General features: G+C 70.6%; 48 protein-coding genes and 3 pseudogenes (1 of these 51 running past the window's edge). 22 read left to right on the top strand and 29 right to left on the bottom strand.

All coding sequences use genetic code 11. The features are described from left to right. The 3 genes in view from ACWCQ6_RS14740 to ACWCQ6_RS14730 are tightly spaced (each overlapping or abutting the next) and all read right to left on the bottom strand, a layout consistent with a single transcriptional unit that may run on beyond the window. A protein-coding gene (locus tag ACWCQ6_RS14740; RefSeq protein ID WP_451089066.1) for an ABC transporter permease crosses the window boundary here: on the bottom strand, window positions 1-264 show its start. 744 nt of this gene lie to the left of the window's left edge; only the first 264 of its 1,008 coding nucleotides appear in the window; the start codon lies at window positions 262-264; its stop codon lies beyond the left edge, outside the window. After that, window positions 261-1,277 carry an ABC transporter permease gene (locus ACWCQ6_RS14735; RefSeq protein WP_451089064.1) on the bottom strand — a complete coding sequence of 339 codons (1,017 nt, stop codon included), beginning with the start codon at window positions 1,275-1,277 and terminating at the stop codon, window positions 261-263. The genes ACWCQ6_RS14740 and ACWCQ6_RS14735 overlap by 4 nt, the downstream gene beginning before the upstream one ends. Further along, entirely contained in the window at window positions 1,274-2,761 is a 1,488-nt protein-coding gene (locus ACWCQ6_RS14730) for a sugar ABC transporter ATP-binding protein (protein ID WP_451089062.1), read from the bottom strand. Before ACWCQ6_RS14730 ends, ACWCQ6_RS14735 begins: the two co-directional genes overlap by 4 nt. A 165-nt stretch (window positions 2,762-2,926) precedes the next feature. On the opposite strand from ACWCQ6_RS14730, the gene ACWCQ6_RS14725 reads away from it, so the two are divergent. Beyond that, window positions 2,927-4,114: an ROK family protein gene (locus ACWCQ6_RS14725; RefSeq protein ID WP_451089060.1), complete on the top strand. Its 1,188-nt coding sequence runs from the start codon at window positions 2,927-2,929 to the stop codon at window positions 4,112-4,114. 70 nt (window positions 4,115-4,184) lie between these two features. Here ACWCQ6_RS14725 and ACWCQ6_RS14720 read toward each other — a convergent pair whose 3' ends face one another. Next, the gene (locus ACWCQ6_RS14720; RefSeq protein WP_451089058.1) at window positions 4,185-4,454 is read right to left on the bottom strand and encodes a hypothetical protein; all 270 of its coding nucleotides are present in this window, start codon (window positions 4,452-4,454) and stop codon (window positions 4,185-4,187) included. 68 nt (window positions 4,455-4,522) lie between these two features. Beyond that, window positions 4,523-5,854, bottom strand: coding sequence for an N-acetylmuramoyl-L-alanine amidase (locus ACWCQ6_RS14715; RefSeq protein WP_451089056.1), 1,332 nt, complete (start codon window positions 5,852-5,854; stop codon window positions 4,523-4,525). Window positions 5,855-6,240: 386 nt separating this feature from the next. Between ACWCQ6_RS14715 and ACWCQ6_RS14710 the strand changes: the two genes are divergently transcribed. Beyond that, window positions 6,241-8,454, top strand: a complete 2,214-nt coding sequence (locus tag ACWCQ6_RS14710; RefSeq protein WP_451089054.1) for a terpene synthase family protein — start codon at window positions 6,241-6,243, stop codon at window positions 8,452-8,454. On the opposite strand, the pseudogene ACWCQ6_RS14705 reads toward ACWCQ6_RS14710, so the two are convergent. The 7 genes and pseudogenes from ACWCQ6_RS14705 to ACWCQ6_RS14675 form a co-directional block, all read right to left on the bottom strand. Then, window positions 8,430-9,347 (bottom strand): annotated as a pseudogene (locus tag ACWCQ6_RS14705) (glycosyl hydrolase family 95 catalytic domain-containing protein); the annotation flags it as partial. The gene ACWCQ6_RS14710 and the pseudogene ACWCQ6_RS14705 sit on opposite strands and share 25 nt — an antisense overlap. Further along, window positions 9,275-9,634, bottom strand: coding sequence for a glycoside hydrolase N-terminal domain-containing protein (locus ACWCQ6_RS14700; protein ID WP_451089052.1), 360 nt, complete (start codon window positions 9,632-9,634; stop codon window positions 9,275-9,277). The gene ACWCQ6_RS14700 and the pseudogene ACWCQ6_RS14705, both read right to left, overlap by 73 nt. A 149-nt stretch (window positions 9,635-9,783) precedes the next feature. Next, window positions 9,784-10,284 (bottom strand): hypothetical protein, encoded by a 501-nt coding sequence (locus ACWCQ6_RS14695; protein ID WP_018550733.1) that lies wholly within the window; start codon window positions 10,282-10,284, stop codon window positions 9,784-9,786. 140 nt (window positions 10,285-10,424) lie between these two features. After that, window positions 10,425-11,591, bottom strand: coding sequence for a thiolase domain-containing protein (locus tag ACWCQ6_RS14690; RefSeq protein WP_451089050.1), 1,167 nt, complete (start codon window positions 11,589-11,591; stop codon window positions 10,425-10,427). Further along, window positions 11,584-12,636 carry a thiolase domain-containing protein gene (locus ACWCQ6_RS14685; protein WP_451089048.1) on the bottom strand — a complete coding sequence of 351 codons (1,053 nt, stop codon included), beginning with the start codon at window positions 12,634-12,636 and terminating at the stop codon, window positions 11,584-11,586. The genes ACWCQ6_RS14690 and ACWCQ6_RS14685 overlap by 8 nt, the downstream gene beginning before the upstream one ends. Then, entirely contained in the window at window positions 12,637-13,581 is a 945-nt protein-coding gene (locus ACWCQ6_RS14680) for a Zn-ribbon domain-containing OB-fold protein (RefSeq protein WP_451089046.1), read from the bottom strand. A gap of 15 nt (window positions 13,582-13,596) precedes the next feature. Then, window positions 13,597-14,397 carry a crotonase/enoyl-CoA hydratase family protein gene (locus tag ACWCQ6_RS14675; RefSeq protein ID WP_451089044.1) on the bottom strand — a complete coding sequence of 267 codons (801 nt, stop codon included), beginning with the start codon at window positions 14,395-14,397 and terminating at the stop codon, window positions 13,597-13,599. A gap of 332 nt (window positions 14,398-14,729) precedes the next feature. Between ACWCQ6_RS14675 and ACWCQ6_RS14670 the strand changes: the two genes are divergently transcribed. From ACWCQ6_RS14670 to ACWCQ6_RS14660, 3 genes are all read left to right on the top strand, one after another. After that, window positions 14,730-16,358, top strand: coding sequence for an acyl-CoA synthetase (locus ACWCQ6_RS14670; protein WP_451089042.1), 1,629 nt, complete (start codon window positions 14,730-14,732; stop codon window positions 16,356-16,358). A gap of 112 nt (window positions 16,359-16,470) precedes the next feature. After that, the gene (locus ACWCQ6_RS14665) at window positions 16,471-17,538 is read left to right on the top strand and encodes a right-handed parallel beta-helix repeat-containing protein (RefSeq protein ID WP_451089040.1); all 1,068 of its coding nucleotides are present in this window, start codon (window positions 16,471-16,473) and stop codon (window positions 17,536-17,538) included. Window positions 17,539-17,573: 35 nt separating this feature from the next. Continuing rightward, window positions 17,574-18,650 (top strand): methyltransferase, encoded by a 1,077-nt coding sequence (locus ACWCQ6_RS14660; RefSeq protein WP_451089038.1) that lies wholly within the window; start codon window positions 17,574-17,576, stop codon window positions 18,648-18,650. Window positions 18,651-18,725: 75 nt separating this feature from the next. Here ACWCQ6_RS14660 and ACWCQ6_RS14655 read toward each other — a convergent pair whose 3' ends face one another. The 7 genes from ACWCQ6_RS14655 to ACWCQ6_RS14625 all read right to left on the bottom strand — a co-directional run bounded on the left by ACWCQ6_RS14655 (window position 18,726) and on the right by ACWCQ6_RS14625 (window position 24,032). Beyond that, window positions 18,726-19,058, bottom strand: coding sequence for a TcmI family type II polyketide cyclase (locus ACWCQ6_RS14655; RefSeq protein WP_451089036.1), 333 nt, complete (start codon window positions 19,056-19,058; stop codon window positions 18,726-18,728). 75 nt (window positions 19,059-19,133) lie between these two features. Further along, window positions 19,134-19,613: an SRPBCC family protein gene (locus ACWCQ6_RS14650; RefSeq protein ID WP_451089034.1), complete on the bottom strand. Its 480-nt coding sequence runs from the start codon at window positions 19,611-19,613 to the stop codon at window positions 19,134-19,136. A 1-nt stretch (window position 19,614) separates the two neighbouring features. Beyond that, on the bottom strand, window positions 19,615-19,872 hold the full coding sequence (locus tag ACWCQ6_RS14645) for an acyl carrier protein (protein WP_072484754.1): 258 nt from the start codon (window positions 19,870-19,872) through the stop codon (window positions 19,615-19,617). 15 nt (window positions 19,873-19,887) lie between these two features. Continuing rightward, complete coding sequence (locus ACWCQ6_RS14640; protein ID WP_451089031.1) at window positions 19,888-21,138, bottom strand: ketosynthase chain-length factor; 1,251 nt, start codon at window positions 21,136-21,138, stop codon at window positions 19,888-19,890. Next, a complete protein-coding gene (locus tag ACWCQ6_RS14635; RefSeq protein WP_451089029.1) occupies window positions 21,135-22,403 on the bottom strand; it encodes a beta-ketoacyl-[acyl-carrier-protein] synthase family protein in 1,269 nt (422 codons plus the stop codon). Before ACWCQ6_RS14635 ends, ACWCQ6_RS14640 begins: the two co-directional genes overlap by 4 nt. Beyond that, window positions 22,400-22,834: a cupin domain-containing protein gene (locus tag ACWCQ6_RS14630; RefSeq protein ID WP_451089027.1), complete on the bottom strand. Its 435-nt coding sequence runs from the start codon at window positions 22,832-22,834 to the stop codon at window positions 22,400-22,402. Before ACWCQ6_RS14630 ends, ACWCQ6_RS14635 begins: the two co-directional genes overlap by 4 nt. Window positions 22,835-22,910: 76 nt before the next feature. Next, the gene (locus tag ACWCQ6_RS14625; RefSeq protein WP_451089025.1) at window positions 22,911-24,032 is read right to left on the bottom strand and encodes a SchA/CurD-like domain-containing protein; all 1,122 of its coding nucleotides are present in this window, start codon (window positions 24,030-24,032) and stop codon (window positions 22,911-22,913) included. A gap of 266 nt (window positions 24,033-24,298) precedes the next feature. Between ACWCQ6_RS14625 and ACWCQ6_RS14620 the strand changes: the two genes are divergently transcribed. Beyond that, the gene (locus ACWCQ6_RS14620) at window positions 24,299-25,927 is read left to right on the top strand and encodes an FAD-dependent monooxygenase (RefSeq protein WP_451089023.1); all 1,629 of its coding nucleotides are present in this window, start codon (window positions 24,299-24,301) and stop codon (window positions 25,925-25,927) included. 7 nt (window positions 25,928-25,934) lie between these two features. Here ACWCQ6_RS14620 and ACWCQ6_RS14615 read toward each other — a convergent pair whose 3' ends face one another. Beyond that, window positions 25,935-27,458, bottom strand: coding sequence for an alpha/beta fold hydrolase (locus ACWCQ6_RS14615; RefSeq protein WP_451089021.1), 1,524 nt, complete (start codon window positions 27,456-27,458; stop codon window positions 25,935-25,937). A 172-nt stretch (window positions 27,459-27,630) separates the two neighbouring features. Here ACWCQ6_RS14615 and paaK point away from each other — a divergent pair, with 172 nt between their 5' ends. After that, window positions 27,631-28,920, top strand: coding sequence for a phenylacetate--CoA ligase PaaK (gene paaK / locus ACWCQ6_RS14610; RefSeq protein WP_451089019.1), 1,290 nt, complete (start codon window positions 27,631-27,633; stop codon window positions 28,918-28,920). Between the two features lie 81 nt (window positions 28,921-29,001). Here paaK and ACWCQ6_RS14605 read toward each other — a convergent pair whose 3' ends face one another. The 6 genes from ACWCQ6_RS14605 to ACWCQ6_RS14580 all read right to left on the bottom strand — a co-directional run bounded on the left by ACWCQ6_RS14605 (window position 29,002) and on the right by ACWCQ6_RS14580 (window position 35,215). After that, window positions 29,002-29,391 carry a VOC family protein gene (locus ACWCQ6_RS14605; RefSeq protein WP_451089017.1) on the bottom strand — a complete coding sequence of 130 codons (390 nt, stop codon included), beginning with the start codon at window positions 29,389-29,391 and terminating at the stop codon, window positions 29,002-29,004. After that, complete coding sequence (locus tag ACWCQ6_RS14600) at window positions 29,388-29,681, bottom strand: ArsR/SmtB family transcription factor (protein WP_451089015.1); 294 nt, start codon at window positions 29,679-29,681, stop codon at window positions 29,388-29,390. The genes ACWCQ6_RS14605 and ACWCQ6_RS14600 overlap by 4 nt, the downstream gene beginning before the upstream one ends. 80 nt (window positions 29,682-29,761) lie before the next feature. Beyond that, the gene (locus tag ACWCQ6_RS14595) at window positions 29,762-31,261 is read right to left on the bottom strand and encodes an acyl-CoA synthetase (RefSeq protein ID WP_451089013.1); all 1,500 of its coding nucleotides are present in this window, start codon (window positions 31,259-31,261) and stop codon (window positions 29,762-29,764) included. Between the two features lie 130 nt (window positions 31,262-31,391). Then, entirely contained in the window at window positions 31,392-32,498 is a 1,107-nt protein-coding gene (locus tag ACWCQ6_RS14590) for a calcium:proton antiporter (protein ID WP_451089011.1), read from the bottom strand. 60 nt (window positions 32,499-32,558) lie between these two features. Beyond that, a complete protein-coding gene (locus ACWCQ6_RS14585) occupies window positions 32,559-34,109 on the bottom strand; it encodes an acyl-CoA synthetase (RefSeq protein ID WP_451089009.1) in 1,551 nt (516 codons plus the stop codon). Continuing rightward, entirely contained in the window at window positions 34,106-35,215 is a 1,110-nt protein-coding gene (locus ACWCQ6_RS14580) for an NAD(P)H-dependent flavin oxidoreductase (RefSeq protein WP_451089007.1), read from the bottom strand. Before ACWCQ6_RS14580 ends, ACWCQ6_RS14585 begins: the two co-directional genes overlap by 4 nt. 182 nt (window positions 35,216-35,397) lie before the next feature. Between ACWCQ6_RS14580 and ACWCQ6_RS14575 the strand changes: the two genes are divergently transcribed. The 4 genes from ACWCQ6_RS14575 to ACWCQ6_RS14560 are packed head-to-tail and all read left to right on the top strand — an operon-like array spanning window position 35,398 to window position 39,939. Next, window positions 35,398-37,248: a serine hydrolase gene (locus tag ACWCQ6_RS14575; protein ID WP_451089005.1), complete on the top strand. Its 1,851-nt coding sequence runs from the start codon at window positions 35,398-35,400 to the stop codon at window positions 37,246-37,248. A 30-nt stretch (window positions 37,249-37,278) separates the two neighbouring features. Further along, the gene (locus ACWCQ6_RS14570) at window positions 37,279-38,154 is read left to right on the top strand and encodes a phosphotransferase (protein ID WP_451089003.1); all 876 of its coding nucleotides are present in this window, start codon (window positions 37,279-37,281) and stop codon (window positions 38,152-38,154) included. A 37-nt stretch (window positions 38,155-38,191) separates the two neighbouring features. Further along, window positions 38,192-38,722: a diadenosine tetraphosphate hydrolase gene (locus ACWCQ6_RS14565; RefSeq protein WP_451089001.1), complete on the top strand. Its 531-nt coding sequence runs from the start codon at window positions 38,192-38,194 to the stop codon at window positions 38,720-38,722. After that, window positions 38,719-39,939: an MFS transporter gene (locus ACWCQ6_RS14560; protein ID WP_451088999.1), complete on the top strand. Its 1,221-nt coding sequence runs from the start codon at window positions 38,719-38,721 to the stop codon at window positions 39,937-39,939. Before ACWCQ6_RS14565 ends, ACWCQ6_RS14560 begins: the two co-directional genes overlap by 4 nt. Before the next feature lie 390 nt (window positions 39,940-40,329). Here the strand turns inward: ACWCQ6_RS14560 and ACWCQ6_RS14555 are convergent, their stop codons facing one another. Beyond that, entirely contained in the window at window positions 40,330-41,421 is a 1,092-nt protein-coding gene (locus ACWCQ6_RS14555) for a LacI family DNA-binding transcriptional regulator (RefSeq protein ID WP_451088997.1), read from the bottom strand. Window positions 41,422-41,646: 225 nt separating this feature from the next. Between ACWCQ6_RS14555 and ACWCQ6_RS14550 the strand changes: the two genes are divergently transcribed. Genes ACWCQ6_RS14550 through ACWCQ6_RS14500 form a run of 11 tightly spaced genes read left to right on the top strand, consistent with a single transcriptional unit; the run spans window position 41,647 to window position 55,633 of the window. Next, complete coding sequence (locus tag ACWCQ6_RS14550; RefSeq protein ID WP_451088995.1) at window positions 41,647-42,915, top strand: ABC transporter substrate-binding protein; 1,269 nt, start codon at window positions 41,647-41,649, stop codon at window positions 42,913-42,915. A gap of 12 nt (window positions 42,916-42,927) precedes the next feature. Then, a complete protein-coding gene (locus tag ACWCQ6_RS14545; protein WP_451088993.1) occupies window positions 42,928-43,899 on the top strand; it encodes a carbohydrate ABC transporter permease in 972 nt (323 codons plus the stop codon). Continuing rightward, on the top strand, window positions 43,886-44,809 hold the full coding sequence (locus tag ACWCQ6_RS14540; protein WP_451088991.1) for a carbohydrate ABC transporter permease: 924 nt from the start codon (window positions 43,886-43,888) through the stop codon (window positions 44,807-44,809). The genes ACWCQ6_RS14545 and ACWCQ6_RS14540 overlap by 14 nt, the downstream gene beginning before the upstream one ends. Window positions 44,810-44,853: 44 nt before the next feature. Next, the gene (locus ACWCQ6_RS14535) at window positions 44,854-45,618 is read left to right on the top strand and encodes an SDR family NAD(P)-dependent oxidoreductase (protein WP_451088989.1); all 765 of its coding nucleotides are present in this window, start codon (window positions 44,854-44,856) and stop codon (window positions 45,616-45,618) included. Continuing rightward, a complete protein-coding gene (locus tag ACWCQ6_RS14530) occupies window positions 45,606-47,396 on the top strand; it encodes a heparinase II/III domain-containing protein (RefSeq protein ID WP_451088987.1) in 1,791 nt (596 codons plus the stop codon). The genes ACWCQ6_RS14535 and ACWCQ6_RS14530 overlap by 13 nt, the downstream gene beginning before the upstream one ends. Before the next feature lie 3 nt (window positions 47,397-47,399). Further along, window positions 47,400-49,385, top strand: coding sequence for a hypothetical protein (locus ACWCQ6_RS14525; protein WP_451088985.1), 1,986 nt, complete (start codon window positions 47,400-47,402; stop codon window positions 49,383-49,385). A 2-nt stretch (window positions 49,386-49,387) separates the two neighbouring features. Next, complete coding sequence (locus tag ACWCQ6_RS14520) at window positions 49,388-49,990, top strand: DUF624 domain-containing protein (protein WP_451088983.1); 603 nt, start codon at window positions 49,388-49,390, stop codon at window positions 49,988-49,990. Further along, a complete protein-coding gene (locus tag ACWCQ6_RS14515) occupies window positions 49,987-51,066 on the top strand; it encodes a DUF1565 domain-containing protein (RefSeq protein WP_451088981.1) in 1,080 nt (359 codons plus the stop codon). The genes ACWCQ6_RS14520 and ACWCQ6_RS14515 overlap by 4 nt, the downstream gene beginning before the upstream one ends. Beyond that, a complete protein-coding gene (locus ACWCQ6_RS14510; RefSeq protein WP_451088979.1) occupies window positions 51,063-52,214 on the top strand; it encodes an SGNH/GDSL hydrolase family protein in 1,152 nt (383 codons plus the stop codon). Before ACWCQ6_RS14515 ends, ACWCQ6_RS14510 begins: the two co-directional genes overlap by 4 nt. A 7-nt stretch (window positions 52,215-52,221) precedes the next feature. Then, complete coding sequence (locus tag ACWCQ6_RS14505) at window positions 52,222-54,654, top strand: polysaccharide lyase 8 family protein (protein WP_451088977.1); 2,433 nt, start codon at window positions 52,222-52,224, stop codon at window positions 54,652-54,654. Window positions 54,655-54,658: 4 nt separating this feature from the next. Further along, on the top strand, window positions 54,659-55,633 hold the full coding sequence (locus tag ACWCQ6_RS14500) for an acetylxylan esterase (RefSeq protein WP_451088975.1): 975 nt from the start codon (window positions 54,659-54,661) through the stop codon (window positions 55,631-55,633). 131 nt (window positions 55,634-55,764) lie between these two features. Here ACWCQ6_RS14500 and ACWCQ6_RS14495 read toward each other — a convergent pair. Together ACWCQ6_RS14495 and ACWCQ6_RS14490 are read right to left on the bottom strand one after the other, a co-directional pair. Further along, window positions 55,765-55,937 (bottom strand): annotated as a pseudogene (locus ACWCQ6_RS14495) (NAD(P)-binding protein); the annotation flags it as partial. Window positions 55,938-55,989: 52 nt separating this feature from the next. Beyond that, window positions 55,990-56,631: pseudogene (locus ACWCQ6_RS14490) on the bottom strand (tetratricopeptide repeat protein); the annotation flags it as partial. Window positions 56,632-56,705: the final 74 nt, after the last annotated feature.

Raw genomic sequence — 56,705 nt, 5'->3', positions numbered from 1 at the left:
GGCGACGACCACACCCGCGGTGACGATCGCTCCGACGGAGAGGTCGAACTCGCCGCAGACGATGACCAGGTACTGGCCGGCCGCAAGGATCACGAGGGGGGCGGCGCGCTTGACGAAGGAGAGGAAGCGGTCGGGTTCGTAGAAGCCCGGGTCGGTGAGGGCGAGTGCGGTCAGGAGCACCGCGAGCAGGAGGTAGACGGGTGTGCCCGTGGTGAGGGCACGCAGGACACGGCGGCCGGCGGGCGCCTGGGCGGCGGTGGTCATGCGGTCCTCCCCTGCGGGGTGCGGCGGCCCCGCGTGTAGAGGGCGACGGCCGCGATGATGACGACGCCGCGGACGACGTTCTTGAAGAACGGGTCCACGGACAACTGGTTGAAGACGTTGTCGAGCACGGCCAGGACGAGGACTCCACCGAGAGTGCCCGCCACTCCTCCGCGCCCGCCGGCGAGCGCGGTGCCGCCGAGGACGACGGCGGCGATGGACTCCAGGTCGTATCGGGCCTCCGTGCCCGCCCAGGGAGCACCGGCGCCGAGCCGTGCGGCGAGGAAGAGTGCCGCGGCCCCGACACAGAGCGAGCACAGGAGGTGTGCGGTGACGACGGTGCGCCGGGTGCGTACGCCGGAGAGCCGGGCGGCGTGCTCGTCGCCGCCGGTCGCGTACATGTGGTGGCCGATCCGGGTGCGGCGGGTGATCAGCCAGAGGACGGCGGCGACCGCGAGCAGGAGAAAGAGGGAGACGGGGACCGGTCCGATCCGGTCGTAGCCGAGGTGCTGGAAGGAAGTGGGGACCTTGCCGGCGGGGCCGGTGTAGTTGTCCTCGATCCAGCCGCGCAGGATGAATGCCGTGCCGAGAGTTGCGATGAAGGCGTTGACCTTGAGCCCGGTGACGATCAGCCCGTTGGCCAGGCCGACGGCGGCGCAGAGCGCGAGGACTGCGACGACCGCGACGAGCACGCTGCCGCTCTCCATCGTCTCCGCGGCGACGAGGGTGCCCAGACTGATGAGGTAGGCGACCGACAGGTCGAGCGATCCGCCGAGGATGACCACGGACTGACCGACGGCCACGAGGCCGAGGGCGACACAGTTCTGGAGGATCGTGACCACGTTGGTCACGGTCAGGAAATCCCCGCCCCGGGCCGCGACGACGATCCAGCCGAGCACGGTGACGACGAGGGCGGCGAGCCAGACCCCGGCCACGGGGCCGGTGGGAAGTGGCCGGGCCGTCCGCGGAGCTTCGGTGCGGAGCCGGGTGCCCAGGTCGGGCCGCAGTGCGGTCATGCTGCTCCCTCCCGTGCACGGTCGCCGCCGGTGGCGACGCGCATGACGGCCTCTTCCGTGGCACCTGCGGGCAGTTCACCGGCGAGCCGGCCCTCGGACATGACGAGGATGCGGTCGCTCATGCCGATCAGCTCGGGCAGTTCGGAGGAGATGATCAGGACGGCGAGGCCCTCGCGCGCCAGTTCCCGCACGAGGGTGTGGATGGCCGCCTTGGCGCCGACATCGACGCCCCGGGTCGGCTCGTCGAAGAGGAGCACCCGTGGGCGGGCGGCGAGCCACTTGGCGATGACGACCTTCTGCTGATTGCCGCCGGACAGGTACTGGACCTGCTGATCGGCGCCGTGGGCATGAAGGCGTACGCGTTCCAGCAGGGCGGTCGCCTCGCGACCGGCGGCCGGCCTGCCGCGGGTGGGGACGGCGCGGGTCACGAGCAGCGCGTTGTCGGTCACCGACTGGTGCAGCGCGAGGCCCTCCCCCTTGCGGTCCTCGGTGACCAGGGCGATCCCGGCCCGGACGGCTTCCCGGGGGCGGGCCGGGCGCAGTTCTTCCCCGCCGACGGTCATGGTGCCCGTGGTGAAGGGATCGGCGCCGAAGAGGGCTCGGGCGAGGGAGGTCCGGCCGGAGCCCTGGAGACCGGCGACGCCGACGACCTCGCCGGCCCGCAGGGTCAGATCGATGCCGCGGATCCGGGAGTTGCCGCCGCCGCATACCGTGAGCCGTACCTCGCCCGGCTCCTGCGGCCCGGCCCTGGGCGGGTAGTAGGCGCCGAGTTCCCGTCCGACCATGGCGCGGACGACCCTGTCGGCGTCGGTGTCCCGGGTGGTGAAGGTGGTGACGCGGCGGCCGTCCTTGAGGACGGTGATGCGTCGCGAGAGGTCGAAGACCTCGCGGAGCCGGTGCGAGACATAGAGGATGCCGAGTCCGCGGGCGGTGAGACGGCGGACCAGGGCGCAGAGCCGCTCGACCTCGTGGTCGGCGAGTGCGGCGGTGGGTTCGTCCATCACCAGGATACGGACGTCGGATGCGAGGGCCTTGACGATCTCCACGGTCTGCCGGCGTGCGACGGAGAGTTCGTGCACCGGGGTACGCGGGGTGATGCCGGTCTCGTCGAGTTCGGCCAGGAGTTCGGCGGTGCGCCGCTCCATGGTGCGCCGGTCGACGAGTCCGTACCGGGTCGGTTCGCGGCCGAGGAAGACGTTCTCGGCGACCGTGCGGTGCTCCAGGAGCGCGAACTCCTGGTGGATGATGCCGATCCCGGCGGCCTGGGCCTGGGCCGGGTGGCTGAAGGAGTGGACGGTGCCGTCGATGGTGAGGGTTCCCGCGTCGGGCACGTGCTCGCCCGCGAGGATCTTCATCAAGGTCGACTTTCCCGCACCGTTCTCCCCCACCAGGGCATGCACTTCTCCGGCTTCGAGGTCGAGCCCCACCCCTTCGAGCACACGCACCCCGAGAAAGCTCTTGGACACACCCTGCATCGTCAGCATCGAACTGCTCCTCGCTCAGTGGTCTGCAGAGCAGATTCGTGACAGGAATTGGGAGTGTCAAGGTCTCAAGCACCTTTGATTTGAGTCGACTTGGCTGCCACTTATGCCGATGAACGAACAGTGGATGCCTTGTGAGCAGCGAAAGTCGTCCCTAGGGTGACTGCCATGTCTTCGCCGTCGGATCGCACTCCCGCTGCCGCATCGCACTCGCCGGGCGAGGTGCTCGCACTGATCGGTTCCGGGGCGGTGACGACCCGGGCCGATATCGCCCGGGTCACCAAAATGGCCCGTTCGACGGTCTCCCAGCGCGTGGACACCCTGATCGCGTACGGTCTCGTGGACGAGGACGCCGACGGCGGCTCCACCGGCGGCCGGCCGCCGCGACGACTGGCGCTGCGCACCCGTGAGCACGCCGTGGCCGGGGTCGATCTGGGAGCCTCGCACTGCCGGGTGGCGCTGATGGACATCGGCGGGACCACTCTCGCCACGCACGAGGAGCCGCTGTCGATCGGGGACGGCCCGGACTCCGTGCTGCGGCACGTGGAGCGCACCGTGCGCGCCCTGCTGGAGGAGACGCGCCGGGAGCCGGGAACGCTTCGGTCCATCGGCGTCGGGGTGCCGGGTCCGGTGGAGTTCTCCACCGGCCGTCCCGTCGATCCGCCGATCATGCCGGGCTGGCACCGGTACCCGATCCCGGAATTCTTCGCCTCCCGGTTCGGGGTGCGGGCACTCGTCGACAACGATGTGAACGTGATGGCGCTGGGCGAGCAGCGGCGCGCGTTCCCGGACTGCCGCTATCTGCTGTACATCAAGGTCGGTACGGGGATCGGCTGCGGGATCGTCGCCGACGGCAAGCTGCACCGGGGGGCGCAGGGATGCGCGGGCGACATCGGCCACATCCGGGTCGCCGATCTCGACGATCCGTGCCGGTGCGGCAATTCGGGCTGCCTGGAGGCGGTCGCGGGTGGCGCGTCACTGGCGGCGAAGCTGGTGGGTCTGGGGCTGGAGGCCGCATCGGGCAGCGATGTGGTGCGACTGGTGCAGTCCGGGAACCGGGACGCGGTGCGGATGGTCCGGGAGGCCGGGCGGGCGGTCGGCGAGGTCCTGGCCGGGCTGGTGAACTTCTTCAACCCGGACACGGTGGTGATGGGCGGTGCGCTGGCCGCCGTTCACGACCAGTTGCTCGCAGGGGTGCGGGAGGCGGTGTACCGGCGCTCGCACCCGCTGGCCACTCAGCTGCTGCGGATCGAGCCGAGCCGTACGGGTGAGAACGCGGCGGCGGTGGGGGCGGGGATCCTCGCCATCGAGCACGCCCTGTCTCCCGAGCAGGTGAACCGGCTGGTCGCGGGCTGAGCGCCAATGTCCCCGCGCGCACGGGCGGTGCGCGCGGGGACACCGGTCACAACGGCACGTGGTGGTGCGGTTATGCGGGAGTCATCAGGTCCCACCGGGCCTCGAACAGTACGCACCGGTACTGCGCCCAGCTCCCGTCGGCGACACCCGCGTCCCCGGCGGCCACGCACTCCTGCTGGGTGTCGAACGAGCCGGAGACGTCCCAGCCCTGCGCCCCGGCCTCGGACGCGGCGGCGGCCGAGGCCGTCGCGACGGTGACGACGGCTCCGGCGCCGGTGAGTGCGAGCGCCATGGCAAGGCCCGCGGCCGCGGTGGCGGCGGTCCTGATCGGCTTGTGCATGAAGGCCTCCTTCTGGCCGTACGGACAACAGGCATTTCCGCCGCCGCTGCGACGGTCGCGACGAGGTCTCAGCGCGTGCGCACGATGTCCACGTCGGACGCCTTCACAAAGGCGATCCGGTGGCCGATCTGCACCGTCACGTACTTCTCCTTGCCACGGAAGTACGCGTGGTCGAGCGGGTACGAGGCGTCGATCGTCGGCGCGTAGTAGAAGCCGGTCGGCGCCTCGCCGCCGCCGGGGTAGGACTGGCCGGCCTTGATCGTGTACTGGAGCGGCGCGCCCACCCGCTTGTCCGCGAAGTCCGCGGGGTACTCGGTCTTCTCCGGGTACGCGACCCCGTACACCGGCACGTCCGTGCGACCCGCCTTCGGCCTGACGACGTAGCCGGAGGTGGGCGTGGTGTTGCGGCTGCGGGCCGGGGTCTGGAACCAGGCCTTCTGGCCGTACCACCAGATCGCCGTCCAGCCGGGGGCGTGGTCCGCGACGACGGCCTGCTGGGTGGCGCTGATCTTGCTGCCCCAGTCGGCGGCGCAGTTGGTGCCGGGCGAACCGTCGGTGTGCAGGCCGGGGTCTGAGAACAGGGGCGCGTCGGTGGACGGCGCGGTGTGCAGCGGGACGGCGCTGGAGCCCTGGACCGGCAGGTCGACACCCTTCTCGCAGTCGCGGAACGCCTGCTGGTTCTTCTTGAAGTCCGGGCTGACGGTGATCAGTTCGCTGCTCTTGGAAGCACTCGGCACGGTGGGTTTGCCGAGCAGCGCCATGAAGCGGTTCCAGTCCCAGTAGGTGCCCGGGTCCCAGTGCATGTTCCTGGTGCCGGAAGCACTGGTGGGCGGTACTCCGTCGTGGCCGATGATGTGCTGGCGGTCGAGCGGTATGTCGTACTTGGCCGCGAGGTAGCGCACCAGTTTGGCGGTCGAGCGGTACATCTCGGGGGTGTACCACTTGGCGCCCTCGACGGCGACCCCCTCCTGCTCGATGCCGATGGAGTGGCTGTTGATGTACCAGTTGCCCGCCTGCCAGGCGACGTCCTTGCCCTTGACCATCTGGGTGACATGGCCGTCGGACGAGCGCACCACGTAGTGGGCGGAGGTCTGCTTCAGCGGGTTCTGGAAGATCTTCAGGGTGGTGTCGAAGTCTTCCTCGGTGTCGTGCAGAACAATGAACCTGATCTTGTTGGTGTGCGGCCGGTCAGCGGTGTCGTAGTTCCCGTACGTCTCCTTGTCGGCCGGGTCACCCGTCTGCTGGTAGGCCGCCGGTACCCAGTCGCATGCGAGGCTGCGCGGGCATTCCGGTCGCACCCCGTCCGCGCCGGCCTGTGCCGCGGGGCTGAGCAGCGCCATGCTCAGTGCGCCGACACCTGTCAACGCGAGTGCGAGTCCGGTCCTCTGCTTGGACGTCATGACAACCCTTCTTGGAGCCGTGCGTGTTTGAGCCGTGCGTGATCCGATCTCACTCTTCCGCTGTGCGCGCACACTCTCCGACCTGAGATGACAGCACGTCAAGGGATCCGTGGAGGTCGCGGATCGAGCCAGTGGACCAGACCACTGACGGGTTGCCTGACCTGCGGCGGAAGGATTCAACCGATCTTCCACGACGGCTCGTTGCCGGGGTTGAGCGCGCGGGCCGGAGGCCATCCGGCCCGTGCCGGTACTTCCCCTCACGAGCGCGCCATTCATGTGACTAATCCCGGATGCGCGTGCCCCGGAGGACCGAAGGGTAGTGCTCGCGCCGACACGATCACGTCCGTGCGACGCCCGCACGACAGTCCAGGAAAGGCCGGACACACATGGCTCAGCCCTTCACCCTGCCGGACTTCTACGTTCCGTACCCGGCACGGCTCAACGCCCATGTCGAGGAGGCCCGGGTCCACACCAAGCGGTGGGCACGCAGCATGGGGATGGTGGAGGGTTCGGGCATCTGGGAGGAGAAGGACATCGACTCCCACGACTACGCGCTGCTGTGTGCGTACACCCACCCCGACTGCTCGGCCGAGGCACTCTCGCTGGTCACCGACTGGTACGTGTGGGTCTTCTTCTTCGATGACCACTTCCTGGAGCTCTTCAAGCGCCACCCCGACCGTGAGGGCGCCAAGCGCTATCTGGACCGGTTGCCCGCGTTCATGCCGATGGACCGCGGGGCCCCGATGCCGGAGCCGACGAACCCGGTCGAGACGGGGCTGGCCGATCTGTGGACGCGTACGGTGCCGAGCATGTCCGACGCCTGGCGGGTCAGGTTCGCCGTGGCCACGGAGAACCTGCTCAACGAGTCGCTCTGGGAGCTCTCCAACATCAACGAGGGGCGCATCGCCAACCCGGTCGAATACATCGAGATGCGCCGCAAGGTGGGTGGTGCCCCGTGGTCGGCGGGTCTGGTGGAGTACGCGGCGGACGCCGAGGTTCCCGAGGCGGTGGCCGACGAGCGCGCGTTGCGGGTGCTGCGTGACGCCTTCTCCGACGGTGTGCATCTGCGCAACGACCTCTTCTCGTACCAGCGGGAGGTCGAGGACGAGGGCGAGAACAGCAACGGTGTGCTGGTCCTGGAGCACTTCCTCGGCTGCACCACGCAGGAGGCCGCCGACGCGGTGAACGATCTGCTGACGTCCCGGCTCCAGCAGTTCGAGAACACCGCGCTCACCGAACTCGGGCCGCTCTGTGCGGAGAAGGGGCTCGATCCCGCTCGGACCGCGGCGGTTCTCGCGTACGTCAAGGGCTTGCAGGACTGGCAGTCCGGCGGCCATGAGTGGCACATGCGCTCCAGCCGCTACATGAACGACGGCGCGGTCGAAGCGGCCACGACCGGCTTCGGCATGGCCGCGGCCTCGATCCGGTTCACCTCGCGCTCGGAGGCGGCCCGGCTGCGCAGCCACACCCATGTGCCGCACCAGCGGGTCGGCGCGTCGCTGCTGCCCGGCTTCGAGCTGCCCTTCGGCACGACGCTCAGTCCGCATCTGGCCGGGGCGCGGGTACGGATCGTCGACTGGGCGCGCCGGATGGGCATTCTGGAGGCACAGCCGGGGGTGCCCGGTTCGCACATCTGGGACGAGGAGCGGCTCCTCGCGACCGATCTGCCGCTGTGCGCGGCAGGCCTGCACCCGGACGCGACACCGCAGGAGCTGGACCTCTCCTCGCAGTGGCTGACCTGGGGGACGTACGGCGACGACTGGTTCCCGGTGGTGCACGGCCGGGCGCGCGACCTGGCGGGCGCCAAGCTCGCCAATGAGCGGCTGTCGCTGTTCATGCCCCTGGACGGGTCCGGGACGCCCGAACCGGTCAACGCTCTGGAGCGTGGGCTCGCCGATCTCTGGGCGCGGACCTCGGCCCCGATGGACGCGAGCGGGCGCAGCGCGTTCCGCAAGGCGGTCGAGGACATGACCGCGAGCTGGGTGTGGGAGCTGGCCAACCAGGTGCAGAACCGCATCCCCGACCCGGTGGACTACGTCGAGATGCGGCGCATGACCTTCGGCTCCGATCTGACGATGAGCCTGTGCCGGCTGGGTCATGGCAGGAAGGTCCCGCCGGAGATCTACCACAGCGGGCCGCTGCGCTCCCTGGAGAACGCGGCGGCGGACTACGCGTGTCTGCTCAACGACCTGTTCTCGTACCAGAAGGAGATCGAGTTCGAGGGCGAGGTGCACAACGGCGTCCTGGTCGTGCAGAACTTCTTCGGGGTGGACTATCCGACCGGGGTGGCGATCGTGTACGACCTGATGAAGTCGCGGCTGAGGCAGTTCCTGCATGTCGCCGAGCAGGAACTCCCGGTGCTCTACGACGACTTCGGGCTGGACGCGGAGGCGAGGGAGGTCCTGGCCGGATACGTGCAGGAGCTCAAGCACTGGATCGCGGGCATCCTGATCTGGCACCGGGACTGCCGGCGCTACCGGGAGCAGGACCTGTTGCGCGGCACCGGAGCCCCGTGGCACATCAGCGGTCCCACGGGGCTCGGTGTCTCGGCGGCGCGGGTGACCGCGCTGTTCGCTCAGTCCTCGGCGATCAGCGTGTAGCGGCCTCCTGTACGTGCCTTGAAGACTTTCTCGCCGTTCGCGAACAGCGAGCTGCGGACGGTCACTTCGCGGCTGCGGCTCGCCGTGATCACCACACGGCGGGCCTGCCCGGCGGCCCATTCGATGTCGACGGTGAAGCCTCCCCGGGCGCGCAGTCCGCGCACCGATCCGTCCGGCCAGCCCGGCGGGAGGGCGGGGAGGATGTCGACGGTACCGTGCTGGCTCTGCAGCAGCATTTCGGCGATGCCCGAGGTGGCGCCGAAGTTGCCGTCGACCTGGAAGGGCGGGTGGGTGTCCCAGAGGTTGGGCAGGGTGGAGCTCTTCAGCTGTTCGGCGAGCATCCGGTGGGCGTGGTCGCCGTCGCGCAGCCGCGCCCAGAAGTTGATCTTCCATGCCTTGGACCAGCCGGCGCCGCCGTCGCCGCGTGCACCGAGGGAGACCTTGGCCGCCTCGGCCCACTCGCTGCCGGGTTCGATCTGGCGCCCGGGGTGCAGGGCGAAGAGGTGCGAGACATGGCGGTGGTCGTCGGCCGGGTCGTCGCGGTCGGACTTCCACTCCTGGAGCTGGCCCCAGGAACCGATGCGCAGCCCGGGGTCGAGCCGGTCGAGGGCGTTCTCCAGCCGGCTGCGGAAGGCGGGTGCGTCGCCGAGGGTGCGGGCGGCCTCCAGGGTGTTGGTGAAAAGGTCGTGCACGATCTGCTGGGACATCGAGGCACCGGCGGTGAAGTCGCCGTGCTCCGGAGAGTAGCTGGGGGTGACGACGAGCAGTCCGTCGCGCGGGTCGGTGCGCAGATTGGCCAGCCAGAACTCGGCCGCCTCCTTCATCGCCGGGTAGGCGGTGGAGCGCAGGTAGTCGGTGGAGCCGCCGAACCGGTAGTGCTCGTACATCTGCTGGGCGTCTTCTCGTTGAAGGTGAGCTGTTCGGAGGCGAGCGTCCCGTACACACTCGCGCCGAGGGCACCGCCGCCCATGGGCAGCGACTCGCGCTCCCAGTCCACGGCCGGCGCGTCGTACCGAAGAGTCGGTTCCGCTCGCTTCTTCGCGTCAGCGGCACTCCCCGATTGATCGGAGGTGCCGACGGCCGCTGCTGCACCGGAGAGGGCGGGAATTCCCAGCGCAAGAGGGCCGGTTGCACCGATCGCTGTCTTCACCGTAGTGCGTCGCGTGATCCCGGATGTCATGCGATCGACGGTAGAGGTCCGATGACTGGCCCGACAAGGAGCATGACAAAGCGGCCTCTTGGACGGAGGCCGCGAGCACTTGGACAGATGCCGAATCAGGGGTCCCGCAGCCGCCCGGGAGGCACGGACGGCCGACGAGGGGGACCGTTTCAGCCCTGCTGGAACAGCTCGGCGGGCAGGGGCTTCAGCAGGGTGTAGAGATCGTCGGTGATCGGCCGGTCCCAGCTGGCGATGGTGACGAGCACGCCGTCGCTGCGGTCGAACTGGACACAGGAAATCCGGCTCTCGGAGAGCTTGACCCGGCGGACGATCAACAGGTTGTCGCCCTGCATCACGGGCATGTCCTCGGTGCCGGTGACCTCGACCGGCTCGTCGTTCTCCAGCGCGAGCAGCAGCTGGGCGACCTCGAACGGGACCTGTCCCTCCTCGGTCTCGCGGGCGGGCGAGCCCTCCGGGAGATTGCCGATGATCATCGCGGGGCCGCGGCCGCCGAACAGGTCGTAGCGCAGAAAGACGCCCTGACAGCTTCCGTCGGGAGCGGGCAGCAGACCGGCGCCCAGGTTCCCGGGCCAGTCCCCCGGGTCCATGGCCAGGACGTCGAAGTCGGGGCCGGCGGGTGTGGCGGCGCTACGGCGGCGGAGGAAGGACATGCAGCCATGTTACGTGTCCGGGCTCACGTTGCGGAGCCGGGTCCGCGCAGGCCGGGGCGCCGCCGGGTGTCCGGGAGGCGGACCGGGCGGTCCCGGACATGGCGCAGGCAGGGCCCGCGGAGGTCCGGGACGGCCCGGCGTCATCGGGTGGGAGGCTCGGCTCCGACCAGCCACATGGCGAAGAACTGCGCCCCGCCTCCGTAGGCGTGGCCGAGCGCCTTCCGGGCCTCGGGCACCTGGTGCTCGCCCGCCCGGCCCCGGACCTGCAACGCGGCCTCGGCGAAGCGGATCATGCCGGAGGCGCCGATCGGGTTGGTGGAGAGCACTCCGCCCGAGGGATTCACGGGCAGATCGCCGTCGAGTCCGGTGACGCCGGACTCGGTGAGCTTCCATCCCTCTCCCTCGTCGGCGAAGCCGAGATTCTCCAGCCACATCGGCTCGTACCAGGAGAACGGCACGTACATCTCCACGGCGTCGATCTCGCGTCGCGGATCGGTGATACCGGCCTGCCGGTACACATCGGCTGCGCAGTCTCGGCCCGCCCGCGGGGAGACGAAGTCCTTACCGGCGAAGAGCGTCGGCTCGCTGCGCATCGCGCCCCCGTGCACCCAGGCGGGCGGGTGCGGCGAACGGGCTGCTCCGGCACGGTCGGTGAGGATCATCGCGCAGGCGCCGTCGGAGGACGGGCAGGTTTCCGAGTAGCGGATCGGGTCCCAGAGCATCGGCGCCGAGCGGACCTTCTCCAGGGTGATGTCGGGGTCGTGGATGTGCGCGTACGGATTCTTGAGCGCGTTGCGGCGGTCCTTGTACGCGACGAGGGAGCCGACCGTGTCGGGCGCGCCGGTGCGGCGCATGTACGCCCGCACGTGCGGGGCGAAGAAGCCGCCCGCTCCGGCCAGCAGCGGCTGCTGGAACGGGATGGGCAGTGAGAGCCCCCACATGGCGTTGGACTCGGACTGCTTCTCGAAGGCGAGCGTGAGAACGGTGCGATGCACCCGCGCGGAGACCAGGTTGGCGGCGACCAGCGCGGTGGAGCCGCCGACCGAGCCCGCGGTGTGCACCCGGAGCATCGGTTTGCCGACCGCGCCGAGGGCATCGGCGAGATAGAGCTCCGGCATCATCAGGCCCTCGAAGAAGTCGGGTGCCTTGCCGATGACGACGGCGTCGATGTCCGCCCAGGTCAGTGCCGCGTCCTCCAGTGCGCGGACGGCGGCCTCGCGGACGAGTCCGGCGATGGAGACGTCCCGGCGCGCGGACACGTGTTTCGTCTGGCCGATGCCGACGACGGCCACGGGCTCCTCAGACATGAGCGCTCTCCCCTTCGAGGACGGCGACCAGGTTCTGCTGCAGGCAGGGCCCGGAGGTGGCGTGGGCGAGCGCCCGGTCGGACGCGCCGCGGTGGATGCGGGCTGCGGCCTCGCCGAGGCGGATCAGCCCGGCGGCCATGACGGGGTTGGCGGCCAGCGCACCGCCGGACGGGTTGACGTTCACGCTGTCGTCGAGTCCGAGCGCCTTGCGCAGCACCACCTCCTGGGAGGTGAACGGGGCGTGCAACTCGGCGGTGTCCACCGGCCGTTCGAAGACCCCGGCGCGGGTCGCGGCGAGCCGGGTGGACGGTGATTCGGTCAGCTCCCGCACCCCGAGGCCGTGGGCCTCGACGCGGTGGTCGATGCCTCGGATCCAGGCGGGGCGGGGGCACAGGGCCCGTGCGGTGTCACCGGCGGCAAGGATCACGGCGGCCGCGCCGTCACCGATCGGCGGGCAGTCGCCGGTGCGCAGCGGTTGCACGACGTACTCGCCGGCCGGGACCGGTCCCTTGAGCTGGGCGTGCGGGTTGTCCGCCGCGGCGGCCCGGCTACGGCGGGCGATCTCGGCGAGCGCGGCCTCGTCCGTGTCGCCCGCGTCGATCAGCGCCCGGGCCTGGAGAGCGGCGAGCGCGACGGAGTCCGGCCAGAGCGGGCCTGCGTAGTACGGGTCGAGCTGGCGGGTGAGGACGTCGCGCACCTCGCCGGGCGAGGACTTGCCGTAGGAGTAGACGAGCGCGGTGTCCGCCTGGCCGGTCTGGATCTTCACCCAGGCCTCGTACAGCGCCCAGGCTCCGTCCATCTCCACATGGGACTCGGAGATCGGCGGGTACGCGCCGACGCCGTCGAGCGCCATGGTGAAGGAAAAGGCGCGGCCCGCGAGGTAGTCGCTGGAACCGGAGCAGGTGAAGCCGATGTCGCTGGTCCTGAGCCCGGTCGCGTCGAGGACCCGGTGCAGGACGGGCATCAGCATCTCGACTTCGGAGAGTTCGTCCGTCCGCCGCAGATGGTCCGTCTGCGCGAAGGCGACGATCGCCACGTCTCGCATCTAGAGCAGCTCCTTGTACGCGTCGTAGTCGGCGTCGGGCTCGCCGGTCGGCCGGTAGTGGTCGGGGTGCCGTCCGCCCTCGGTCCAGACGGGTTCGACACGCAGGCCCATGCGCACCTGGTCGTACGGGATGCCGCCGATCCGCGCGTGCAGGGCGAGGTCCGCGCCGTCGAGCGCGATGTGCGCGTAGACGTAGGGGACTTCGATGTCCAGGTTCTTCGCCTTGATGTTGACGATGCAGAACGTGGTCACGGTGCCGCGCGGGCCGACCTCGACCTGTTCGGTGGTGGCGACCCCGCAGGTGGGGCAGGCACCGCGGGGCGGTACGTACACCTTGCGGCAGGAGGGGCAGCGCTCGCCGACGATGCGCCGTCGGGAGAGCGCGTCGAGGTATGCGCTCTGGGCGCGGCCGGGGGTGTACCGGTAGTCGAGCCTGGTGGGGGTGACGATGCCGGTGACGGGGTCGGTGAACCGGCCGTCGTGGGTCGCGGGTTGACCGGTCTCCTGGCCGTCGTACGGCTCGAAGCAGGCGATGTCGGTGATCGCTCCGGTGCGCTCGGCGGCCCAGCGGATCCGGACCCGCATGCCGGTGCGTACGGCTTCGGGGCCAGGTGCGGCGAGGGCGTGCAGCAGGGCGGTGTCGGCGCCGTCGAGCCGGACCAGGACCCAGGCGAAGGGGGTTTCCAGGGGCTGGCCGCGGCGCGGGACGGGGTTCCAGGCCCAGGTGGTGACGGTTCCGGTGGCGGCGACCTCGGTCAGTTCGCTGATCTCCTGTGCGGTCACGGGGTCGTACTCGACCGGCGGGACGAGGATCTTCCCCCCGGCGGTGCGGACGCCGAGGACGGTGCGTTCGCGCAGGCCGGTGAGGAAGGCGCTCTGGACGGGTCCGAGGGAGCGGGTGAAGGGGAATTCGACCACCAGCGGTGCGCTGAGGGCTTCGGGCACGGTTACCTCCTCGGCTCAGGCGCGCCGGTAGACGGGCGGGCGCTGATCGGCGAAGGCGCGGGCGCCTTCCTTGGCGTCGTCGGTCGCGAAGATCGGCCAGCCGCGTTTCAGTTCGGCGGCCAGTCCCTCGGTCTCGGTCATCTCGGCGGTCTCGTACACGGATGCCTTGACGGCCTCGACGGCGAGCGGTCCGCAGGCGTTGATCTGCTCGGCGACGGCGAGGGCCTCCTCCAGCGCGGTGCCGTCGGGGACGACCCTGCCGATCAGTCCGATACCGGCGGCTTCCGCGGCACTGTACGGGCGTCCGGTGAGGAGCATTTCGAGTGCGTGCGTCCGGGCGATCTGGCGCGGTAGCCGGACCGTCGAGCCGCCGATGGGGAAGAGCCCGCGCCGCACCTCGAAGAGCCCGAAGGTGGCACCCGCTCCGGCGATCCGGATGTCGGTGCCCTGGAGGATCTCGGTGCCGCCCGCGACGCAGTGTCCCTCCACGGCGGCGATGACCGGTTTGCGGGGGCGGTGGTGGCGCAGCATCGCCTTCCAGTGCAGATCGGGGTCGGCGGTCATCCGGTCCCGGTACTGCTCGCCCTCCATCCCCTTGCCCGCCAGGGCCTTGAGGTCCATGCCGGCGCAGAAGCAACCGCCCGCGCCGGTCAGGACGACCGAGCGGATCGTGTCGTCCTCGTCCGCCGCCAGCCAGCCGTCGTACAGCCCGACCAGCATCGGCAGCGACAAGGCGTTCTTCGCCTCCGGTCTGTTCAGGGTGAGCACCAGTGTGGCGCCCTCGCGCCGCACGGCGAGATGTTCCGTACCAGCCATTGTCCGCCTCCCGTCCAAAGACCTGGTGCCGCGGCAGGCAACGTTCGCCCCGTCGCGGCGCCCGGCACGCACTCTCGCCGCACCGGACGAAAGCCCGAGTACGTCCAGTACGAGGGCTTCCGGCCGGCACGCCGGGAGCACGCACCGGACGCCGCTCCTTGACCGGCAAACGTTGCCCGCAGCGGCACTAGAACAGGTTGCAGTAGGCGATGGCCCAGTTCAATAGTTTTCTGACAGCTAGTCAGATTTCCTCGACGGCACCTCTTCCCAGTTGCGCCTCCCGGCGCTCTAATGACCGCCGAGCCAGTCAGCTTCCGGGGTCAGGAGGAACGGTGGAGTACAACCTTGCCGACCTGTTCGAGTCGGTCGTCGACGCGGTCCCGGAACGCGAGGCGCTCGTCTACCTCGACCACCCCGGCACGGGCGCGGAGCGCCGGCTGACGTACGCGGAGCTGGACGCGGCGGCCAACCGCCTCGCCCACCATCTGATCGAGGCGGGCATCGCCCCGGGCGAGCATCTGGGGCTGCACCTCTACAACGGGGTCGAGTACCTCCAGACCGTGCTGGCCTGCCTCAAGGCCAGGATCGTCCCCGTCAATGTGAACTACCGCTATGTGGAAGAGGAGTTGATCTACCTCTACCGCGACGCCGATCTGGCCGCGCTGGTCTTCGACGCCGAGTTCGACGAACGGGTCGCGGCGGCCGCGCCGAAGGCACCGGGCCTGCGTCATCTGGTGCGGGTGGGCGCGCCGCAGGCGGGGGTCCGGGGCCCCGAGGCCGTCGCATTCACCGATGCCGAGGCGGCCGGGAGCCCTGAGCGCGGCTTCCCGCCGCGGTCGGCCGACGACCAGTTCATCATCTACACCGGCGGCACCACCGGAATGCCCAAGGGGGTGATGTGGCGCCAGGAGGACCTCTTCTTCTCCGGCCTGGGCGGCGGCGCGCCGACCGGTGAGCCGGTGAAGAGCCCGCAGGAGCTGGCCGAGCGGGTCGCCGCGGGCGGTGACGGGATCACCTTCTTCCCCACTCCCCCGCTGATGCACGGCACCTCGACGCTCACCGCCTTCATCGGTTTCAACTTCGGGCAGCGGGTCGTGGTCCACCGCAAGTTCGTGCCCCGGGAAGTGCTCCGTACGATCGAGAAGGAGAAGGTCACCAGCGTGTCGCTGGTGGGCGACGCGATGCTGCGGCCGCTGATCGACGCCCTGAAGGGCCCACTGGAGGGAACCGACTGCTCGTCGCTGTTCTCCGTGTCCAGCTCGGGCGCGATCATGTCGGACTCGGTGCGCGCGGAGTTCCAGGAATTGGTGCCGACAGTGATGCTGCTGAACAACTTCGGCTCGTCGGAATCCGGGTTCAACGGCACGGCGACGGCCGACTCGGGCCCGGAGAAGGGGTTCAGGCTCCAGGTCAACTCCCGTACGGCGGTGGTCGATCCGGCGACGTACGAGCCGGTCGCCCCGGGTGAGCCGGGGCGGATCGCCCAGCGCGGGCATGTGCCACTCGGGTACTACAACGACCCCGGCAAGACCGCGGAGACCTTCTTCCGCCGGGGGGAGGAGCGATGGGTCCTGCTCGGCGACATGGCGACGGTCGACGAGGACGGCATCGTCACGGTGCTCGGCCGCGGCTCGCAGTGCATCAACACCGGGGGCGAGAAGGTCTACCCCGAGGAGGTCGAGCAGGCGCTGAAGGCCCATCCGGACGTGTACGACGCGTTGGTCGCCGCGGCGCCCGACGACCGGTGGGGCAACCGTGTCGCGGCGGTGGTGCAGCTGCGCGAGGGGGCATCCGAACCCACGCTCGACGACCTCCAGGCCCACTGCCGGACCCGTCTGGCGGGCTACAAGATCCCCCGCCGGCTGGTGATCACCCGCCGGATCCAGCGCTCGCCGAGCGGCAAGGCCGACTACCGGTGGGCCCGCTCGATCGTCGCACCCCGGCCCGAACCCGGGGAATGAAGGCGGGCCCGGCCGCCGCGCGGAGGTTCCGCAGTAAGCCATTCGGGCACGCTCCGAACCCATCCGCTCACCCTATGTGGCCGCCGGGAGGGATCGCCCATAACTTCGGCTCATGAGGAAACGAAACATCACAATCCTTGGCGCGGTCGCGGTCCTCTCGGCCGCGGGTTGCGGAATGTCCATGCCGTCCGCCTCGGCCACGGGCTCTCACGTGGTCCGTCCGGGCCAGTCGATCCAGAAGGCGGTGGACGCCGCCCAGCCGGGTGACACCGTCGTCCTGCTGCCCGGCACGTACCGGGAGAGCGTCCTGATCACCAAGCCCGACCTCACCCTGCGCGGCTCCGGCAGCCAGACCGTGCTGCGCCCGGCCGAGCCCGGCGCGAAGGCCGCCGGTGCCTGCGCGAAGGCCGGCAGCGGAATCTGCGTCCTGGGCAAGGCGGGCCGGACCGTGGACGGTGTGCGCATCGACTCGCTGTCCGTCTCCGGCTTCAAGAAGAACGGCGTCTGGGCCTCCTGGACCGACCGGCTGGCCGTCCGGCGGGTGACCGCCGAACACAACGGCGTCTGGGGCATCGCCCAGGAGCGCTCCACCCGTGGTGCGTTCATGGCCAACATCGCCCGTGCCAACGGCGACGCGGGCATCTTCGTCGCCAACACCGTGGACGAGGAGGGCGGCGCCACCGACACCAGGGGCACCGAGCTCCAGGACAACACACTCACCGACAACCGGATCGGCTTCACCGCCAGGCGGGTGCGCAACCTGTCGGTGCACGGCAACAGCTTCACCGGCAACTGCACCGGTGTGTTCGTCGTGGGCGACGAGGGCAAGCCGCAGGCCGGAGCGATGACGGTCGAGTCCAACGAGATCAAGGGCAACAACAAATTCTGCCCCGCGACCGAACGGCTCTCGGCCCTCCAGGGCTCCGGCATCGTGCTCACCGGCGCCGCGGACACCGTGGTGCGCGCCAACACCATCCGCGACAACTCCGGCACCACCCCGATGTCCGGCGGTGTCGTCCTGTTCAAGAGCTTCGTGGGCGCCAAGAACACCGGCAACACCATCAGCGGCAATGTCGTGCTCGGCAACAAGCCGGCCGACCTCGCCAATGGGGACACCGGTAAGGGCAACACGTTCACCGACAACGTCTGCACCAAGTCCGCACCGGCCGGGATGTGCTGACCGGTGCACCCCCGCACGAGGAGAAGCGAAACAGCATGACCACTGTGAGCCCCACCCCCACACCCACCCCCGTACACGCCGCCCTCCCGCACCCCGTCACTCCCCCGCAGCCGGCCATGCAGCTGCGTGAGCTCGTCTTCGGCGCGGCCAGGGCCGCCGCCGTGCGCGCCGCCGCCCGTCTGGGCGTCGCCGACGCGCTGGGCGAGACGCCCGCGACGGCACAGGAACTCGCGGCACTGGTGAAGGCCGAGCCGGCGCCGCTGCGGCGGCTGCTGCGCGCCCTGTCCTGCTACGGAATCTTCACCGAGACCCCGGACGGGCAGTTCGCCCACACCGAGATGTCGCGCCTGCTGCGCGAGGACGACCCCAACAGCCTGCGCTACATCTCGCTGTGGTGCACCGAGCCCTGGACCTGGGACGTCTGGCCGCACCTCGACGACGCGGTGCGCACCGGCGAAAGCGTCTTCGCGGACGTGCACGGCAAGGGGTTCTTCGACTACCTCCACCAGGACGCCCACGAGTCCGCACAGATCTTCAACCGCGCGATGACCACCTCCAGCATGCAGTCCGCGCTGGACGTCGCCGAACTCCTCGACCTCTCCGGGGTGACCACGGTCGCCGACATCGGCGGCGGCCAGGGGCACGTACTGGCGAGCCTGCTGGAGAAGGACCCGGCACTCCACGGCACCCTGATGGACCTGCCGGGCGTGGTGGCGAGGGCGGACGCCCGGCTGCGGGACGGGGGCGCGCTCGTCGACCGGACCCGTGTCGTCGCCGGGGACTGCCGCGAGGCCATCCCCGTCGAGGCCGACCTCTACATCATCAAGAACATCCTGGAGTGGGACGACGACAGCACCCGCCGGACGCTGCGCAACGTCGTCTCGGCGGCCCGCCCGGGAGCCAGGGTCGTCGTCATCGAGAACCTCGTCGACGACACCCCCTCGATGCGGTTCACCACCGCGATGGACCTGCTGCTGCTCCTCAACGTCGGCGGTGCGAAGCACACCAGGGAGAGCCTGGTCACCCGGATCTCGGACGCCGGGCTGCTGATCGGTGACGTCGTCCCGGTCAACGCCTATCTCCACGCCTTCGAGTGCGTGGTCCCCGGCTGATCACCGTTCCCCGGGCACGACGTCAGATCGCCCCGGGTCCGGCCGAAGGGCCGGACCCGGGGCGATCTGACGGTCTCAGGCGGGGGTATCCCGCTCCCACCGGTAGAACTCGTGGGCCATGGCGTCCTTGGGACTGCGCCAGGTCTGCGGGTCGTATGCGCTCACATAGGCGGTGAGCTTCTCGCTGATGTCCTTGAACTCGGGGTGCTGGGTCACCTTCGCGATCTCGGGGCCGGGCGGGTTCTCCGACTCGATCAGGTGCAGATACACATCGCCGAACTGGAAGAGCTTGCGCCTGGTGACGCCGACGAGGTGCGGCAGTTCGCCGCTGTCGGAAGCCGCGAACAGATTGGCGATGTCCGGCGCCGAACCCGGGGCCATCCGGGCGACGATCAGAGCATGATGCATCGGGAGATGCCTTTCTGGTTCCCGGTTGGGCACCCGGCCCCGAGGCCGGGTGCCCAACCATGGTCGGATGGCAGGTCAGTTGGCCCCGACCGAGGCGGTGCGGCGCTCCCGGGCCCGCTGCTCGATCTTGTCCCGGATCAGCTCCATCTGGACCTTGGAGTTGCGGTTGATGTTGTCGGTCATCCAGGCGTCGTCGACAGGTGCGTCGGGACGCATCGCGAAGTCCTGGGTCCAGTGCATCTTGGTGCCGCCGGGAACCTCCGAGTACTCCCAGCGGATGTTCATGTGCTGGAAGGGACCGGGCTCTACACGGCGGGCACGGACGGTGCGCTCGGCACGGTTCACGGTCCGCTCGGAGACCCAGCTCCACACCTTGTCGTTCTCGTCGGGGTGCATCGTCAGACGGAAGGTGGTGCTGTCGCCGTCCTTCTCGATGATCTCGACCGCGGCGTACTCGCTGAACAGCTGCGGCCAGCTCTCCAGATCGTTCGTCACGTCCCAGACCAGGTCCAGGGGGGCGGCGATGGTGATCTCGTTCTCGGTGTGTCCGGGCACGTCAGGCTCCTGTCATGAGGCTGTTGTTGACGAGGTCGAGGAATTCCTGGGGGGTCTTGCAACGGTCGGCGTCAGCCGGCAGCGCCCGGCCGTGCCGGTTCTCCAGGACGCCAACGATCCCGAGGAGGCCCAGCGAGTCGAGGCCGTACTCGTCGAAGGCCGAACCGGGGCGCTGCTCCATGTCGCGCGGGTCGACGGTGACTCCGGCGCCCTTCTTCATCAGGACGGCGAGTTCCGTGTACGTCAGTCGGTCGGTCATGAGGACTTCTCCTTCTCACATTTGGGGGTCGTTGGAGCGCCGCAGCACCATCGCCGAGTTCGAACCCATGAGCCCGCGGCTGAGCACCAGCGCCGTGCGCAGTTCGGCGGGGCGGGCGCTGCCGGTGACCACGTCGAGGTCGTGGCACACCTCGTAGACGTTCGGGGTGGGCGGTATGAGCGCGTTCTCCATGGAGAGCACCGCGGCGGCCGCGTCCAGCACCGGTGCACCGCAGTAGGCGCGCCCGATACCGGTCTTGGGCGCCGTCACCGGGACCCGCTTGCCGTGCGCGCCGAGGGCGTCGGCGATCGCCAGCGCCTCCGCACGGTCGGCCAGGGGTACGCCGAGGGCGTCCGCGAAGACGACATCGATCTCGTCCGGTGCGCAGTCGGCCTCCCGCAGCGCGCCGATGATCGCCTGGGCGAGGCCCTCCCGGGACTCCTCCCATCTGGCTGCCCCGGTGAACGTGGCGGCATGCCCGGCGAGTTCGGCCCGGACCTTGGCGCCGCGCCGGAGCGCCGACTGCTCCTCCTCGACCACCAGCATGGCGCCGCCCTCGGCCGGCACGAAGCCGCAGGCATCCGAGGTGAACGGCCGGTAGGCGCGGGCGGGGTCCTCGACGGTGCTCAGATCCGCGTACCCGAGCTGGCAGACGACCGAGTAGGGCGCCAGCGGGGCCTCGGCGGCCCCGACCACCACCGCCTCGGTACCGCCACGGATGGAACGGGCGGCGTGCGCCAGCGCGTCCAGACCACCGGCCTCGTCGCTGGCCACGACCGCGCACGGCCCCTTGAAGCCGCCGCGGATGGAGATCTGGCCGGTGCTGGCCGCGTAGAACCATGCGATGGACTGGTACGGCCCCACATAGGTGGAGCCCTGCCCCCAGAGCCGCTGGAGCTCGCGCTGGCCGAATTCGCCGCCGCCGGAACCGGCGGCGGTCACCACACCGACGTCGAAGGGGGATTTCTCGTAGTCGGCCCGGCCGAGCCGGGCGTCGTCCAGCGCGATGTCCGCGGCGGCCATCGCGAAATGCGTGAACTTGTCGGTCTGGACGAGGAAGCGCTCCTCGATCAGCTCGACCGCCTCGAATCCCCGCACCTCTCCCGCGACCCGCAGGGGCAGGTGCTCGCAGCCCTCGCGGGTGACCCGGTCCAGGACGCTCATTCCTTCGTGCGTCCGTTTCCAGAAGGCCTCGGTGTTGTTGCCGTTGGGGGCGACCACACCGATGCCGGTGACGACGGTGCGCCGGGCTTTGCGGGTTCTCATGGTGTCCTCCCACCTGTACGGGTCAGGGCCACCGCGGACTGGAAGCCGCCGAAGCCGCTGCCCACCGAGAGGACGCTGCGCAGCTTCAGTGGACGCGCGGTGCGCGGCACGTAGTCGAGGTCGCATTCGGGGTCGGGACGCTCGTAGTTCGCCGTCGGCGGCACCGTCTGGTGCTCCAGGGCGAGTACACAGGCCGCGATCTCTATCGCGCCGATGGCCCCCAGCGAGTGGCCGACCATGGACTTGATCGAACTCATCGGGATGTCGAAGGCGTGCGCGCCCAGTGCCCGCTTCACGGCGGCCGTCTCGTGCCGGTCGTTCTGCTTGGTGCCGGAGCCGTGCGCGTTGACGTAGTCGATCTGCGAGCCGTCCATCCGGGCATGGCCCAGCGCCCGGTTGATCGCCTCGGCCATCTCCAGGCCCTCGGGGGTCAGCCCGGTCATGTGGTAGGCGTTGCCGAAGGTGGCGTAGCCCGCGATCTCGCAGTAGACGGTGGCACCGCGGGCACGGGCGTGCTCCAGCTCCTCCAGGACGAGGACCGCTCCGCCCTCGCCCATCACGAAGCCGTCGCGGCGTGCGTCGAACGGCCGCGAGGCGTGCTCGGCGTCGTCGTTGTTGGGCGACGTGGCCTTGATCGCGTCGAAGCACGCCACGGTGATCGGGGTGATCGGGGAGTCGGACGCTCCGGCGACGCACACGTCGACGCGGCCCTCCTCGATGGACTGGAAGGCGTACCCGATCGCGTCGAGGCCGGAGGTGCAGCCCGTGGAGACGGTCTGCACCGGGCCGTGCGCGCCGACCTGCTCGGCCACCGCCGAGGCGAGGGAGCTGGGTGAGAAGGCCCGCTCCAGGTGGGGGCCGGCCGAGCGGTGGTCGACGTCCCAACGGGCACCGCTCTCACTGACGGCGACGTAGTCGTGCTCCAGCCGGGTGGTGCCGCCGACCGCGGTGCCCAGCGACACCCCCATCCGCCAGGGGTCCACCTTCTCCGGGTCGAGACCGGCGTCGCCGAGGGCCTCCCTGGCGGCCACCATCGCGAACTGGATGTAGCGGTCCGAGCGTTCGACGGTGTCGGCGTCCAGTCCGTGCGCCGCCGGGTCGAAGTCGCACTCGGCGGCGATCCGGGAGCGAAAGCCGGCCGGATCGAAGAGCGTGATGCCCCTGGTCGCGGTGCGGCCGTTCGCGAGGAGGTCCCAGAAGGCCGGTGCGCCGATGCCGCCGGGGGCGACGACGCCGACGCCGGTGACCGCCACCCGGCGGGTCATGAGGCGGCCTCCGTTCGTTCCGGCGGCGTGACGCGGTCGGCGGATTCGGTGTGCTCGGTGTCGACGTGGCCGAGCTCCGGACGCGGGGCGAGCGGGCCGAGGTGGAAGACCATGCGTGCCTCGACATCGCCCACGTTGCGGAATCGGTGGCGTACATGGGGAGGGATCAGCAGACCCTGGTCGGGCCGCATCCGGTGCGGTTCGCCGTCCAGGTCCACTTCCAGCAGACCGTTCACGACGTACACGAACTCCTCGGAGTACGGGTGGTAGTGCTCGCCGATGCGGTCGCCGGGCTGAACGATCGCCAGCCCCATGAAGCCGCTGGTGGCTCCTACCGCCGTCGGCGTGAGCATGGCGCGAAGATCCCCTCCGCGCCTGCAGTTGGGCTGCGTCTCGCTGAGATCCACGATGCGTGGCCGGTGCGTGGTCATGACTGCATTCCTCCTGGCGCATTGCGCGTTGTGTTGACGGGTTGAGCGAGAACCCCCCAGGGTGCGGATGCGCGGTTCAGGACTCCATGGCCCGCCGATCCGTGATCAGGGTCATCTCGGACTGCTCGAGGAAGCGCGAGACGTCCTGCTCGTCCGCGGGCACGGCGTTGCCGCCGCCGTCGAGGAGGCGACCGAGTCTGGCCACCTTGCCGGGGCCGTCGATGCCCAGCGCCTGTGCGGGCTGCGCGTCGACCGGCTCGACCGCTTCGAGGAGGCGGACGACGACGTCGTCGCGCTGGAAGATGGTGCTGCTGTCGATGATGCTCGCCGGGTCGTCGGCAGCCTCCTCGTCGTGCTCGGCGAGGATCCGGGCGAGGGCCATGCCGCAGCCTTCCTTGGCCTGGTAGAAGAGGGCGTGGCGGCGGATGTCCTCCGCCTTGTGCCGGCCGGCGGTCACGTGGTGGACGGTCGGGAGCGCCGCACGGGTGAAGAACATCCGGGCGGAGTCCGGGTCGCTGAGGTCCCGGTCCTGCTCCAGATACGGGTTGATGGCCTCTTCGACGGCCCTGACCTCGGGCTGCCGGGCGACGTGACGCAGGGCGGCGAGCAGGTCGCCCTCGACCTCGACGGCCCGCACGACGCGATTCCCGTGCATGAAGAGCGAGGTGCGGCGCAGCCGGGTGTCCTCGTCGACCCGTGCGTTCGGGGAGTCGTAGTCGGCCAGGATCTTCGCCACGACGTCCTCGGTGCCCGGCTTGACGGTGAAGGTGAGCGCGTGGCGCACCACCCCGTCGCCCAGGCGCGGGGACGCCTGGAGGCGGCCCTTGGCCGTCTCGGGCGCCATCTCGAAGGCCTTCCCGGTCTCCCGCAGGACGCTGAAGCGCAGCGAGCGGGTGTCGCGCACGCAGTTGTGCAGCGGCTGGACCGTCGCGACGTGCTCCTCGCTGTTCACCCAGGCGAGGAAGGGTGGTGCACTGTCCCACTCGCTGGTGATCAGCCATTGGGAGGGATTCTCGATGGACTGGCACAGCTGGTCGCTGATGTGTCCGGGAACGGACGCCACCTGGTTGCGCAGGTGCTCGTACGCCTCCAGGAACTCCTTCTGGGCTCCGTCGTAGAGATCCAGCAGCAGCACGACGCGCAGCCGGGAACCGTCGAAGGCGGACTGGGAGATCCGTTCCGAGAGGGTGGTGGTCATCTTTCGATCTCCTTCAAGACGGTTTCGTGGGCCGACCCGGGTGGCATGCCGTCAACCGTCGGTTGGCGAGTGGATTCGGAGCGGGGACTCTCCCGGCGGACGCGAATGGTCCGCCCCCAAGGCCGCGGGCCGTCTCCGTGACCGATCGTGAAACGCTGGTCCGGGTGGCGCGAGATTTATGAACCGTTCAGGTGAGCAGCCGTCCGAACCGCTCTCACCAGGGCATTGAACAATGCAACGGAACGGCGTCCGAGCTGGAGCAACTGATGAACGAGAACGTCGACATTCGCGTACCGGTCCTCATCGTGGGCGGCTCCCTGGTGGGTCTGTCCGCCTCGGTCTTCCTCGGCCGGCTCGGGATCGAGCACCTGCTGGTCGAGAAGCACCGGGCCACTTCGACACACCCACGCGGTCGCGGCAACAACGTCCGCACGATGGAGGTGTTCCGTACGGCGGGTGCCGAGGCGGGCATCCGGCGGGCGGCCTCGGTCCTCGCCGACAACCACGGGATCCTGCAAGCCGGTTCGCTCACCGGGGACGACCAGGAGTGGCTGTTCAAGGAGATCGACCCGGGGGGCGGGATCGCCCGGTTCAGCCCGACCGGCTGGTGCCTGTGCAGCCAGAACGACCTGGAGCCGGTGCTGCTGAAGCAGGCCCGGGAGCAGGGCGGTGATCTGCGTTTCTCCACCGAGATGCAGAGCTTCGGCCAAGACTCGTCAGGGGTGGACGCGGCGCTGAAGAACCGGGAGACCGGCGAGCACATCAGTGTGCGCGCGGACTACCTCATCGCGGCCGACGGGCCGCGCAGCCCCATCCGCGACCAGCTGCGCATCGGCCGGACGGGGCCCGGCGACCTCTTCCACAACGTCAGCATCACCTTCCGCTCCCGGAAGCTCGCCGATGTGCTGGGCGACCGGCGCTTCATCGTCTGCTATCTCACCAACCCCGCTGCGGACGGTGCCCTGTTGCCGGTCGACAACAAGAAGGACTGGGTGTTCCACGCACCATGGAAGCCTGAACTCGGCGAAACCCTCGAGGACTTCACCGACGAGCGGTGTGCCGATCACATCCGTACGGCGGTGGGCGCTCCGGGCATCGACATCGAGATCACCGGCAAGGCTCCGTGGCACGCGGCGGAACGGGTCGCCGAACGGTACTCCTCCGGGCGGGTATTCCTCGCCGGTGACTCGGCCCACGAGATGTCCCCCACCGGTGCGTTCGGCTCCAACACCGGTATCCAGGACGCGCACAACCTGGCCTGGAAGCTGGCCACCGTGCTGAAGGGCGAGGCGGGTCCGGGGCTGCTGGACACGTATGAGGCGGAGCGGCTGCCGGTGGCGCGGGCGACGAGCGCACGGGCTTCGGCGCGCTCCAGCGAGCACAGTCACCCGGGGTACTCCGCGGCCCCCGGAGTGGGCGGCGGGAAGCAGGGCGGCATGCTCAGTGTGGCGCTGGGCTACCGCTATGTCCGGGGCGCGGTGCTGGGCACCGACCCCGAGCAGCCGGTGGTGCCGCAGGGGGTGCAGTTGAATGGGGAGCCAGGCAGTCGCGCACCGCATCTGTGGGTCCATCAGGGCGGCGAGCGCAAGTCCACACTGGATCTGTACGAGCAGACGATGGTGCTGCTCACGGACGGTGAGGACGTGGCCTGGCACCGGGCGGCGGCACGGGTCACCGATCGGCTCTCCATCCGGCTCCAGGCGTACGGCATCGGTCCGGGCGCCGATCTGGAGCCGGAGAACGGCGCGGACTGGGCCGCGCTCCACGGGACGACGTCCGAGGGTGCCGTCCTGGTGCGTCCCGACGGTTTCGTGGCCTGGCGGTCGACGGGCCCCGCAGCGGATGCCGAGAGCACCCTCCACGAGGTCCTGACCACCCTGCTGCACCGTTCCTGACTAAGACTCAGGAAAGACCGAACTTCCGTATCTCCACGAGGAATTCATCAGGTCTCTCGGTGTGGACAAGGTGTCCGGCGTCGATGGTGACGAACCGGCCGCCGGGTATCCGCCCTGCCAGCCAGACCAGTCTCTCCTGGGCGATCTGGCTGGTGGGGCCGCCGCCGATGACGAGGGTCGGGGCGGTGATCTCACCGAGGCGTTCCTGCCAGGCAGGGTCCGGTTCGTTCAGCTGGGCGTCGGTCGACGGCACCACCGGCCAGTCGAAGTCCAGCTCCTCATCCGGCCGTTGGGCGGGGGTGCGCGGCGGATCGAGCGGGAACGGCGGCGGTACCTCCTCCAGGACGAGCCGGCCGATCAGCCCGGGTTCCCGCTCGGCGAGCAGATAGGCGGCAGCGGCTCCCATGGAGTGCCCGATCACGGTGGCTCCCGCCAGGTTGCGGACCTCCAGGAAGGCGTGCAGATCGTCCCGGAACAGCTCGAAGGAGTAGCGGCCGGGCCAGTCGCTGAGCCCGTGGCCGCGGAAGTCGAAGGCGTACACCCGGTGTTCGGCCGCGAGATGCTCGGCGATCGCGATCCAGGTCCGGCTGTCGCCGCAGCGGCCGTGGACGAGCACGACGGGCGGGGCCGACGGGTCCCCCCACACCCGGTGGGCCAGCCGGGTGCCACCGGCCTGCACGCTGAGCACGTCCGGGTCGAGGAAGGCCGCCACGGTACGGACGAAGGCGCCCGGGTCGTCCAGCCACGGGAAGTGCGCGGCACCGCGCTGCACGACGAACTCGGCGTTCGGGAAGAGCGCGACCAGTTCGGCGGCGCGGTCCGGGGTCGGGCCTCCGTCGTACTCCCCCGCGAGGACGAGCACGGGTGCGGTGACCGCTGCGAGCGCGGCGACGGTGGCGGCCGGGTCGAAGGCTCCGTCCCCGTAATAGAAGGCTGCGGCAGCGGAGTTGGTCTGTCCGGGCCCGGCGGCGGCATGGGCGCGGGCGGCCTCGTCCCAGCGCCCGTAGGTGAGCGGCGCGACCGCGGCCCGGACGTCGTCCGAGGCGCTGCCCGCCAGCAAGTCGTCCAGGGCGGCCCGTGCGGCCGGGTACCACGGTTCGCCGCGCCGGAGTTCGCTCGCCTCGTGCCAGTCCCGTTCGGTGGCCTCGATGCCGACCGCCAGGGTGCCGGGGGTGACGAGGATGAGCGTACGCAGCCGCTCCGGGTACCGCGCGGCGTAGAGCGCGGCCAGGTTCCCGGCAGCGGAGTGTGCGAGCAGGTCGATGCGTTCCTCGCCGAGGTGTTGGCGCAGCGCCTCGATGTCGTCGACCAGCCGGTCGCAACGGTAGGCCGTCGGGTCGTCCGGCACCGCGGAGTCCCCGGCGCCGCGCGGATCCGGCACCACGAGCCGCCGGTGGGCACTGAGCCCGCCGAGGTCCCCCAGGTATGCCCCGGCCCGCATCGGGCCGCCGGGCAGACAGATCAGCGGTGCGCCCTCCCCCAGAAGGCGGTAGGAGAGTTCGGTCCCGTCGTATGCGTGGAAGATCGGCATGCCCGCCATCCAAACAGGGCCCTACGGGAGGCGCACCCATGTTCGGTATGAGCGAATCCGCGATGCGGACGAGCTGCGTCACCCCTCTTGCCAGGTGACGGGACATCCTGAATTACTACTCTCGAAAGATCGACCGAATGATCGGTCGCCTGCTCGGAAGAGGGAGATCCGGATGACGTTTCTGCTGGACGAGGCGGAACGACTGGGCCGGGACGAGCTGGAAGCACTCCAGCTGGAACGACTGCGGGCCACGCTGCACCACGCGTACGAGAACGTCGGCCACTACCGGGCCGCCTTCGACAAGGCCGGGCTGCGTCCCGACGACTGCCGGACTCTCGCCGATCTCGCCCGTTTCCCCTTCACGACCAAGGCCGACCTGCGGGACAACTACCCCTTCGGCATGTTCGCCGTCCCCGAGGAGCGCGTACGCCGGATCCACGCGTCCAGCGGGACGACGGGCCGCCCGACCGTCGTGGGCTACACCCAGCGGGACCTCGACACCTGGGCCGACGTGGTCGCCCGCTCCATCCGGGCCGCCGGCGGCCGGCCCGGACACAAGGTCCACGTGGCGTACGGGTACGGGCTGTTCACCGGCGGACTCGGCGCGCACTACGGGGCGGAACGGCTCGGCTGCACGGTCGTCCCCGCCTCCGGAGGCATGACCGCCCGCCAGGTCCAGCTGATCCAGGACTTCCGTCCCGAGATCATCATGGTGACTCCCTCGTACATGCTGACCCTCCTCGACGAGTTCGAACGGCAGGGGGTCGATCCGCGTACGACCTCGCTGAAGGTCGGGATCTTCGGCGCCGAGCCGTGGACGGAGGAGATGCGGCGCGAGATCGAGGAGCGGTTCGCGATCGACGCGGTCGACATATACGGCCTCTCGGAGGTGATGGGGCCCGGTGTGGCGCAGGAGTGCGTCGAGACGAAGGACGGCCTGCACATCTGGGAGGATCACTTCTATCCAGAGGTCGTGGATCCGTTCACCGGCGAGGTGCTGCCCGAGGGTGCGGAGGGCGAGCTGGTCTTCACCTCGCTCACCAAGGAGGCCATGCCGGTGATCCGCTACCGGACCCGGGACCTGACCCGGCTGCTGCCGGGCACGGCCCGGGTGTTCCGGCGGATGGAGAAGGTGACCGGGCGCAGCGACGATCTGGTGATCCTGCGCGGCGTGAATCTCTTCCCGACCCAGATCGAGGAGATCGTGCTGCGCACACCGGGCGTGGCGCCGCACTTCCAGTTGCGGCTGACCCGCGAGGGCCGTCTCGACGCGCTGACCGTGCGGGCGGAGGCGCGGGCGGGGGCCACCCCGGAACAGCGGGCGGAGGCCGCGGCGTCGATCACGGCGGCCGTCAAGGACGGGATCGGGGTGTCGGTCGCGGTCGAGATCGTCGATCCGGAGACGCTGGAGCGGTCGGTCGGCAAGTTCAAGCGGATCGTGGACGAGCGCGGCGGGCGTTAGGACCCGTCGTCGCACTGCCGTCCGCCGCCGCCGGCGCGAGCTGCCCGGATGCCCGGGCCCTCGGCCGGCGGCCGCGCCGGGTCACTGCCGGCTGTGCACGATCTGGATCAGGTTGCCGCAGGTGTCGTCCAGAACCGCGGTGGTGACCGGTCCCATCTCCAGCGGCTCCTGGGTGAAGCGCACCCCGAGCCCGCGCAGCCGGTCGAACTCCGCGGGTACGTCGTCCACCGCGAAGGAGGTGGCCGGGATGCCGTCCTCGACCAGCGCCGTCTTGTACGGCTGCACCGCGGGATGGCCGGAGGGTTCGAGCAGCAGCTCCGTGCCGTCGGGGTCCTCCGGCGACACCACGGTCAGCCACCGGGCCTCGCCCAGCGGGACGTCGTGCTTCTTCACGAAGCCCAGCACCTCGGTGTAGAAGCGCAGGGCCTTGTCCTGGTCGTCGACGAATACGCTGGACAGGTGGATCCTCATGGGCTGTTCTCCGGTGCATCGGGCCTGAGCCACCGGGTCACGATGCGCTCAAGGGGTTCGGTGTTCAGGTCGTGGAACTTGTAGCGGCCCTGGCGTCGCGAAAGGACCAGGCCCGCCGATTCCAGTACGGCCAGGTGCTGACTGATCGCCTGGCGGGACAGCCCCAGGCCGTGTTTGGTCACCAGCCGGGTGCAGATCTCGAACAGCGTCTGGCCGTCCCGTTCCACCAGCTCGTCCAGGATGCGCCGACGGGTGGGGTCGGCCAGCGCCTTGAAGACATCCTCCGCCATGACCCCACCATAGGCAAGCCATGACTTGCCTATCAACTCATTCGGGGTGAGGTCCGAGCCGGGGGACCGGAGGCGGCCCGTCACGCGAACCGGTCGCGCAGCTCCCGCTTGAGGATCTTCCCGCTGGCGTTGCGCGGCAGTTCGTCCACGAAGAGGACCTTCTTCGGGGCCTTGAAGTGGGCCAGCCGCTCGCGGGCGTGGTCGACGAGTTCGGCCGCCGTCGCGTCACCGCGCAGCACGACGACGGCGGTGACGGCCTCGATCCAGCGCTCGTCCGGCAGCCCGATCACCGCGGCCTCGGCGACGGCGGGGTGGCTGTAGAGGGCGTCCTCGACCTGCCGGGAGGCGACGAGGACACCGCCGGAGTTGATGACGTCCTTCACCCGGTCGACGACGGTGAAGAAGCCGTCGGCGTCGCGCACCGCGAGGTCGCCGGAGTGGAACCAGCCGTCGCGGAAGGCCTCCGCCGTCTCCTCGGGCCTGTCCCAGTAGCCCTCGCACAACTGGGGCGACCGGTAGACCATTTCACCGGCCGTACCGTCGGGGACCTCCTTGCCGTCCTCGCCGACGACCCGGGCCTCGACGAAGAGGACGGGCCTGCCGCAGGACTCCATCCGGCCCTCGTGCTCGTCCGGGCCGAGGACGGTTGCGAGCGGGCCGATCTCGCTCTGCCCGAAGCAGTTGTAGAAGGCGAGCGCGGGCAGCCGTTCGCGCAGCCGTTCCAGTACCGGTACGGGCATGATCGACGCACCGTAGTACGCCTTGCGCAGGCCGCCGAGTTCGCGGGTGGCGAAGCCGGGGTGCTGGGAGATGCCGATCCAGACGGTCGGCGGGGCGAAGACGCTGTCGGCCTGCCCCGACTCCACGAGGTCGAAGATCCGGTCGGCGTCGGGTGCGTCGAGGATGGTGTTCTGCGCCCCGACCGCGAGGTAGGGCAGCAGGAATACGTGCATCTGCGCGGAGTGGTAGAGCGGCAGCGAGTGGACGGGCCGGTCGGTGTCCCGCAGACCGAGCGCCGTGATCGCGCTCACGTACTCGTGCACGAGCGCACCGTGGGTCATCATCGCGCCCTTGGGCAGCGCGGTGGTGCCCGAGGTGTAGAGCAACTGGACGAGGTCTCCCGCTCCCGGTTCGTGTTCCGGGGCGAAGGGGCGAGGGATGTCGGTTGCCGCCAGGAGGGAGTCCGGTGCGTCGCGCAGCGCGCGTACGGGGAACGCGGCCGGAATCCGGCCGGCGATGTCCGGGTCGGTGAGAACGAGGGAGCTGCCGGACTGCTCCAGGATGTAGGTGAGATCGTCACCGGTGAGGTTCTGGTTGACCGGCACATGGACCAGGCCCGCGCGGGCACAGCCGAGGTAGCCGATGAGATAGGCGTCGGAGTTGTGCGCGTAGCAGGCGACCCGGTCGCCGAAGCGCAGTCCGTGCTCGCCGGTGAGGACGGCGGCGGCGGTGCCGACGGCCGTGTCGAGCTCCGCGTACGTCCATGACCTGTCCGCGTAGCGCAGAGCGGTGTGCTCCGGGCTGCGCCGGGCGCTGCGCGCCAGGACTCCGTCGACTGTGCTGCTCCGTACACCTGTCATGGCGTGATCCTGTGCGGCCGGAACGCGGGGGGTCAAGGGTTCCGCGCCAGGGGTGTGCTTCGGAAGTGGCGTCGTCCGCCCGGAGGGCGGGCCCCCGGCCAGACGGGACTTTCGAAACACGCCCCAGGCATCAGGGACTGATCGCGAGGAAGACGAACGCTGCGAAGATCGACAGATGGACGCCACCCTGGAGCAGCGTGGCCCGTCCCGGTACGACGGTCAGCGCGCCGACCATCACGGTGAGTGCGAGCAGCACCATGTGGGTGGCGCCGAGGCCGAGATGGAGCGGGCCCTCGAGCCAGACCGTGGCGAGGGCGATGGCCGGGATGGTCAGGCCGATGCTCGCCATCGCCGATCCGAGGGCGAGGTTGAGACTGGTCTGGAAGCGTTCGCGACGGGCGGCCCGCACCGCCGCCAGGGTCTCCGGCAGCAGCACCAGCAACGCGATGACGACACCGACCACCGCCTGGGGCAGCCCGGCCGCCTCGACCCCGGACTCGATGGCCGGCGATACGGACTTGGCGTCACCGACGACCGCGACGAGCGCGATCAGCAGCATCGCCAGGCTCAGGGCGGTGGCCCCCCGGCCGGGCAGCGGGGCCTGGTGCTCCTCCGGTTTGAGCGTGCCCTCCGGGGTCAGGGGCAGGAAGTACTCGCGGTGCCGCACCGTCTGCACGGCGACGAACAGCCCGTACAGGAGGAGTGAGGCGACGGCGGCGAAGGTCAGCTGGGCACTGGAGAATTCGGGGCCCGGTTTGCCGACGGTGAAGGTCGGCAGGACCAGGCTGAGGGTGGCGAGTGTGGCGACGGTCGCGAGGGCGGCCCCGGAGCCCTCGGCGTTGAAGACGACGACGTGGCTGCGAACGGCGCCCACGAGCAGGGACAGTCCGACAATGCCGTTGCAGGTGATCATCACCGCGGCGAAGACGGTGTCGCGAGCGAGCGCGGACGTCTTGGGGCCGCCGCCCACCATCAGGGTGACGATGAGGGCCACTTCGATCACGGTGACGGCGACGGCCAGGACGAGCGAGCCGAACGGTTCCCCGACCCGGTGGGCGATGACCTCGGCGTGGTGGACGGCGGCCAGGACGGCGCCCGCGAGACAGAGCGCGACCATGGCGACGGCGAACGCCGGGAGCTCCCGTCCCCAGCTCAGGACCAGCGCGAGCGCGGCCACGATCGGCACGACCACCGTCCACCGGGTCGCCAGTGACCGGGCCGTAGCGCGCGCGTTCATGGGCCACACCCTGCCAGAGCCGGAACGGGGGCGCTCGTCGGGCGGCGGCCGGACGGCGGGTCACACGGCCCGGGTGTGTCCTTCCCAGTACGGGTCGCGCAGCCGCCGCTTGTAGAGCTTGCCGTTGGGGTCGCGGGGCATCGCTTCGATGAAGTCGATGCTTCCGGGGCGCTTGTACCCGGCGAGATGCCGTTCGCAGTGGTGCAGGATCCCGGCGGCGAGCTCGTGGCCCGCCTCGTGTCCCGGGGCCGGTTCGACGACCGCCTTGACCTCCTCGCCCCAGTCGGGATGCGGGATGCCGAAGACGGCGACGTCGGCGACGGCGGGGTGGCCGAGGAGGGCACCCTCGATCTCGGCGGGGTAGATGTTCACCCCGCCGGAGATGATCATGTCGATCTTGCGGTCGCGGAGGAAGAGGTAGCCGTCCTCGTCGAGGATGCCGAGGTCGCCGACGGTGAAGAAGTCGCCGATGCGGTTCTTCCTCGTCTTCGTCTCGTCCTTGTGATAGCTGAAGCCGCCGGTGTTCATCTTCATGTAGACGGTGCCGAGCTCGCCGGGCGGCAGCTGCTTGCCGTCGTCGTCGAAGACGGCGAGTTCGCTGATCGGCCAGGCCCTGCCGACCGTGCCCGGTTTCTTCAGCCAGTCCTCGGCGGTGGCGAAGGCGCCGCCGCCCTCGCTGGCCGCGTAGTACTCCTCGACACATCTCCCCCACCAGTCGATCATGGCGCGTTTGACGTGGTCGGGGCAGGGCGCGGCACCGTGGATGGCGTGCCGCATGGCGGTGACGTCGTAGCGCCGTCTGACCTCGTCGGGAAGGGCGAGGAGGCGGTGGAACTGGGTCGGGACCATGTGTGTGTGGGTGCAGCGGTGGGTGTCGATGAGCCGGAGCATTTCCTCGGGCGTCCATCGGTCCATCAGCACCAGTGGGTGTCCGATGTGCAGGGACGCGCCCGCGAACTGCAGAACGGCGGTGTGGTAGAGCGGCGAGCAGACCAGGTGGACGTTGCCGTCGAACGGTTTGATGCCGAAGATGCCGAGGAATCCGCCGAGGTGGCTCTCCTCGGGGAGTCTGCCGGAGAGCGGTCGGCGGATGCCGCGCGGGCGGCCCGTGGTGCCCGAGGTGTAGTTCATGACCCAGCCCAGGGTGCGGTCGTCCGGGACGTGTCCGGGCTGCCCTTCGAGCAGTTCGGCGTAGGGGCGGAAGCCGTCGACCGTGCCCACGGCGTAGCGCTGGGCGGCCGGCAGCTCCGCCTCGTCGGCGGCCTCGGTCGCGGCCTGCGCGAACCGCTCGTGGGCGATGAGCACCTTGGCGCCGGAGTCGGAGACGATCCAGGCGATCTCGGGGCCGACGAAGTGGTGGTTGACGGGTACGAGGTAGAGGCCGGCCTGGGAGGCGGCGAGATAGGCGGTGAAGAACTCGACGCCGTTGGGCAGCACGACCGCGAACGCGTCGCCCCTTCGCAGTCCGGCCGCCCGCAGTCCGTGGACGAGGCGGTTGGCGGCGGCGTGCAGCCGGCCCGCCGTCCAGCTCTCGCCGTCGGGGGCGGTCAGGACCGTGCGGTCGGGGTCGGCGGTGGCCTGGGCCCAGAAGCCGTTGGGCTGCTGACTCATGAGGTGCTCCGTCCGGCGATGCGGTTGATGCGGTCCACGGCGCGCTCGAAGCCGCGGGTCAGGTCGTCGAAGACGGCCTGTACGCTGCGTTCGCTGTTCATCCGGCCGACGATCTGGCCGACAGGGGTGCCGAGCAGCGCGCCGGTCTCGTACTTCTGGATGCGGGACACGGCCTCGGCCACCAGCAGCCCCTGGAGCGGCATGGGCAGCGTGCCGGGCCCGGCCGGGTCGTCCCAGGCGTCGGTCCACTCGGTACGGAGCTGGCGTGCGGGTTTGCCGGTGAGGGCGCGGGAGCGGACGGTGTCCCCGGAGCCGGCGGCGAGGAGTTTGCGGGTCAGCGCGCGGGAGTGGAGGTCCGCCTCCTCGGTGGTCAGCCAGAGGGAGCCGAGCCAGACGCCCTGGGCGCCGAGGGCGAGTCCGGCGGCGATCTGCTCGCCGCTGCCGATGCCGCCGGCGGCGAGGACGGGCAGCGGCCCGACGGCGTCGACGACGTCCGGGACCAGGACCATGGAGGCGATCTCGCCGGTGTGGCCGCCCGCCTCGTACCCCTGGGCGACGACGATGTCGATGCCCGCTTCGGCGTGGTGGCGGGCGTGCTTGGCGCTCCCGGCGAGGGCGGCGACGAGCACGCCCCGGTCGTGGGCGCGCCCGACGACGTCGGGGGGCGGTGACCCGAGGGCGTTGGCGAGGAGCCGGATGGGGTAGTCGAAGGCGACATCGAGCTGGTTTCGGGCGACCTCCTCCATCCAGCCGGTGATGCGCCAGCCGGACGACTCGCCCTCGGGGAGTTCGGGGACACCGTGCTTGGCGAGGGTGTCCTGGACGAACTGACGGTGTCCGGCCGGGATCATCGCCTCGACGTCGGCCTCGGTCACCCCCTCCACCTTCTTCGCGGGCATGACGACATCGAGGCCGTACGGCTTGCCGTCCGTGTGCTCCTGCATCCAGTCGAGGTCGCGCGCGAGGTCGTCGGGGGCGGTGTAGCGGACCGCGCCGAGTACGCCGAACCCGCCGGCCCGGGTGATGGCCGCGGCCACCGCGGGGAACGGCGTGAAGCCGAAGATGGCGTGCTCGACTCCCAGTTTCTTGCTCAGCTCCGTCTCCATGGGCGGCAGGATGCCGCAGCCGGTCACCCGAGGGAAGAGATTTTCTGATGCAGTGTCAGATTCTTTGTGACGCAGAGGGCCTCCGCGACGGCGGGGGTGACAGTAATCTCTGCGGCGGCAGGAAGTTTCATTGTCGGACGAAATTTCGAAAGTTACTTTCACGCAGCAGGAAGGGGTTCCGGATGACCGAGGACGCGGCGGGCAGAGGAATCAGCCGGCGGAGGCTGGGCGGTGGGATGCTGGCCCTGGGCGGGGCACTCGCCCTGGCGCCGATTCCGTTCGCGGAGCGGGCGTCGGCCATGGAGTCGGGGACGGGATCGTCGGACATGCGCACTGGGGCGCTCGGGAGCACCGCGTCGGGGCAGGGCCGGCCGACGTTGCGGCGTGGACCGGCCGCCCGTGCCGGGCTGCTCCAGGAACCGCTGGACCAACTGGTCGCCGACGCGGAGAAGTTCCTCTCCGCCTCCCCCAAGCACCCTTGGTACGCGGGGGCGGTGCTGCTCGCCGGGCGCGGCGGTACGGTGGCCCTGCACCGGCCGATCGGCAAGGCCGTGCGCTATGCGGCGTACGACGAGAAGACCGACACCGGGGTGGAGTTCCCGCCCGACCAGCAGATCGCCATGGCCGAGGACACCGTCTTCGACCTGGCCTCGGTCTCGAAGCTGTTCACCTCGATCCTGGCCGTGCAGCAGATCGAGCGCGGGACGCTGGAGCTGGAGGCCAAGGTCGCCTCGTACCTGCCCGATTTCGCCGGCGGCGGCAAGCAGGACATCACGATCCGTCAGCTGCTCACGCACACCTCGGGCTTCCGCGCCTGGATCCCGCTGTACAAGGCGCCGACGCGGGAGGGAAAGCTGCAACTGCTGTGGAGCGAGGCGCCGGCCAACCCGCCCGGCACGGTGTACCTCTACTCCGACCTCAATCTGATCTCGCTCCAGCTGGTCCTGGAGAAAATCACCGGCCGCGCGCAGGACGTCCTGCTCCGTGAGGAGATCACCGCCCCGCTCGGGATGCACCGCACCCGGTACAACCCCCCGGCGTCCTGGAAGCCGAAGATCGCCGCGACCGAGGACGCCCGGCTGCCCTGGTCCGGGCTGGACCGCGGACTGGTCTGGGGCGAGGTGCACGACGAGAACGCGTACAGCCTGGGCGGGGTGGCGGGCCATGCCGGGGTCTTCTCCTGCGCCTGGGACCTGGCGATCCTCGCCCGTACGCTCCTCAACGGCGGGGTGTACGGCCGCGCACGGATCCTCTCCGCCGAGTCGGTCGATCTGCTGTTCACCGACTTCAACACCGCGTTCCCCGGCGATGCGCACGGTCTCGGCTTCGAGCTCTACCAGCACTGGTACATGGGCGCGATGGCCACACCGCGCACCGCGGGCCACACCGGCTTCACCGGCACCAGTCTCGTGCTGGACCCGACGACCGACTCGTTCCTGATCGTGCTCGGCAACTCTGTGCACCCGGTCCGCAGTTGGCGTTCGGGCAGCGCGCCGCGCGTCGCCACGGCCAACCGGATGGCGCGGGCCGTCGCGGTCCGCCCCGCGCGTGGCCGCACGGCATGGTTCTCGGGAATGGCGAGCGCAGCATCGGCCACCCTCACGCTGCCCGCGCTGCGCCTGGCCTCCTCGCGCGCCCGGCTGAGCTCGACCCTGTGGTGGGACACCGAGCCCGGCTCCGACTTCCTCTTCCTCGAGGCGTCGGGCGACGCCGGGGCGACCTGGCAGCCCGTACCGTTCACCACCGTAGCGACGGAGCAGAGTCCCCACCCCGAGCGCGTGTCGCATCCCACCGGCGCGGTCTCCGGCTGGTCCGGCCGGATATGGCACCGCCTCGACGCGGATCTCGCCGCCTGGCGCGGCAAGGAGGTGCGGCTGCGGTGGCGGTACACGACGGATCAGCTCTACGTCGGCCGCGGGGCGTACGTGGACGCCGTCCGGGTCGAGGACGGCAGCCGTACGGTCTTCGACGAGGGCCGGCCCGGTGACGCCGCGCGCATCGAGGCCCTGGGCTGGACGGCGTCGGCGGACTGAGCGCGCCGGGCCGTGCCGGACAATGTCCCGATGACCACATCACCGCAGAGCTGGATGCGCGCCGAGCGCCTGGACGCCGACCGGTCGGCAGCCGCCGTGCACGCCCGGACAGGCATACGGCTGGAGGTCGAGGGGCCTTGTCCGGGCGGTGAGGTCGGCGCCGCGTACGTGCGGTGGCCCGACGGCCGCCGCTCGGTCCTCAAGTGGCGGCCGGACACCCGGATCGAGGAGATGCGAGCAGGTCCGCTGGCGGTGTGCGAGGTGCTGGGCGCCCGCGGGTATCCCTGCCCCTCGACGGAGCTGGCGCTCCAGGTCGACGGTGCGGTGGTACTGGTCCAGGAGCTTCTGCCGGGCACACCGGTGGAGTTCCTGGACCGCCACGGGCTGGACCGGGCTCTCGCCCTCAACGCGTCACAGGCGCAGCTGCTGACCGAGCGCCCTCAGGTCCCGTCGATGAACCTGTATCTGCTCGACGACGGCCCCGGCTACTGCCTCCACGAGCCGCTGCGTCGGCACAGCCGGCGCGGCGCCGCTCTGGAGCGGCGGATCAGGTCGGTCGGCGCCGATCACCCTCCCCGTCTGGGCGGGGACGATGTCGTGCACCAGGACTTCCACCACGGCAACCTGCTCGCCGTGGACGGTACGGTCACAGGAGTCATCGACTGGGACGGCGCCGGGCGGGGAGACCGCCGGTTCGACCTGGTCACCCTGCGCTTCGGACTGCACGCGAAGGAGCAGGCGCCGGACGTCGTCCGTCGCCTCGACGACATCCTGGATGCCCTGCCCGAGGAGATCCTGCGTCCCTGCTGGGCCCATATGAGTCTGCGCATGACCGACTGGGCGATCCGGCACTTCGCCCCGGGCGAGGTCGGGCACTGGCTGGATCTGGCCGAACAGCGCCTGTGACGGATCCGGACGGGGCGGGACGCTGTAGGTTCCGGTGGTGATCTCCAACTGGAAGAACAACCGAATAGGCAGTGCCCTGCGGGGCGGGAACCCGACTGTCATGCGCCACCTGAACGCGGGGTTCGCCGTGATCGGGGATGTGCAGTTCCTGCCGGGGTACTCGGTGCTCCTGGTCGACGAACCAGGAGTGGAGCGCCTGTCGGAACTCCCGAGGGCCAAGCGGCTGGCCTTCCTGTCCGACATGGACCGGCTCGGCGAAGCGGTCGAACGGGCCTGCCGCCGTACCGACTCCGCGTTCCGCCGGGTGAACCTGGAGATCCTCGGCAATACCGACGGGTTCCTGCACGCACATGTGTGGCCCCGCTACGAGTGGGAACCGGGCGATCTGGTGGGCCTGCCCGTCTGGCTGTACCCCCGTGACCGATGGAGCGACGGACGCTTCGCACTCGGCCCGCGACACGACGCGCTGCGGGCCGCGATCACCGAGGAGCTGGACCGGTCCCCGGAGCAGGACCGACAGACCCTCGGCCCCACGGCTCCCGGCGCACCGGTCACGGACGAGACGTGAAGACCACCACCGAACCTTCCACGCCCCGCCCGACGCCCTTACGGGTTCCCGCCTTCCGGCGGTTCGTGCTCGCCAACCTCGTCTCGGCGACCGGGTCCGCGATGGCTCCGATCGCACTGGCCTACGCGGTGATCGGACAGGGCGGCGGCGCGGGCTCGCTCGGTGTCGTGCTGGCGACGAATTCGGTACCGACGGTCGTCTTCACTCTCGTGGGCGGGGTGCTCGCGGACCGGCTCTCGCGCAGCCGGATCCTGTTCCTGGGCAATCTGCTGGCCGCGGCGGCTCAAGGAGTGCTCGCGGCACTGGTGGCCACACACCATGCAACCACCGCCTCGATCGCCGCGTGCGGCTTCGTGTCGGGGATCGCCGTGGCCTTCACGGCACCGGCCGCGGCAGGCGTCGTGGCGCAGGTCGTCGCGGCGGAGCACCGGCAGCAGGCCAACGCGCTGCTCCGGCTGCCGGGCAACGCCGTCAAAGTGCTCGGTCCCGTCGTCGGAGGAGTGATCGTCGCGATCGGCGGACCGGCGTGGGCGCTGTCCTGGGATGCGCTCAGCTTTCTGGTCGCGGCGCTCCTGCTGCTCGGCCTGCGGCTGAGCGCACCGGTCACGACGAGCAGTGCCCTGGCCGATCTTTACGCCGGCTGGTCCGGCTTCCGGTCCCGCACCTGGCTGTGGACATACACCGCCGCGGGCACGGTGGTGGTCGCCGCGTGGCTGGCCGGATTCCAGCTCCTCGGCCCCGTGGCCGCGGCCGAACACTACTCGGGGGCACGTTCCTGGGGGCTCGTTCAGGGCGCGTTCGCGTTCGGGCTGCTGGCGGGGACGGTGGTGTGCCTGCGTTGGAGGCCGTACCGGCTGCTGGCCGTCGCCGTACTCACCGGTGCCGGGCTCTGTCTGCCCCTGGCGGCACTGGGCTTCGGCCTGGACCTGCCCTGGGTACTGCTCGCCGCGGTGCTCGCCGGCATCGGGCTGGACGTCGCGATCGTGGCGTGGAACACCGCGCTCCAACTGCACGTACCCCAGGCGGAGCTGGGCCGGATGAGCTCGTTCAACGGTGTCGGGGAGCGGATCGCCATCCCGCTCGGCTACCTCGTCACCGCGCTCGCCGCACATGCCTGGGCCGACCGGACCGTGCTCCTGGTCTGTGCCGGTGCCGTCGTGGCCACCACGGTGCTCAACCTCTGCGTACGGGACGTGTACCGCGTCAATCGCGCCTGAGCATGCGGGCGGTACTCGACGACGCACCGGGTGCACCGCCGGACCGGAGTCGTCCGGCTGGATACCGGCGCGGGCGGCAGTCCACCGCGGCCCGGGGCCGGCCTGCGGATCGGCGCGTCGGGCCGCCTCGTCCCCACGCCAGGCCACGGCTTCGCCGTCCGGGCATCACCGAGCTCCGTCCGGGCACACACTCACGACGGCCGGGCGGCCGTTGTGTCATCAGCGGGGCGGCTATAGCCGCGCCCCTCTTGCGCGGGCACTCTTCGGCCGTCCGCGGCTCAGCTCCGGCGAGGCCTCCCTCGCCGGACGTCCCCATCCCCCACCGACGCCTCCTCACCCCGGCGAGCTGCGGGCGCCGGCGTCGCGTCGGCCGGGAGCCGCAGCAGCGCCCTACACCGGGCTTTCCGTCGCCGGACCCGGGACCGCGGCGCTCGCACCGGACGGTGCCGGGGCCGTCGACTCGCGAACGACCAGCCTCGGCCTGATGAGCAGCGACCGTCCGGCCGCGGGGGCGGAGTCGATCCGGGCCCTCAGCTGCTGGAACGTCTCCGCGGCCATCTCCGGCAACGGCTGGCGGACCGTCGTGAGCGGCGGTTCGAAGAGGTCGGCAAGGAGGATGTCGTCGAAACCGACCACGGAGACGTCCTGTCCGGCGCTGTGCCCGGCGTCCTTGGCGCCCCGGCAGATCCCGATCGCGCACATGTCGTTGATGGCGACGAACGCGGTGGGCGGGCGGGGGCCGCCGAGGAGTTCCCTGGCCGCGTTGCGCCCGAGCTCGGCGGCGTCCTTGTCGCCGAACTCGGTGGCGTCGGCGCCCGGCCAGACGATCGCGTCGGCCGGGTCGAGACCTGCCGACTCCAGCGCGGCCCGGAAGCCTCGGAGTCGCTCACGGCGGTTGACACTGTTGACCGAACCGGAGACGAACGCCAGTCGGCGGTGGCCGAGTTCGATCAGATGCCGGGTGGCGAGTTCGGCGCCCATCGCGTTGTCCACACTGATGGACGCCAGCGACGGCGGGTCGCCCGCCTGAGCGGCGCGGTCGAAGGCGACCATTTTCAGCCCGCGGCTCAGCAGCGGTGTCACATGGTCCAGCGAGGGCAGCGAGGAACACAGCACCACTCCGCTCACCCCGTCCGCGAGCAGCTCCTCGCCGTACTTGAGCTCGCGGGCCGCATCGCGCTCGCTGTTGCAGAGCAGTACGTGGTACCCCTCGGCGAGCGCGATGGCCTCCAGCTCACGTGCGAGCGCCCCCCAGAAGGGGTTGGCGACCGACGGCACGATGAGGCCGATGACCTTGATGCGGCCGGTGCGCAGCATCCGGGCGGCGCGGTTGGGCCGGTAGCTGAGCTGCTCGATCGCCTGCTCCACGCGGGCCAGTGTGGCCGCCTGCATACGGTCCGTCCGTCCGTTGAGAACGTTGGAGACCGTGCTCGCAGAGACCCCTGCGGCCTCCGCGACCTGATGGATCGTTACCCCGCCCATGCCACCTCCGGTTCGAAACTCGACTGACCCTACCAGTGTATCGATTTACTGAACTTCGTTTACCGGTACACCCGTTAACATCCCCGAAAATTGATGTGCATCAGCTGTTGACGTCCCTCTCAACGCCTTCCTAGCATCAGTGCATCGATTTACCGGCACTTCCCAGCCATGGCCGGGACTCATCGCTGGATCGATCCACAGTCTCCACCTCAAAAGGGGTGTCCCATGCAACTCAACCGACGGTCGCTGCTTGCCGCCATCGGCGCCGGATCCGCTGTCGCCGCGCTCGGCGCGTGCGGTACCGGCACTTCGACGGCCGGCTCCGCGGAAGGCCCCGCCGAGGGTGAGATCACTCTGCTCACCCCGATCTACGAAGGTGCCGACGGCAAGACGCTGTTGGAGAAGGAGATCCTCGGCGGCTTCCGGAAGAAGTACCCGGACGTCAAGGTGAACGTGGACTACACCACGTACGACCAGCTCAACGAGAAGATCACCACAGGGCTCGCGGGCGGCCTGCTGCCCGACGTGCTGATGATGGGCGTCGGCTGGATCCCGCCGTTCGCCGCGAAGAAGGCAATCGCGGAGCTGCCCGAGAAGTTCGCCACCGCGCACGACTACGAGAAGCGGGTGCTTGAGCCGTCCCGGTACGACGGCAAGCTGTACGCGCTGCCGGTCGTCCTCGACACCCGCATCGTCGTCTACCGCAAGGACCACTTCGCCGAGGCCGGCATCAAGAAGACCCCGGCGAACTGGGCCGAACTGCGCGCCGTGGCCAAGCAGCTGACCAAGAACGGGCGGGTCGGGTTCGACCCGTTCTCCATCCATCTGCGCCAGTGCTGGGAGACCTTCCTCTTCGCCAACGGTGGCCAACTGTTCAGCGAGGACGGCAAGAAGGTGCTGTTCACCGACGCCCGCGGGGTCGAGGCGCTGCAGTTCTTCAAGGACCTGATCAAGGACGGCTCCGCCGACTACGCCAAGAAGACGGACGCCGGCGCCCCGACCAACGTACAGACCGGCAAGGCGTCGATGATGATGACGACCAGTGCCCTGTGGACCCAGGTCGGGGAGCAGACGCCGGACCTGATCAAGGACGACAAGCTCGGCGCGTTCATCCTCGCCAACCGCAAGCCCGCGATGCTCCAGGGCGGCACCCTCGTCACCCAGTCCGCCACTTCCAAGCACCCGGCAGCGGCCCGCGCCCTCGTCGAGTACCTCGCGACGCCCGAGTCGATCCTCGGTGCGGCCAAGCAGCGCGGTTCGGTGCCCGGTCTGAAGGATCTCAGCAACACCAGCTACGTGAAGGAGAACAAGTTCGTCGATCTCTCCCTGCAGAGCATGGGCCACGCGTGCTCGGAGGGCGGCACCACCGCCTGGATGGAGATCCGCGAGAAGATCAAGCCCACGCTGGAGCCCGCGATCGTGGGCAGCCAGTCCGCGCAGGCCGCCATCGCCGAACTCGGCAGGCTCGCCGAGGCCGCAATCGGCCGGATGTAAGGACCCGTCACTGTGGGAGCGACATCCGTATTGAAGGCACGGCCCGCGCGGCCCCCGTCCCCGACCGGGCACACGGTCGCGAAGAAGCGGACCGGCGGCCGGACCCCGGCGGGCCCGGGACGCCGCAGGCAACGCGCCGGCATGCTGATGGTGGCGCCCGCGCTGCTGCATGCCTCGCTCTGGATCGGCCTGCCGGTCGTCGCGTCGGTGGTCCTGGCCTTCACGAAGTACGACGTGCTGACGGCGCCGCAGTTCGTGGGTCTGGACAACTTCCGCGACATGCTGGACGACGCGGTGTTCCGCAAGTCCATCGTCAACACCGTCGTCTACACCTTCTTCACCGTCCCGTTCGGCATGGTGCTGGGGCTGCTCGTGGCCCTGGCACTGCACACCGGACTGAAGGCGCGGGGCATTTTCCGTACCGCGGTCTTCATTCCCCAGGTGACGGCCACCGTCGCGATCGCGCTGGTCTGGCTGTGGATCTACAACCCCGGCAACGGGCTGCTGAACACCCTCCTTTCGTTCCTCGGGATCGACGGACCGGCCTGGCTGTCGTCGACCTCGTGGGCGATGCCCTCGGTGATCCTGGTCGGCATCTGGCAGGGCATCGGCATGAAGATGCTCATCTACTTGGCCGCGCTGCAGTCCCTGCCGAAGGAGCTGTACGAGGCGGCTTCGGTGGACGGCGCGTCCAAGGTGCGCCAATTCTTCTCGATCACTCTGCCGCTGCTGAAACCCGCGACGTTCTTCGTGCTCATCACGTCGATGATCAGCGCGTTCCAGTCCTTCGACCAGATCTACATCCTGACCGACGGCGGCCCGGGCAACAGCACCACGATGATGACGTTCGAGATCTACAAGTCCGCCTTCCGGGAGTTCCGCATCGGGTACGCCTCCGCGCAGTCACTGGTGCTGTTCGTGCTGCTGATGGGCTTCACCCTGGTCAACCGGCGGATCATGGGAGGCACCCGTGGCCACAACTGAGCTGCACGCGCCGGGGGCCGTGAAGAAGTCCCTGCCCGGGAGGAACGGCAAGCCGCTCACCGTCGGCCGGATCGCGCTCTACGCGACCCTCACCGTCGTCTCGCTGCTGATGGTGGTGCCGTTCGTCTGGATGGTGCTCACCTCGCTCAAGACCCCGGTGGAGATCGCTTCCCAGGACGCCGGACTGCTGCCTGAACACTGGGAGTTCGGGAACTATGTCGATGCGCTGAAGGCGGCGCCGTTCGCGACGTACGCGCGCAACAGCTTCATCATCGCGTTCAGCCACACCGTGCTCAATGTGGTGATCGCGTCGATGGCCGGGTACGCCCTGGCACGGATCAGGTTCCGGGGCAGCGAGGTCATCTTCTACCTCTTCATCGCCGCGCTGATGATCCCCACGTACACCAAGGTGCTGCCGGAGTTCCTGATCGTCCGCTTCATGCCGCTGGCCGGCGGGAACGACATCTTCGGCCAGGGCGGCAGCGGCTGGCTGGACTCCTGGTGGGCGCTGATCATTCCCGGCGCCGTCACCCCCTTCGCGGTCTTCCTCTTCCGCCAGTTCTATCTGGACCTTCCTGTGGAGCTGGAGGAGGCGGCCAGGCTCGACGGTCTCGGCGAGTTCCGGATCTACGCCCGGATCATGACGCCGCAGGTCAAGCCCGCGCTCACCACCGTGGCGCTGCTGACCTTCGAGTCGTCGTGGAACAACTTCCTCTGGCCGCTGCTGGTGACCCGCACGGACAGCCTGCGGGTGATCCAGGTGGGGCTCTCCGTCTTCAAGACGGAGAACGGTCCCCAATGGCACTTCCTCATGGCCGGCACCACGCTGGCCACCCTGCCCATGGTCATTCTCTTCCTCATCGGCCAGCGCTACTTCGTGCAGGGCTTCGCGACCGCCGGCCTCAAGTGACCGGCTGTCGCCCGAACGACCGCTCATCGAAAGGTACTCACTCCATGTCTGCTGATCTCAACGGCTCCCGCGCACTGGTGACAGGGGCGGGCCACGGAATCGGCCGCGCCATCGCCGTCGCGCTCGCCGAGGCCGGCGCCGATGTCGCCGTCCACTACCACTCCTCCGCCGACGAGGCCGCGAAGACGGTCTCCGCGATCGAGGCGCTGGGCCGCCGGGCCAAGGCCTTCAAGGCCGATGTCACGGTGACCGGCGATGTGGACCGGCTCGTCGACGAGGCGACCGGCTTCCTCGGCGGACTGGACGTCCTGGTCTGCAACGCGGGTCATCTGGTCGGCCGGGCCACCATCGCCGAGATGTCCGACGACCACTTCGACCAGGTCCTCTCCACCAATCTGACCTCCGCGTTCCGCACCGTGCGCGCCGCCCTGCCGCACCTCAAGGAGTCCTCGGCCGGCCGCATCATCACGATGTCCTCGCTGGCGGCGCACAACGGCGGCGGCCCCGGCTCGGTCGCCTACGCGGCGGCGAAGGCCGGTGTGCGCGGTTTCACCAAGGGTCTGGCCAAGGAGCTCGGCGGCACGGGCATCACCGTCAACACCGTGGCGCCCGGCTTCATCAAGGGCACCGCCTTCCACGACACGTTCACCGCGCCCGAGGCACAGCAGGCGATGGAGGCCGGCATCCCGGTCGGCCGGGCCGGCACCCCGGAGGACGTCGCAGCCGCGGTCGTCCACCTGGCGTCGCCGAAGTCCGGCTTCCTGACCGCCACCACGGTGGACATCGACGGTGGCGTGTGGCCGCGTTGAGGCGGATCGCCCGCGAGCGGGGCGGCTGGTGGCACGCGTACGTCTGCCCGGCGCACGGCGTGGAGCTCGACCACGGCGATCTGCTCGCCGGGGTGTTCCCTGAGGGCGGTGCGCGTTGTGCGTACGGCTGCCGGGTGGACGACGAGGCGGTGCGCGGCGCCTGGCTGGTGCTCTCGCACCAGGCATGGGCGCGGCATCTGCGGGTGCTCGCCCACCGCAAGGAGCGCGCGGAGGCGGTGGCGCGGCTCGTGGAGTACGCGGGGCTGTACGCGGAGCTGGCCACCGAGCGGCACGGCGAGGCCCAGTCGTGGATGCTGCGCGGCCGGCTCTTCCACCAGGCGCTGACCGATGCCATCTGGGCGGTGAACATCGGGCACACCGTGATCACACTGGCCCAGGAGTCCACGGAGCATCTGGCGGCCTTGCTGCCGCTCCTCGACGACCTGGAGCGGGCGGCTCTCGACGCCCGGGACGTGCTCACGGGTCAGGGCCACCTCGCCTCCAACTACACCGCATGGCTCAACGCGGCCGGTGTGGCGGCGAGTCGGGGTGCCGCTGCGGCTCGCGGCAGCGAGTGGGACGGTGCCGGGCGGTGGCTGGAGGGCGAGCACGGGCTGTACGCGCATCTGCGGGTCGCGGTCGCCGATGACGGCTGGGAGTGGGAGGGCAGTACCTACTACCACGGGTTCGTCCTGCGGGCCGCGCTGCTGGCGCTGCGGGGCACCGACCCCGCGTCGGTACCGTCCGACGTGGTGGATGTGCTGGCCGGGATGACGGACGTGCTGGCGGCGATCGCCACGCCGGGCGGCATCCTGCCGGCGCTGCACGACGGCCCGTATCTGCGCGGTCCGCTCGCCCTGGAGTGGCTCGAACTCGTTGCGCTGACACAGCAGTTGGTGCCGTCTCCGGCACTGGATGCGGTGGCCGGCCGGGCCCGTTCCGAACTCGGCGCGCAGGACGACGGGCTCGACCGGGAGCTGGGGGGCTGGTTCGCCGGTCCACCGCTGCCCGAGCGTGCGGCACCCGGTCCGGTGACGGTGTTCCCGACCGCCGGGTACGCGGTGCTGCACCACGCGGGCGTCCACGCGCTGCTGGACTTCGGTCCGCACGGCGGTTCGCACGGCCATCGCGACAAGTTGTCGCTGTATCTGTACGGCGACACCACTCCTTGGCAGCCCGATCCCGGTCAAGTGCCCTACGCGCACGCCGAGTTCCGGGATCTGTATGCATCGACCGAGGCCCATCCGGCGTTCCGTGCGAACGGTGCCGAACAGGCCGAGTGCACCGGGCGGTTGCTCGGCTCGGACGGTTCGTCCGTGACCGCCGAGGTGACGACGGCGTACGAGGGGGTGCATGCGGTGCGGCGGGTGGTGCTCGGCGACAGCTATCTGGTCGATGTGCTGACCGTGCGTGCCGAGGACGAACGGTGCCTCAGCGCGCAGCTGCGCCCCGGTGTCGCGCTGGACATCCAGCTCCAGGCCTCGGGCGAGGTGCGCACCACCTGGTACGGCGACGAGACCCTGCACGGCTGGCACACCCACACCCCCGGCGCGACCGTGCGTCCGGTCTCCCGGCCGGGCCCGGGCCCGGCCGACGATCCGCAGCGCGTGCGTACCCGGGTCGACTTCACCACGCAGTCGGACCGGGTCACCTTCGCCTCGGTGTACCAGGCGGCGTCGGCCGGACCCGCCGTGACCGATGTACGGCTTGACGGTGACGGGGTGCTGACGGTCTCGCTGACCGACGGCAGCTCCGCACGGTTCCGGACGGAGGACTGACCCTTGTTGCTCTCGGCGACCCCGCCGCCCGGCCCGCGCCCCGCACAGCAGGTGCGGCTGTACGAGGAGGCCACCCGCCACCGCGGGCTGACCCCGCCTCGTACGCACCCCCTGGCCAGCATCACCTGGCTCGGCCCCGCCGCCTCCAACCCGGCGCTGGCCTACCGGGTGAGCGGCGATCCGGCCCATCTGGCGGAGAGCCGGCGCTGGATCGAGGCCGCGGTGCGGCTGCCCCACTGGGGCAGGGCCCATATGCCGGACCACGATCTGGACGCGGGCTGGCTGCTGCACCATCTGTCGCTCGCCCATCGGTGGATCGGCGACGAACTCCCGGACGAGGTGCGGGCGCTGCTGCGGTACAAGCTGCTGCTCCAGGGGCGGCGGATGTACGAGTTCGCAGTGGCGAGCGAGGGTCGCTGGTGGTCGTCGTCGTACTGGCAGAACCACAACTGGATCTGCTACGCGGGTCTGGCCACGGCCGGCTATGTGCTCGGCAAGGAGGAGTGGACCGAACGCGCCAAGGACAACCTCGGTACGGTCCTCGACCTGATGCCGGACGACGGTTCGCATGCCGAGGGCGTCGTCTACTGGCGGTACGGTGTGCCCTTCCTCGCCGTCCACCTGGATCTCCTCCAGGAGGCGGAGGGCATCGACTGGTGGGGGCGGGGCGGCTTCCTCGCGAACACCTTCCGCTACCGGCTGCACCAGTTGGCCCCCGGCTTCGCGTTCAACGTGGACCACGGCGACTGCCACGACCGGCGCAGCGGCCACAGCGCCGGTCTGTACTACCGTCTCGCGGCGCAGTACGGGATTCGGCAGGCGCAGTGGCTCGGCGATCTCGCCTCGGGTGAACTGCTGTGGCAGGAGGCGTCGGAGAGCGGGGTGCGGCCGGGGATCCTGCCGGAGGCCTATCTCGAATACCTCTGGTACGACCCGTCCGTGGCCGCCGCACGGCCCACGGAGACACGGGCGTTCTTCCCGGACCTCGGGCTGCTCGCGGCGCGCACCGGGTGGGACGACGACGCCACGCTCGTCTCGTTCAAGGCGAGCCCCGGCGGTGGCCACAAGGCGTGGGAGACCTCCGCGAAGCACCGGGCGGAACTGGGCTGGGAGACCCTCAACCAGGGTCACCACCACCCCGATTCGGGCTCGTTCGTGCTGGTCTCGCAGGGTGCCTTCCTCGCGGTCGACGAGGGGTACAGCAACCGCAAGCGGGCCGCGCACCACAATCTGCTGCTGGTGGACGGGCAGGGGTACGCGGACGAGGACCGGTACCACGTGTACAGGGACATCCCGTACGAGCGGCAGGCCCGGCAGCGCGATGTGCTGGCCGGTCCCGACTGCGGCTGGGCGCACGCCACGGCAGAGATCGCCGCGATGTACGACCCCGCGCTCGGGGTGCGGCGGCTGGACCGGACGCTGGTGTTCACCCCGTCGGGACGGCTCGTACTGCTGGATCTCGCCGAGGCGGACACGGAGCGGGAGTGGTCGTTCCTGCTCCAGACCGACCGGCCCACCGAACCCGGGCCGGACGGCGGCCGGCTGATCCGGTCCGGGGCGGCCTCCGCCCTGGTGCGGCAGTTCGCTCCGCTCGACGCCGAGGTGGTCTCCGAGGCCACCGAGGTCGAGGCGAACCCGACGTCGAGCACGCCGGAGCTGCGTCTCACCCGCACTCTGCACACCCTGCGTGCGACGACCGCTCGTTCCACGGAGGCGCTCTTCCTCACCGCGATCGTCCCGGGCGCGGCTCCGGGCCCCGCCGAGCGGGTCGGGTGCGTGGAGGGCCAGGGCGTCGCCTTCGGCGAGGAGACCGTGCTCCTCTCCCCCGTCGCCCGTCGTATCCGCACCGCCTCGGTGTCGGCCGACGCGGCGGCGGTGCTGCTCGGAGCCGAGAGCTCGGCCCCGTACGTGGTGGCGGCCACCCGGCTGGTGCTGGACGGCCGCGTGCTGCTCGATGTCCCGGAGCCGTACACAGGAAAGGTCGGCTGATCATGCAGGCAACCCTCTCGTCCGGCTGGCCGACGCTGCTGCGGCGGCTGGAGTTCGTGGCCTACCCGGCGGCCGCCGGGGCCGCCTTCACCGTGCTGTCGCTCGGTGTCGTGACCTGGCTTCCCGCGCTCGCCGCGATGGGGCACGCCCTGCAGCGGTGGCGGGCGGAGGGTGACAGCCGCTGTTTCACCAACGCGTTCGCCGCCTTCCCGCGGTACTGGCGGGCGCTGTGGCGCCACGGTCTGCTGTCCACGGCGGCGGGGATCGTGCTGACCGCCAACATCGTCCATCTGCTGGGCCGTCCGGAACCGTGGACCTTCGTGCTGCTCGCCGCGCAGGTGGGTATCGCGGCCGCGCTCGCCATCCACCATGTGGCGCTCGCGGCCGAGGCGGGCCGGTCCCCGCACGGAACGGTCCGCACCTGGTCACGCGGTGCGCTGGCCCTCGGCTTCGGGTCGGCGGCCCGTGGCACCGCACTGCTCGGCGCGGTGATCTCCGCCGCGCTGCTCTCGCTCGTCGTACCGCTGGGCCCCCTGCTCCTCGGCCCCAGCATCCCCGTACTGCTCGCACTGTCCTTCGCAGACCCCAGGAGGCACACCCCATGAGCCGTGTACTGCGCACCACCCTCGTCGCCGCGCTGGCCGCGGGCGCCCCGCTCGCCTTCCCGCCACCCTCCGTGGCCGCCGGGACCGCAACCGCGTACTACGTGTCGCCGTCCGGCAGCGACTCCAACGCCGGCACGTCGGCGAGTGCGCCGCTCGCCACGATCCAGAAGGCGGTCGATCTGGCGCCGACCGGCGCGGTGGTCAACCTCGCCGCCGGTACGTACAAGCAGGACGTCGTGACCAAACGCGCCGGTGTCACCATCACCGGCCCGTCGAACGCCGTGGTGAAGGGGGCCGGCGACGCCCGGATCATCCAGGTGCAGCACGACTCGACGACGCTCAGCGGATTCACCGTGGACGGGCTGCACGGGTCGTCCACCGATGTGTCGGGGTACCGCCTCAAGCTCATCTATGTCATGAGCACGACCCCAGGCAACGGGGTGGGCGCTCTGCGGATCAACGGGATGACGCTGAAGAACGCCGCCGACGAGTGCCTTCGGGTGCGCTATCTGGTGACCGGGGCGGACATCTCCGACAACACGATCACCAACTGCGGGGTCGCCGACTTCAAGTTCGGCGGCGGCGGCAAGAACGGCGAGGGCATCTACCTCGGCACGGCCCCCGAGCAGCAGGGGGCGAACGGCGCCCCGGACGCGGCCCCCGACATCAGCAGGAACAACCGCATCCATCACAACACCATTGCCACACAAGGAAATGAGTGCGTGGACGTGAAGGAGAACTCGACCAACAACTACGTCGAGTACAACGACTGCAGCGGTCAGAAGGACTCCAGCTCCGGCGGCCTCGACGCCCGCGGCAGCGGCAACATCTTCCGCTACAACACCATTCACGACAATGTCGGCGCGGGCATACGGCTCGGCGGTGACACCGCGACGGACGGCATCAACACCAGCATCTACGGCAACACCATCACCGATAACGCGGGCGGCGGCATCAAGTTCATGCGCACCCCGCAGGGCCCGGTGTGCACCAACACGATGAGCGGCAACACCGGCGGCAACGCGGTCGGCACCTACGCCGCCGAGTACGACCCGACGGGTGCGTGCCCCCAGTGACCGGGCGGGGACCCGCAAGACGCGGGGTACTGACGGCGGCGGCCGGTCTGGCGGCGGTCGCGGCCACGGCGACGCAGGCACACGCGGCCGGGCCTTCGGGCGGCGGCGCGAGCCGGTCGCGCTGGACGACGTCCTGGGCGACCGCGCAGACCGCGCCCACCGCCACGGACACGGTGGCGAGCGCCGGCCTCACCGACGGCACATGCGTCGCCAACGTGCGGCTGTCCGCGGGCGGTGCCGTCCGGCTGCGCTACGGACACGCCTTCGGCACCGTCCCGGTCCTCGTCGGCCCGGTGACGGCGGGCGGCCTGCCGGTGACGTTCGGCGGGCAGCCGCAGGCGTGGATCGCCGCCGGCGCCTCGCTGACCAGCGACCCGGTCGCCGGACTGCGTGTCACCGAGGGGGCGCGGCTGACGGTGGAGACGAAGCTTCCCGGCCCCACCGGTCCGCTCTCCTTCCACCGCAACACCCATGCCTCGCATTCCGTCGACGGCGAGCGCACCACCTCGGTGTTCCTGCTGACCGGCGTCGAGGTGACGGGCGCGCACGGGCCCGTGGTCGCGGTGCTGGGCGACTCCATCACGGAGGGCGTCGGCACCCCCGACGACGCCGATCTGCGCTGGCCCGACCAGTTGGCCAGGCGGCTCCCCGGTTCCGCCGTCGCCAATCTCGGCATCAGCGGCAACCGGCTGCTGCTGGACGACGCCCGGTTCGGGCCGGGCGGGCAGGCGCGCTTCGACCGCGATGTGCTGTCGCTGCCCGGACTGCGCACCGTGCTCGTCCATCTCGGCGTCAACGATCTGCAGCAGCCTCCGAGCCAGACCGATCCGGCGCGCGTGCTGGCCGGGTACCGGCAGCTGGTGCTGCGCGCCCGCAACGCCGGGCTGCGGACGGTCGGCGCGACCATCGCCCCGTTCGGCGGCTGGATCCGCTGGACGCCGGAACTCGAAACGGTGCGGCAGCGGATCAACGCTGCGGTTCGTACCGGCCGGGTCTTCGACGCCGTCGTCGACTTCGACGCGGCACTGCGCGACCCGGAAAGCCCGGCACGGCTGCTGCCCGCGTACGACAGCGGGGACGGACTCCACCCCAATCCTTCCGGTCATGCCGCGCTGGCAGCGGCCGTCGACCGCCGAAATCTCCTGTGAGGGCCGCATGACGAACCCAGGCACCACTCCAGGCACCACCCGCCGCACCGTTCTCGCCGGTGCCGCGGTTCTCGGCGCGGCCGCCGCGCTGCCACTGACGCTCACCGCCGCCGCGGGCACCGCGCACGCGGCGGACGGGCCCGCCGTCATCGTCGACGCCACCGCCCTGCGCACCCGCTGGCACACCCTGCTCACCGGTGGCCCCGGCCTCGACCTGGCGGACCCGCAGATCGCCGCGGCCGTGGCCAGGATCGGCAAGGCCGCGACCACCTCGGTCAAGGGCCTCGACCCGAACCGGACCGACGGGCTGTTCCCCGATCTGACCAGCACCACGCTCTCCAACCACGTGACGACGTCGTTCAAGCGGCTCGCCACGGTCGCGACCGCGTGGGCCGTCCCCGGCACTCCGCAGTACGGCGACTCCACGCTGCGCGATCTGCTGCTGGCCGGCGTCGACTGGATGCTGACCAACCGTTACGGCCCCGGCCACACCCGGTTCGACAACGACTGGGACTGGGAGATCGGCTCCGCGCTCGCCCTGAACGACGCGACCGTGCTGCTCTACGACGTGCTCGGCACGGAGCGGCTGGGCCGGATCACCTCAGCCGTGCGGCACTACACACCCGACCCGAACCTCTGGCGGGCCGACCGGCAGATCGCCACCGGCGCCAACCGCGTGTGGATCTCCACCGTGGTCGCCGTCAACGCGGTGCTCAGCGGCACGGGCGACGATCTCGCCCGGGTCCGTGACGCTCTTTCGGACGTCGAGGGTTCGGGCGCCAACAGCGTCCTCGCCTTCAACGACGCGGGCGCGGCGGCGGAGGGCACCGGTGAGGGCTTCTACTCCGACGGTTCGTTCCTCCAGCACTACAAGCACCCGTACAACGGCGGGTACGGCAAGGAGCTGCTGAACAACCTGTCCCGGCTGTTGAACCTCCTCGCCGGTACCACGTGGGCGGTCACCGACCCCGACCTCGACAACATCCGCAGCTGGGTGGACGACGGCTTCGACCCGCTGCTGGTGCGCGGCGACGTGATGGCGTCGGTGTGCGGGCGCGAGATCGCCCGCCCCAGCAAGCAGGGCCATGTGTCGGCGCAGACGGTCATCGAGGCGGTGGTGCGCCTGATCCCGAGCTTCCCGGGCGAGACCGCCGACCGGTTCACCGCCCTGGTCAAGCAGTGGATCGCCGAGGACACCTACCGGGACTTCCTGGCCGTCACCGACCTGGCATCGCTGGTCGCCGCCCGGCAGGTCATCGCCTCCCCGGTGCCGGCCCGGGGTCCGCTGGTCGCGCACAAGCAGCACCCGCGGATGGACAAGGCAGCCCACCGCCGGCCGTCCTTCTCGCTGGGCATCTCCGCGTACTCCTCCCGGATCTACAACTACGAGTCGATCCAGAACGAGAACCTGCACGCCTGGCACCTCTCCGACGGCATGGTCCTGCTCTACACCGACGACCTCGGGCACTACAGCGAGGACTACTGGCCGACCGTCGACCCGGCCCGGCTGCCCGGCACCACCGTCATCGCGGGACGCCCGGCGGACGCGGCAGGTCAGCGCACCACCAGCACGGCCGACTGGGCGGGCGGCACGGCGCTGCCGGGCACCACGCTCGGCGCGTACGGCATGGAGCTGCGCGCGTACGGGAGTTCGCTGCACGGGCTGAAGAGCTGGTTCTGCCTGGACGACGTGATCGCCTGCGTCGGCTCGGGCATCGGCGCGGACGCGGGCACGGCCGAGACGGTGGTCGAGAACCGGAAGCTGCGCGACCCCGGGGCGGCCCTGCTCGTCAACGGCACGGCGGCGCCGACGGACGCCGGCTGGTCGGCACGGCTCGACAAGGTGCGGTGGCTGCATGTGGCCGGAACCGGCGGCTACATCTTCCCCGATCCCGTCACCCTCCAGGGCCTGCGCGAGAACCGCACGGCGACCTGGCGCGAGATCAACCTCAAGTACGGTACGGACACCCCGGTCACCCGCCCGTATCTGACGCTCTGGCAGGACCACGGCGCCGCGCCGAGCGGGGCGGGCTACTACTGGCTCCAGGCCCCGGCGGCCTCGGCCGAACGGACGAAGCAGTGGTCGTCCGCACCGCCGGTGAGACTGATCGCCCGCTCCACCGCCGTGCACGCGGTACGCCGCTGCGCGGACGGGCTGCTCGCCGCGAACTTCTGGACCGCCGGCACCGCGCAGGAACTGACCTCGGACGGCCCGGCCTCGGTGCTGGTCCGCCCGGACGGAAAGACGGTGAAGGTGTCGCTGTCCGACCCGACACAGCTGCGGTCCTCGGTCGTCCTGGACCTGGCGCAGCGCGGTCTGACCGTTGTCTCCGCCGATCCGGGCGTCAGCGCCGCAGCCGCCGGCAACGGCATCCGGATCACCGCCGACACCACCGGCCGCCATGGCACGACCCTCAACCTCACCCTGAAGAGGAGCTAGACACTTGCTGTTCGACATGCCCCTGGACCGGCTGCGCAACTACCGGCCGGAGCCGGAGGAGCCGGCCGACTTCGACGCCTTCTGGGAGAAGACGCTCACCGAGACGGCCCGCCACGACCTGGACGCCGAGTTCCTCCCGTACGACGCCGGATTCGCGACCGTCGACGTGTTCGACGTGAGCTTCCGCGGCTGGGGCGGGCAGCCGGTGAAGGCCTGGCTGCTGCTGCCGAAGACGCGTTCGGGCCCGCTGCCCGCCGTGGTGCAGTACATCGGCTACAACGGCGGCCGGGGCATTCCGTACTCCTGGCTGACCTGGAGCGCGCTCGGCTACGCGCATCTGGTGATGGACAACCGGGGCCAGGGCGGTGGCGGCAAGAACACCGCCGACACCCCGGACATCGGCCCGGACGGGCACGGCTCCTCCTCCCCCGGCTTCCTGACCCGGGGCATCGAGGACCCGTACCGCCACTACTACCGGCGGCTCATCACGGACGCGGTGCGGGCGGTGGACGCGGCCAAGGCCCATGAGGCGGTGGACGCCTCGCGGGTGGCGGTGCTCGGCGGCAGTCAGGGCGGCGGGCTCGCACTGGCCGTCGCCGGGCTGCGGGACGATGTCGTGGCGGCCGTGGCCGATGTGCCGTTCCTCTGCCACTACCGGCGTGCCTCGCAGATCACGGACGCCGGACCGTACGCGGAGATCGCCCGCTGGCTGTCCGGGCACCGCTTCCGGATCGACGAGGCGATGGAGACCCTGTCGTACTTCGACGGGGTCAACTTCGCGGCACGGGCGACCGCCCCGGCGTGGTTCTCGGTCGGCCTGATGGACAAGATCTGCCCCTCGTCCACGGTGTTCGCCGCCTACCACCGCTATGCGGGTCCGGCGCAGATCGAGGTGTTCACGTACAACGGGCACGAGGGCGGGGCCGAGTACGACCTGCCGCGCAAGCTCGGCGCGCTGCGGGGCGTCTTCGGCCAGTAGCGGACTCTGGTCACCGGCCCGGCGCCGCCATCGCGGCGTTGTGGCCGGGGATGCCGCTGACCCCGCCGCCGCGCACCGCACCGGCCCCGCAGAGCAGCACATCGGCGTGTGCCGGGGGCAGGGACACCAGGCGAGTAGCGCGACAGGCGGGCGTCGACCCCGTCGAGACGGCCGCTCCCCCGGTGCCGGCCAGGCGCTCCAGGACCAGGACGGACCGTCCGGCGCGGGCGAGGCAGGCGGCGGCGACCAGACCGTTGTGGCCGCCGCCCACGATCGCTGCGTCATGGCTGTCGGGTGCGGGCATGACTCTTCGTAGCATGGCGCGGTCGCCCCCGGCCAGAGGCCGTGACGCCCGCTCAGTGCGGCGACGCCTGCTGCCCGCGGCGCTCCGCCGCGACCCGCCGGTACAGCTCGACGGCCTCCGTGCCGCGCCCGAGCTGCTCCAGGCAGTGCGCCTCGTCGTTGCGGGCGGCGAGGGCATCGGGGTGGCCGGGGCCCAGGAGCCGTTCGCGGGCCGCGGCGACCGTGCGGTAGACGGTGAGGGCGTCCGCCCAGCGACCGAGCCAGCCGAGGCCGACGGCGACCTCGCGGCGGCTGACGAGGGTGTCGGGGTGATCGGGGCCCAGGACCCGTTCGCGGATCGCGCACACGTCACGGGCCTCGGTGAGGGCCTCCTCCCAGCGGGCGAGGCGCCCCAGGTTGACCCCGAGGCCGTGGCGGGCGCGGAGCGTCTCGGGGTCGGCGGGGCCGCCCGCCCTGGTCCGGTCCTCCACCAGGGCGCGGTAGAGCTCCAGGGCCTCCGCGCTGCGGCCCAGGCGGCCGAGGCTGATGCCGACCTCGTAGCGGGCGGCGAGCGTGTCGGGGTGGTCGGGGCCGAGAGACCTCGACCGGGCCCGAACGATTTCCTGGTAGGCCTGCAGGGCCTCCGTCCAGCGCCCCAGCCTGCCCAGTGTGTACGCCACCTCGTAGAGCGTGACCAGGGTGTCGGGGGGGGGGGGGGCGGGCCCCCCCCCCCCCGGCGGCACCCCCGGGCCGCCCCGCCCGGGCGACGGCAGCCAGGGGCCCAGGCCGG

It is taken from the genome of Streptomyces sp. NPDC001880 (assembly GCF_053594575.1).
Note: the sequence above shows the minus strand (reverse complement) of the source record. Positions and strands in the feature narration are given on the sequence as shown.

Bases quoted from the DNA above. Each gene is read 5' to 3' on its own strand.
- ACWCQ6_RS14660 (WP_451089038.1), top strand. From the start codon at position 17,574: ATGACCACTGTGAGCCCCACCCCCACACCCACCCCCGTACACGCCGCC.
- ACWCQ6_RS14710 (WP_451089054.1), top strand. From the start codon at position 6,241: ATGGCTCAGCCCTTCACCCTGCCGGACTTCTACGTTCCGTACCCGGCA.
- ACWCQ6_RS14665 (WP_451089040.1), top strand. From the start codon at position 16,471: ATGAGGAAACGAAACATCACAATCCTTGGCGCGGTCGCGGTCCTCTCG.
- ACWCQ6_RS14550 (WP_451088995.1), top strand. From the start codon at position 41,647: ATGCAACTCAACCGACGGTCGCTGCTTGCCGCCATCGGCGCCGGATCC.
- ACWCQ6_RS14600 (WP_451089015.1), bottom strand. From the start codon at position 29,681: ATGGCGGAGGATGTCTTCAAGGCGCTGGCCGACCCCACCCGTCGGCGC.
- ACWCQ6_RS14695 (WP_018550733.1), bottom strand. From the start codon at position 10,284: ATGTCCTTCCTCCGCCGCCGTAGCGCCGCCACACCCGCCGGCCCCGAC.
- ACWCQ6_RS14730 (WP_451089062.1), bottom strand. From the start codon at position 2,761: ATGCTGACGATGCAGGGTGTGTCCAAGAGCTTTCTCGGGGTGCGTGTG.
- ACWCQ6_RS14615 (WP_451089021.1), bottom strand. From the start codon at position 27,458: ATGCCGATCTTCCACGCATACGACGGGACCGAACTCTCCTACCGCCTT.
- ACWCQ6_RS14625 (WP_451089025.1), bottom strand. From the start codon at position 24,032: ATGACCACCACCCTCTCGGAACGGATCTCCCAGTCCGCCTTCGACGGT.
- ACWCQ6_RS14725 (WP_451089060.1), top strand. From the start codon at position 2,927: ATGTCTTCGCCGTCGGATCGCACTCCCGCTGCCGCATCGCACTCGCCG.
- paaK (WP_451089019.1), top strand. From the start codon at position 27,631: ATGACGTTTCTGCTGGACGAGGCGGAACGACTGGGCCGGGACGAGCTG.
- ACWCQ6_RS14595 (WP_451089013.1), bottom strand. From the start codon at position 31,261: ATGACAGGTGTACGGAGCAGCACAGTCGACGGAGTCCTGGCGCGCAGC.
- ACWCQ6_RS14655 (WP_451089036.1), bottom strand. From the start codon at position 19,058: ATGCATCATGCTCTGATCGTCGCCCGGATGGCCCCGGGTTCGGCGCCG.
- ACWCQ6_RS14570 (WP_451089003.1), top strand. From the start codon at position 37,279: ATGACCACATCACCGCAGAGCTGGATGCGCGCCGAGCGCCTGGACGCC.
- ACWCQ6_RS14505 (WP_451088977.1), top strand. From the start codon at position 52,222: ATGACGAACCCAGGCACCACTCCAGGCACCACCCGCCGCACCGTTCTC.
- ACWCQ6_RS14515 (WP_451088981.1), top strand. From the start codon at position 49,987: ATGAGCCGTGTACTGCGCACCACCCTCGTCGCCGCGCTGGCCGCGGGC.
- ACWCQ6_RS14635 (WP_451089029.1), bottom strand. From the start codon at position 22,403: ATGACCCGCCGGGTGGCGGTCACCGGCGTCGGCGTCGTCGCCCCCGGC.
- ACWCQ6_RS14700 (WP_451089052.1), bottom strand. From the start codon at position 9,634: ATGACATCCGGGATCACGCGACGCACTACGGTGAAGACAGCGATCGGT.
- ACWCQ6_RS14735 (WP_451089064.1), bottom strand. From the start codon at position 1,277: ATGACCGCACTGCGGCCCGACCTGGGCACCCGGCTCCGCACCGAAGCT.
- ACWCQ6_RS14620 (WP_451089023.1), top strand. From the start codon at position 24,299: ATGAACGAGAACGTCGACATTCGCGTACCGGTCCTCATCGTGGGCGGC.
- ACWCQ6_RS14580 (WP_451089007.1), bottom strand. From the start codon at position 35,215: ATGGAGACGGAGCTGAGCAAGAAACTGGGAGTCGAGCACGCCATCTTC.
- ACWCQ6_RS14535 (WP_451088989.1), top strand. From the start codon at position 44,854: ATGTCTGCTGATCTCAACGGCTCCCGCGCACTGGTGACAGGGGCGGGC.
- ACWCQ6_RS14520 (WP_451088983.1), top strand. From the start codon at position 49,388: ATGCAGGCAACCCTCTCGTCCGGCTGGCCGACGCTGCTGCGGCGGCTG.
- ACWCQ6_RS14720 (WP_451089058.1), bottom strand. From the start codon at position 4,454: ATGCACAAGCCGATCAGGACCGCCGCCACCGCGGCCGCGGGCCTTGCC.
- ACWCQ6_RS14575 (WP_451089005.1), top strand. From the start codon at position 35,398: ATGACCGAGGACGCGGCGGGCAGAGGAATCAGCCGGCGGAGGCTGGGC.
- ACWCQ6_RS14585 (WP_451089009.1), bottom strand. From the start codon at position 34,109: ATGAGTCAGCAGCCCAACGGCTTCTGGGCCCAGGCCACCGCCGACCCC.
- ACWCQ6_RS14640 (WP_451089031.1), bottom strand. From the start codon at position 21,138: ATGAGAACCCGCAAAGCCCGGCGCACCGTCGTCACCGGCATCGGTGTG.
- ACWCQ6_RS14685 (WP_451089048.1), bottom strand. From the start codon at position 12,636: ATGCGAGACGTGGCGATCGTCGCCTTCGCGCAGACGGACCATCTGCGG.
- ACWCQ6_RS14605 (WP_451089017.1), bottom strand. From the start codon at position 29,391: ATGAGGATCCACCTGTCCAGCGTATTCGTCGACGACCAGGACAAGGCC.
- ACWCQ6_RS14645 (WP_072484754.1), bottom strand. From the start codon at position 19,872: ATGACCGACCGACTGACGTACACGGAACTCGCCGTCCTGATGAAGAAG.
- ACWCQ6_RS14715 (WP_451089056.1), bottom strand. From the start codon at position 5,854: ATGACGTCCAAGCAGAGGACCGGACTCGCACTCGCGTTGACAGGTGTC.
- ACWCQ6_RS14630 (WP_451089027.1), bottom strand. From the start codon at position 22,834: ATGACCACGCACCGGCCACGCATCGTGGATCTCAGCGAGACGCAGCCC.
- ACWCQ6_RS14690 (WP_451089050.1), bottom strand. From the start codon at position 11,591: ATGTCTGAGGAGCCCGTGGCCGTCGTCGGCATCGGCCAGACGAAACAC.
- ACWCQ6_RS14675 (WP_451089044.1), bottom strand. From the start codon at position 14,397: ATGGCTGGTACGGAACATCTCGCCGTGCGGCGCGAGGGCGCCACACTG.
- ACWCQ6_RS14555 (WP_451088997.1), bottom strand. From the start codon at position 41,421: ATGGGCGGGGTAACGATCCATCAGGTCGCGGAGGCCGCAGGGGTCTCT.
- ACWCQ6_RS14590 (WP_451089011.1), bottom strand. From the start codon at position 32,498: ATGAACGCGCGCGCTACGGCCCGGTCACTGGCGACCCGGTGGACGGTG.